The sequence below is a fragment of the Alkalihalobacterium sp. TH-98 genome, from assembly GCF_057473385.1.
Genome location: NZ_JBYCKM010000027.1, coordinates 57,672 through 115,342 on the forward strand (window position 1 = coordinate 57,672; position 57,671 = coordinate 115,342).

58 protein-coding genes, 5 tRNA genes, 1 other RNA gene and 1 pseudogene (1 of these 65 only partly in view) are annotated in these 57,671 nt (G+C 37.3%); 52 read left to right on the forward strand and 13 right to left on the reverse strand.

Annotation, left to right across the window (positions count from 1 at the left end; genetic code table 11):
* The 29 genes and pseudogenes from AC2VNP_RS10670 to AC2VNP_RS10810 form a co-directional block, all read left to right on the forward strand.
* A protein-coding gene (locus AC2VNP_RS10670) for an ABC transporter ATP-binding protein (protein ID WP_486917324.1) crosses the window boundary here: on the forward strand, positions 1 to 623 show its 3' portion. Its footprint begins 163 nt before the window's first position; only the last 623 of its 786 coding nucleotides appear in the window; its start codon lies off the left edge, out of view; the stop codon is at positions 621 to 623.
* Complete coding sequence (locus AC2VNP_RS10675) at positions 595 to 1,302, forward strand: ABC transporter ATP-binding protein (protein ID WP_486917325.1); 708 nt, start codon at positions 595 to 597, stop codon at positions 1,300 to 1,302. The genes AC2VNP_RS10670 and AC2VNP_RS10675 overlap by 29 nt, the downstream gene beginning before the upstream one ends.
* Before the next feature lie 123 nt (positions 1,303 to 1,425).
* Positions 1,426 to 2,634, forward strand: a complete 1,209-nt coding sequence (locus tag AC2VNP_RS10680) for an ABC transporter substrate-binding protein (protein ID WP_486917326.1) — start codon at positions 1,426 to 1,428, stop codon at positions 2,632 to 2,634.
* Between the two features lie 93 nt (positions 2,635 to 2,727).
* Positions 2,728 to 2,901 carry a 30S ribosomal protein S21 gene (rpsU, locus tag AC2VNP_RS10685; RefSeq protein WP_003323311.1) on the forward strand — a complete coding sequence of 58 codons (174 nt, stop codon included), beginning with the start codon at positions 2,728 to 2,730 and terminating at the stop codon, positions 2,899 to 2,901.
* A 22-nt stretch (positions 2,902 to 2,923) separates the two neighbouring features.
* On the forward strand, positions 2,924 to 3,367 hold the full coding sequence (locus AC2VNP_RS10690; protein ID WP_275118505.1) for a GatB/YqeY domain-containing protein: 444 nt from the start codon (positions 2,924 to 2,926) through the stop codon (positions 3,365 to 3,367).
* A 278-nt stretch (positions 3,368 to 3,645) separates the two neighbouring features.
* The gene (locus AC2VNP_RS10695; RefSeq protein WP_486917327.1) at positions 3,646 to 4,998 is read left to right on the forward strand and encodes an NfeD family protein; all 1,353 of its coding nucleotides are present in this window, start codon (positions 3,646 to 3,648) and stop codon (positions 4,996 to 4,998) included.
* Positions 4,999 to 5,000: 2 nt separating this feature from the next.
* Positions 5,001 to 5,999, forward strand: coding sequence for a flotillin-like protein FloA (floA, locus tag AC2VNP_RS10700; RefSeq protein WP_486917328.1), 999 nt, complete (start codon positions 5,001 to 5,003; stop codon positions 5,997 to 5,999).
* A 23-nt stretch (positions 6,000 to 6,022) separates the two neighbouring features.
* The gene (locus AC2VNP_RS10705) at positions 6,023 to 6,553 is read left to right on the forward strand and encodes a hypothetical protein (protein WP_486917329.1); all 531 of its coding nucleotides are present in this window, start codon (positions 6,023 to 6,025) and stop codon (positions 6,551 to 6,553) included.
* A 107-nt stretch (positions 6,554 to 6,660) separates the two neighbouring features.
* On the forward strand, positions 6,661 to 6,945 hold the full coding sequence (yqfC, locus tag AC2VNP_RS10710; RefSeq protein ID WP_216830094.1) for a sporulation protein YqfC: 285 nt from the start codon (positions 6,661 to 6,663) through the stop codon (positions 6,943 to 6,945).
* A 24-nt stretch (positions 6,946 to 6,969) separates the two neighbouring features.
* A complete protein-coding gene (gene yqfD, locus AC2VNP_RS10715) occupies positions 6,970 to 8,157 on the forward strand; it encodes a sporulation protein YqfD (protein WP_486917330.1) in 1,188 nt (395 codons plus the stop codon).
* A gap of 5 nt (positions 8,158 to 8,162) precedes the next feature.
* The gene (locus tag AC2VNP_RS10720; RefSeq protein ID WP_486917331.1) at positions 8,163 to 9,137 is read left to right on the forward strand and encodes a PhoH family protein; all 975 of its coding nucleotides are present in this window, start codon (positions 8,163 to 8,165) and stop codon (positions 9,135 to 9,137) included.
* A 220-nt stretch (positions 9,138 to 9,357) separates the two neighbouring features.
* Positions 9,358 to 11,523: an HD family phosphohydrolase gene (locus AC2VNP_RS10725; RefSeq protein ID WP_486917332.1), complete on the forward strand. Its 2,166-nt coding sequence runs from the start codon at positions 9,358 to 9,360 to the stop codon at positions 11,521 to 11,523.
* On the forward strand, positions 11,523 to 11,993 hold the full coding sequence (gene ybeY / locus AC2VNP_RS10730; RefSeq protein ID WP_486917397.1) for an rRNA maturation RNase YbeY: 471 nt from the start codon (positions 11,523 to 11,525) through the stop codon (positions 11,991 to 11,993). The genes AC2VNP_RS10725 and ybeY overlap by 1 nt, the downstream gene beginning before the upstream one ends.
* Positions 11,977 to 12,381 (forward strand): diacylglycerol kinase, encoded by a 405-nt coding sequence (locus AC2VNP_RS10735; RefSeq protein ID WP_486917333.1) that lies wholly within the window; start codon positions 11,977 to 11,979, stop codon positions 12,379 to 12,381. Before ybeY ends, AC2VNP_RS10735 begins: the two co-directional genes overlap by 17 nt.
* Before the next feature lie 24 nt (positions 12,382 to 12,405).
* On the forward strand, positions 12,406 to 13,140 hold the full coding sequence (locus tag AC2VNP_RS10740; RefSeq protein ID WP_486917334.1) for a DUF502 domain-containing protein: 735 nt from the start codon (positions 12,406 to 12,408) through the stop codon (positions 13,138 to 13,140).
* A gap of 3 nt (positions 13,141 to 13,143) precedes the next feature.
* A complete protein-coding gene (locus tag AC2VNP_RS10745) occupies positions 13,144 to 13,542 on the forward strand; it encodes a cytidine deaminase (RefSeq protein ID WP_486917335.1) in 399 nt (132 codons plus the stop codon).
* Positions 13,535 to 14,446, forward strand: coding sequence for a GTPase Era (era, locus tag AC2VNP_RS10750; protein WP_486917336.1), 912 nt, complete (start codon positions 13,535 to 13,537; stop codon positions 14,444 to 14,446). Before AC2VNP_RS10745 ends, era begins: the two co-directional genes overlap by 8 nt.
* A gap of 226 nt (positions 14,447 to 14,672) precedes the next feature.
* Positions 14,673 to 14,813 (forward strand): YqzL family protein, encoded by a 141-nt coding sequence (locus tag AC2VNP_RS10755; RefSeq protein ID WP_418198310.1) that lies wholly within the window; start codon positions 14,673 to 14,675, stop codon positions 14,811 to 14,813.
* A 40-nt stretch (positions 14,814 to 14,853) separates the two neighbouring features.
* Positions 14,854 to 15,618: a DNA repair protein RecO gene (recO, locus tag AC2VNP_RS10760; protein ID WP_486917337.1), complete on the forward strand. Its 765-nt coding sequence runs from the start codon at positions 14,854 to 14,856 to the stop codon at positions 15,616 to 15,618.
* A 402-nt stretch (positions 15,619 to 16,020) separates the two neighbouring features.
* Complete coding sequence (gene glyQ / locus AC2VNP_RS10765; RefSeq protein ID WP_275118518.1) at positions 16,021 to 16,911, forward strand: glycine--tRNA ligase subunit alpha; 891 nt, start codon at positions 16,021 to 16,023, stop codon at positions 16,909 to 16,911.
* The gene (glyS, locus tag AC2VNP_RS10770; RefSeq protein ID WP_486917338.1) at positions 16,904 to 18,979 is read left to right on the forward strand and encodes a glycine--tRNA ligase subunit beta; all 2,076 of its coding nucleotides are present in this window, start codon (positions 16,904 to 16,906) and stop codon (positions 18,977 to 18,979) included. Before glyQ ends, glyS begins: the two co-directional genes overlap by 8 nt.
* A 193-nt stretch (positions 18,980 to 19,172) precedes the next feature.
* The gene (ccpN, locus tag AC2VNP_RS10775; RefSeq protein ID WP_486917339.1) at positions 19,173 to 19,796 is read left to right on the forward strand and encodes a transcriptional regulator CcpN; all 624 of its coding nucleotides are present in this window, start codon (positions 19,173 to 19,175) and stop codon (positions 19,794 to 19,796) included.
* 34 nt (positions 19,797 to 19,830) lie between these two features.
* The gene (locus tag AC2VNP_RS10780; RefSeq protein ID WP_275118521.1) at positions 19,831 to 20,646 is read left to right on the forward strand and encodes a pyruvate, water dikinase regulatory protein; all 816 of its coding nucleotides are present in this window, start codon (positions 19,831 to 19,833) and stop codon (positions 20,644 to 20,646) included.
* Between the two features lie 609 nt (positions 20,647 to 21,255).
* Positions 21,256 to 21,834 (forward strand): annotated as a pseudogene (locus AC2VNP_RS10785) (group II intron maturase-specific domain-containing protein); the annotation flags it as partial.
* A 351-nt stretch (positions 21,835 to 22,185) separates the two neighbouring features.
* A complete protein-coding gene (locus AC2VNP_RS10790) occupies positions 22,186 to 22,692 on the forward strand; it encodes a YaiI/YqxD family protein (RefSeq protein ID WP_486917340.1) in 507 nt (168 codons plus the stop codon).
* 17 nt (positions 22,693 to 22,709) lie between these two features.
* The gene (dnaG, locus tag AC2VNP_RS10795; protein ID WP_486917341.1) at positions 22,710 to 24,518 is read left to right on the forward strand and encodes a DNA primase; all 1,809 of its coding nucleotides are present in this window, start codon (positions 22,710 to 22,712) and stop codon (positions 24,516 to 24,518) included.
* 71 nt (positions 24,519 to 24,589) lie between these two features.
* Positions 24,590 to 25,708 carry an RNA polymerase sigma factor RpoD gene (rpoD, locus tag AC2VNP_RS10800; RefSeq protein WP_216830039.1) on the forward strand — a complete coding sequence of 373 codons (1,119 nt, stop codon included), beginning with the start codon at positions 24,590 to 24,592 and terminating at the stop codon, positions 25,706 to 25,708.
* A gap of 101 nt (positions 25,709 to 25,809) precedes the next feature.
* Positions 25,810 to 26,355 (forward strand): hypothetical protein, encoded by a 546-nt coding sequence (locus AC2VNP_RS10805; protein WP_486917342.1) that lies wholly within the window; start codon positions 25,810 to 25,812, stop codon positions 26,353 to 26,355.
* 202 nt (positions 26,356 to 26,557) lie between these two features.
* A complete protein-coding gene (locus AC2VNP_RS10810) occupies positions 26,558 to 26,932 on the forward strand; it encodes a c-type cytochrome (RefSeq protein WP_275118525.1) in 375 nt (124 codons plus the stop codon).
* 165 nt (positions 26,933 to 27,097) lie between these two features.
* Here AC2VNP_RS10810 and AC2VNP_RS10815 read toward each other — a convergent pair whose 3' ends face one another.
* Positions 27,098 to 27,229, reverse strand: a complete 132-nt coding sequence (locus AC2VNP_RS10815) for a hypothetical protein (RefSeq protein WP_486917343.1) — start codon at positions 27,227 to 27,229, stop codon at positions 27,098 to 27,100.
* A gap of 120 nt (positions 27,230 to 27,349) precedes the next feature.
* Between AC2VNP_RS10815 and AC2VNP_RS10820 the strand changes: the two genes are divergently transcribed.
* Complete coding sequence (locus tag AC2VNP_RS10820; protein ID WP_486917344.1) at positions 27,350 to 28,060, forward strand: tRNA (adenine(22)-N(1))-methyltransferase; 711 nt, start codon at positions 27,350 to 27,352, stop codon at positions 28,058 to 28,060.
* A complete protein-coding gene (locus AC2VNP_RS10825) occupies positions 28,057 to 29,178 on the forward strand; it encodes a Nif3-like dinuclear metal center hexameric protein (RefSeq protein ID WP_486917345.1) in 1,122 nt (373 codons plus the stop codon). The genes AC2VNP_RS10820 and AC2VNP_RS10825 overlap by 4 nt, the downstream gene beginning before the upstream one ends.
* A gap of 105 nt (positions 29,179 to 29,283) precedes the next feature.
* Here AC2VNP_RS10825 and AC2VNP_RS10830 read toward each other — a convergent pair whose 3' ends face one another.
* Positions 29,284 to 30,231 carry a 4-hydroxy-3-methylbut-2-enyl diphosphate reductase gene (locus AC2VNP_RS10830; protein WP_486917346.1) on the reverse strand — a complete coding sequence of 316 codons (948 nt, stop codon included), beginning with the start codon at positions 30,229 to 30,231 and terminating at the stop codon, positions 29,284 to 29,286.
* Positions 30,232 to 30,311: 80 nt separating this feature from the next.
* The gene (vrrA, locus tag AC2VNP_RS10835) at positions 30,312 to 31,166 is read right to left on the reverse strand and encodes a VrrA/YqfQ family protein (RefSeq protein ID WP_486917347.1); all 855 of its coding nucleotides are present in this window, start codon (positions 31,164 to 31,166) and stop codon (positions 30,312 to 30,314) included.
* 164 nt (positions 31,167 to 31,330) lie between these two features.
* Between vrrA and AC2VNP_RS10840 the strand changes: the two genes are divergently transcribed.
* Together AC2VNP_RS10840 and AC2VNP_RS10845 are read left to right on the forward strand one after the other, a co-directional pair.
* Positions 31,331 to 32,644, forward strand: coding sequence for a DEAD/DEAH box helicase (locus AC2VNP_RS10840; RefSeq protein WP_486917348.1), 1,314 nt, complete (start codon positions 31,331 to 31,333; stop codon positions 32,642 to 32,644).
* 21 nt (positions 32,645 to 32,665) lie between these two features.
* Positions 32,666 to 33,556 carry a deoxyribonuclease IV gene (locus tag AC2VNP_RS10845; RefSeq protein ID WP_486917349.1) on the forward strand — a complete coding sequence of 297 codons (891 nt, stop codon included), beginning with the start codon at positions 32,666 to 32,668 and terminating at the stop codon, positions 33,554 to 33,556.
* Between the two features lie 163 nt (positions 33,557 to 33,719).
* Here the strand turns inward: AC2VNP_RS10845 and AC2VNP_RS10850 are convergent, their stop codons facing one another.
* Complete coding sequence (locus tag AC2VNP_RS10850) at positions 33,720 to 33,995, reverse strand: DUF2624 domain-containing protein (RefSeq protein WP_486917350.1); 276 nt, start codon at positions 33,993 to 33,995, stop codon at positions 33,720 to 33,722.
* Positions 33,996 to 34,325: 330 nt separating this feature from the next.
* Here AC2VNP_RS10850 and AC2VNP_RS10855 point away from each other — a divergent pair, with 330 nt between their 5' ends.
* Together AC2VNP_RS10855 and AC2VNP_RS10860 are read left to right on the forward strand one after the other, a co-directional pair.
* Complete coding sequence (locus tag AC2VNP_RS10855) at positions 34,326 to 35,081, forward strand: metal ABC transporter ATP-binding protein (protein WP_486917351.1); 756 nt, start codon at positions 34,326 to 34,328, stop codon at positions 35,079 to 35,081.
* Positions 35,081 to 35,950 (forward strand): metal ABC transporter permease, encoded by an 870-nt coding sequence (locus AC2VNP_RS10860; protein WP_486917352.1) that lies wholly within the window; start codon positions 35,081 to 35,083, stop codon positions 35,948 to 35,950. Before AC2VNP_RS10855 ends, AC2VNP_RS10860 begins: the two co-directional genes overlap by 1 nt.
* 49 nt (positions 35,951 to 35,999) lie before the next feature.
* Here AC2VNP_RS10860 and AC2VNP_RS10865 read toward each other — a convergent pair whose 3' ends face one another.
* Positions 36,000 to 38,105 carry an RNA degradosome polyphosphate kinase gene (locus AC2VNP_RS10865; RefSeq protein WP_486917353.1) on the reverse strand — a complete coding sequence of 702 codons (2,106 nt, stop codon included), beginning with the start codon at positions 38,103 to 38,105 and terminating at the stop codon, positions 36,000 to 36,002.
* Between the two features lie 85 nt (positions 38,106 to 38,190).
* Positions 38,191 to 39,729, reverse strand: coding sequence for a Ppx/GppA phosphatase family protein (locus tag AC2VNP_RS10870; protein ID WP_486917354.1), 1,539 nt, complete (start codon positions 39,727 to 39,729; stop codon positions 38,191 to 38,193).
* Positions 39,730 to 39,899: 170 nt separating this feature from the next.
* Here AC2VNP_RS10870 and AC2VNP_RS10875 point away from each other — a divergent pair, with 170 nt between their 5' ends.
* The 4 genes from AC2VNP_RS10875 (at position 39,900) to AC2VNP_RS10890 (ending at position 42,900) form a co-directional block, all read left to right on the forward strand.
* A complete protein-coding gene (locus tag AC2VNP_RS10875) occupies positions 39,900 to 40,682 on the forward strand; it encodes a metal ABC transporter ATP-binding protein (protein WP_486917355.1) in 783 nt (260 codons plus the stop codon).
* Positions 40,675 to 41,541 carry a metal ABC transporter permease gene (locus tag AC2VNP_RS10880; RefSeq protein WP_486917356.1) on the forward strand — a complete coding sequence of 289 codons (867 nt, stop codon included), beginning with the start codon at positions 40,675 to 40,677 and terminating at the stop codon, positions 41,539 to 41,541. The genes AC2VNP_RS10875 and AC2VNP_RS10880 overlap by 8 nt, the downstream gene beginning before the upstream one ends.
* 76 nt (positions 41,542 to 41,617) lie before the next feature.
* On the forward strand, positions 41,618 to 42,472 hold the full coding sequence (locus AC2VNP_RS10885) for a metal ABC transporter permease (RefSeq protein ID WP_486917357.1): 855 nt from the start codon (positions 41,618 to 41,620) through the stop codon (positions 42,470 to 42,472).
* Complete coding sequence (locus tag AC2VNP_RS10890) at positions 42,472 to 42,900, forward strand: Fur family transcriptional regulator (RefSeq protein ID WP_486917358.1); 429 nt, start codon at positions 42,472 to 42,474, stop codon at positions 42,898 to 42,900. Before AC2VNP_RS10885 ends, AC2VNP_RS10890 begins: the two co-directional genes overlap by 1 nt.
* Before the next feature lie 27 nt (positions 42,901 to 42,927).
* On the opposite strand, the gene AC2VNP_RS10895 is transcribed toward AC2VNP_RS10890, so the two are convergent.
* Complete coding sequence (locus AC2VNP_RS10895; protein ID WP_486917359.1) at positions 42,928 to 43,515, reverse strand: hypothetical protein; 588 nt, start codon at positions 43,513 to 43,515, stop codon at positions 42,928 to 42,930.
* 121 nt (positions 43,516 to 43,636) lie between these two features.
* Between AC2VNP_RS10895 and AC2VNP_RS10900 the strand changes: the two genes are divergently transcribed.
* Entirely contained in the window at positions 43,637 to 44,041 is a 405-nt protein-coding gene (locus AC2VNP_RS10900; RefSeq protein WP_275118543.1) for a DUF4190 domain-containing protein, read from the forward strand.
* Positions 44,042 to 44,153: 112 nt separating this feature from the next.
* Here AC2VNP_RS10900 and ispG read toward each other — a convergent pair whose 3' ends face one another.
* Positions 44,154 to 45,242, reverse strand: a complete 1,089-nt coding sequence (gene ispG / locus AC2VNP_RS10905; protein WP_486917360.1) for a flavodoxin-dependent (E)-4-hydroxy-3-methylbut-2-enyl-diphosphate synthase — start codon at positions 45,240 to 45,242, stop codon at positions 44,154 to 44,156.
* A gap of 275 nt (positions 45,243 to 45,517) precedes the next feature.
* Positions 45,518 to 45,886: a hypothetical protein gene (locus AC2VNP_RS10910; protein WP_486917361.1), complete on the reverse strand. Its 369-nt coding sequence runs from the start codon at positions 45,884 to 45,886 to the stop codon at positions 45,518 to 45,520.
* Between the two features lie 103 nt (positions 45,887 to 45,989).
* Between AC2VNP_RS10910 and AC2VNP_RS10915 the strand changes: the two genes are divergently transcribed.
* From AC2VNP_RS10915 to AC2VNP_RS10925, 3 genes are all read left to right on the forward strand, one after another.
* Positions 45,990 to 47,213 carry an MFS transporter gene (locus tag AC2VNP_RS10915; RefSeq protein ID WP_486917362.1) on the forward strand — a complete coding sequence of 408 codons (1,224 nt, stop codon included), beginning with the start codon at positions 45,990 to 45,992 and terminating at the stop codon, positions 47,211 to 47,213.
* Positions 47,214 to 47,347: 134 nt separating this feature from the next.
* Complete coding sequence (locus AC2VNP_RS10920) at positions 47,348 to 48,220, forward strand: DUF1002 domain-containing protein (RefSeq protein WP_486917363.1); 873 nt, start codon at positions 47,348 to 47,350, stop codon at positions 48,218 to 48,220.
* A 360-nt stretch (positions 48,221 to 48,580) separates the two neighbouring features.
* Positions 48,581 to 49,222 (forward strand): NfeD family protein, encoded by a 642-nt coding sequence (locus tag AC2VNP_RS10925; protein ID WP_486917364.1) that lies wholly within the window; start codon positions 48,581 to 48,583, stop codon positions 49,220 to 49,222.
* 59 nt (positions 49,223 to 49,281) lie between these two features.
* Here AC2VNP_RS10925 and AC2VNP_RS10930 read toward each other — a convergent pair whose 3' ends face one another.
* Positions 49,282 to 50,088: a DUF1189 domain-containing protein gene (locus tag AC2VNP_RS10930; RefSeq protein WP_486917365.1), complete on the reverse strand. Its 807-nt coding sequence runs from the start codon at positions 50,086 to 50,088 to the stop codon at positions 49,282 to 49,284.
* Positions 50,089 to 50,422: 334 nt separating this feature from the next.
* Between AC2VNP_RS10930 and AC2VNP_RS10935 the strand changes: the two genes are divergently transcribed.
* The 5 genes from AC2VNP_RS10935 (at position 50,423) to AC2VNP_RS10955 (ending at position 50,900) form a co-directional block, all read left to right on the forward strand.
* A tRNA-Asn gene (locus AC2VNP_RS10935) sits at positions 50,423 to 50,498 on the forward strand.
* Positions 50,499 to 50,506: 8 nt separating this feature from the next.
* A tRNA-Met gene (locus AC2VNP_RS10940) sits at positions 50,507 to 50,583 on the forward strand.
* 23 nt (positions 50,584 to 50,606) lie between these two features.
* A tRNA-His gene (locus tag AC2VNP_RS10945) sits at positions 50,607 to 50,682 on the forward strand.
* 5 nt (positions 50,683 to 50,687) lie between these two features.
* A tRNA-Ile gene (locus tag AC2VNP_RS10950) sits at positions 50,688 to 50,764 on the forward strand.
* Between the two features lie 43 nt (positions 50,765 to 50,807).
* A tRNA-Ser gene (locus AC2VNP_RS10955) sits at positions 50,808 to 50,900 on the forward strand.
* Between the two features lie 104 nt (positions 50,901 to 51,004).
* Here the strand turns inward: AC2VNP_RS10955 and AC2VNP_RS10960 are convergent.
* Entirely contained in the window at positions 51,005 to 51,832 is an 828-nt protein-coding gene (locus AC2VNP_RS10960) for an undecaprenyl-diphosphate phosphatase (RefSeq protein ID WP_486917366.1), read from the reverse strand.
* A 274-nt stretch (positions 51,833 to 52,106) separates the two neighbouring features.
* Here AC2VNP_RS10960 and sodA point away from each other — a divergent pair, with 274 nt between their 5' ends.
* The 4 genes from sodA to AC2VNP_RS10980 all read left to right on the forward strand — a co-directional run bounded on the left by sodA (position 52,107) and on the right by AC2VNP_RS10980 (position 56,592).
* Positions 52,107 to 52,718 (forward strand): superoxide dismutase SodA, encoded by a 612-nt coding sequence (sodA, locus tag AC2VNP_RS10965; protein ID WP_486917367.1) that lies wholly within the window; start codon positions 52,107 to 52,109, stop codon positions 52,716 to 52,718.
* Positions 52,719 to 52,854: 136 nt separating this feature from the next.
* Positions 52,855 to 54,141, forward strand: a complete 1,287-nt coding sequence (locus AC2VNP_RS10970; protein WP_418198273.1) for an MFS transporter — start codon at positions 52,855 to 52,857, stop codon at positions 54,139 to 54,141.
* A 75-nt stretch (positions 54,142 to 54,216) separates the two neighbouring features.
* Positions 54,217 to 54,394: non-coding RNA, 6S RNA (gene ssrS, locus AC2VNP_RS10975), on the forward strand.
* 170 nt (positions 54,395 to 54,564) lie between these two features.
* Positions 54,565 to 56,592: a peptidoglycan D,D-transpeptidase FtsI family protein gene (locus AC2VNP_RS10980; protein WP_486917368.1), complete on the forward strand. Its 2,028-nt coding sequence runs from the start codon at positions 54,565 to 54,567 to the stop codon at positions 56,590 to 56,592.
* Between the two features lie 50 nt (positions 56,593 to 56,642).
* On the opposite strand, the gene AC2VNP_RS10985 is transcribed toward AC2VNP_RS10980, so the two are convergent.
* Positions 56,643 to 57,131 carry a hypothetical protein gene (locus AC2VNP_RS10985; protein ID WP_486917369.1) on the reverse strand — a complete coding sequence of 163 codons (489 nt, stop codon included), beginning with the start codon at positions 57,129 to 57,131 and terminating at the stop codon, positions 56,643 to 56,645.
* 20 nt (positions 57,132 to 57,151) lie between these two features.
* Positions 57,152 to 57,508, reverse strand: a complete 357-nt coding sequence (locus tag AC2VNP_RS10990) for a hypothetical protein (RefSeq protein ID WP_486917370.1) — start codon at positions 57,506 to 57,508, stop codon at positions 57,152 to 57,154.
* Positions 57,509 to 57,671 lie beyond the last annotated feature (163 nt).

Consider the following 57,671-nt stretch of genomic DNA (forward strand, 5'->3'; position numbering starts at 1 on the left):
CATCAGGAAAGATTACTTACAAAGGTGAAGATATTACGACGCTGCCGGCCGAAAAAGTAGCGCGGCTAGGAATAGGTAGAACGTTCCAAACGACTCACTTATTTGAACAAGCGACTGTCATTGATAATGTTATCGTTGGTCATCGCTTACGAACGAAATCTGGTTTATTTGATGCCATTTTTCGAACAAAAAGGGAGAAATTAGAAGAACAAAAGTGTCTAGATAAGGCGATGGAGTGCTTAGAGTTTGTAGGACTTACACACCTAGCCCAATATCCGATTTCTTCTATTACTCAAGAAGAGAAAAAACGTGTTGCTTTTGCGTTAGCGTTAGCAACCGATCCTGAATTAATTTTGTTAGATGAACCAGCAGCAGGTGTTAACCCAGATGAAACAGATGGTCTGGCGGCGTTAATGAAAAAAATGGTTGATCGAGGAATTACAGTTTGTTTAATCGAACACAAGATGCCAATGATCATGTCACTAGCAGACAAAGTGGTTGTTCTAAACCATGGTAAGAAGATTGCAGAAGGTACTCCAGAAGAAATTCGAAACAATCAATTGGTTATAGAAGCGTATTTAGGAGGGAGTATTGATGCTAAAGCTCACCAACTTAACAGTTAATTACGGTAAATTTGAAGCGTTAAGAGACATTTCTTTAAATGTAGAGCAAGGTGAATTAGTCGTCTTGCTTGGCGCCAATGGTGCAGGGAAAAGTACACTGTTTAAAGCGATAAGCGGACTTGTAAAGCCAGTTAAAGGTGAATATCTCTTTAACGGCAATAATGTGATTGGGATATCTCCTGACAAAATGGTGGCCAGCGGTGTCGTTCAATGTGCTGAAGGCAGAATGTTGTTCCCACAAATGTCAGTCTATGAAAACTTGAAAATGGGCGGGTTCGTCCATCGAAAAGACAAAGTTGGGATGAAAAAATCACTAGAAGAAGTGTATGACTTATTTCCAATTTTGAGAGATAAGAAAGATGATCCTGCAGGTTCATTAAGTGGAGGTCAACAACAAATGGTTGCCATTGGGAGAGCGTTGATGGCCAAACCGAAATTGTTAATGCTAGATGAACCATCACTTGGACTGGCACCACTTATTGTTGAGCAAATGTTTGGTATTATCAAACAGATTAATGAAAACGGTGTCACAGTATTACTTGCCGAACAAAATGCGAGTGCTGCATTGTCGATTTCAACTCGAGGGTATGTCATTGAAAGTGGCAAGATCGTAATGAGTGGTTCAAAAGAAGAGCTATTTAATAACGATGAAATTAGAAAAGCGTATATTGGTGCTTAATGGATTGCAGTACCTATAAAGCAACTAAGTTTTAGGAGGTGATGTGAAGTAATAGAGGGGAGTTATGTTTGATGATTTTGTTTGGCTTGAAATGAATTCATTTATTTAAGGGGGATTTATGAGATGAAAAAAGGAAAACAGTGGATCTTAGCTTGCTTACTATTTGGATTAATGTTGTTTGTTGCAGCATGCGGTAATTCGAACTCAACATCAGAACCTGCTAGCAATAGTAATGATGGAGAGGCTGCACCTGAAGTTAGTGATGAGGAACAAATCATTTCTATTGGATACACTGGACCACTAAGTGGACCAGCCGCATTCTATGGTGAAAATACAGTTAGTGGATTACGTATGGCAGCTGATGAAATAAATGAAACTGGTTTTGAAGTAAACGGACAAACATATAAAATTAACTTAGTTACTTTAGATGATATGTATGCACCAAACGAATCAGGTACTAATGCACGTCGTATTGTCCAAGAACATAACGCACCTGTTATTTTTGTTCCACACAGCGGTGGGGTTTTCGCAACACAAGTATTTAACGAGCAAGAAGAGTTTTTAATTGCAGCTTACACAAGTGAACCAACGATTCTTGAGCAAAATAACTCTTTAACATTCCGTATTCCTCCTGCGTATACGGTTTACCCTGAAGTATTTACTGAGTATTCTCAAGAGCGTTTTGGTAACAAATTAGCATTACTTCCAACAGCTACTCAATACGGTAAGGACTGGACTGAGGCATTAGTTCCGGTTTGGGAAGAGCATGGCGGTGAAGTTGTATTTAAAGGTGAAGTAGATTTCAGTAAAGATACGGACTTCTTTACAATCGTTACGAATGCACTTGCTCAGAAACCGGATGTTATTTTTGTAGGAGGTCCTTCTCAACCGACTGCTTTAATTATCAAACAAGCACGTGAGTTAGGATTTGAAGGTGGATTTATGGTTATGGACCAAGCGAAATTAGAAGAAATGGCACCAATCCTTGAAGGTTATGAAATGTTAGAAGGTGCAATCGGTGCTTTACCGATCATTGATAGTGACGCTGGAGGAGCTTCTGACTTTGTAAGTAAGTACGAAGCTGAATTTGGTCGTATTCCAACTGCAGAAGGTGCTTTTAACTATCAAGCTCTTTATGTCCTTGTAGAAGCTATGAAAGCTGCAGGAACTGTAGATGATGCAAATGCAATTATGGCTAACCTGGATGCCGGAATTAAAACACTTCCGGACGACAAGATGGTATGGCACTTAACTGGAATGGATGGTCAAGGTTTCGATTGGTTACCGTCGATCGGCTATGTTGAGAACGGCGAAGTAATTATTATCGAATAATAAGGTTGACCGATACAATCTATTGTATTATAATCAAAAAAGACTTGTTTTTTTGAAGTCGCTAGTTGGTTGTTTCGGAGGGAGGGAAATAAAATGGCAGAAACTCGTGTTCGCAAAAATGAATCGATCGATGCTGCTCTTCGTCGCTTCAAGAGATCACTTTCAAAAGAAGGAACATTAGCTGAAGTGAAAAAGCGTAAGCACTATGAAAAGCCTAGTGTAAAGCGTAAGAAAAAATCTGAGGCAGCAAGAAAGCGTAAGTTCTAATTCGTAAGAGAGGGTGTATCGATTGAATCTTCTAGATCGTCTTACTGATGATATGAAGGCAGCGATGAAAAGCAAAGAGAAGGAAAAACTCTCTGTTATCCGTATGGTGAAATCTTCGTTGCAAAACGAACAAATCAAACTTGGACGTGAGCTTTCTGAAGATGAAACACTTACGGTACTAAACCGCGAACTCAAGCAACGCAGGGAATCCCTCCATGAGTTTGAAAAAGCCAACCGTGATGATTTAGCTTCAAAGCTGCATGGAGAAATTGAAGTTCTCCAGCAATACTTACCAGAACAGCTTTCGGAAGAGGAAGTCACTCAAATTGTTCAAGAAACAATTTCTGAAGTGGGTGCTGCTTCAACAGCAGATTTTGGAAAAGTAATGGGAGCAATCATGCCAAAGGTAAAAGGCAAAGCTGATGGCGGTCTTGTTAACCGTCTTGTTAAACAGCATTTATCATAAAAGCTAGAAAAGAGTCTTGTATTTATACAAGGCTCTTTTTGATTTATTCTTTTAATTGATTCTTTTTAAATGGTGCCAGGTACCTTCTTGAAGGTACCTGGTACCATTTATTTTTCATTTTTTTCTTTCTGCATCACAAATACTACTTCTTCAAGGTTTTATTTTGAAATGCTTTATTAAATTCATGACTAATTATTCGTTAAAAAAGTGAAACCTTGATATACTAATAACGTATATGTAATAACAACCGATCAAATATAAGAAAGGGGGGCTTAAGATTGGGGAGAAAGCTACTTATTAGGTTTTATCTATTTTTAATGGTCACTGCTTTCTGTCTTATACCACTACAATTTTTTGTACATAGTCAAACCCCGACATCACAACCAATTGTTTATTACATTCCTGTTGAACAGACAGTGGAGCGAGGACTAGAGGCGTTTATGAAACGATCTATAGAGTCTGCTATAGAAGAAGGTGCAGATCATATCGTTCTAGAAATTGATACTCCGGGTGGGGCAGTCGATGCGGCTGGAAACATTGCTAGGTTGTTAAGAGAGACAGATATCCCCATTACAGCTTATGTAGTAAAAGATGCTATTTCCGCAGGAGCATATATTGCACTTAATGCAGATCAAATTGTAATGGCGCCTGGATCATTGATGGGCTCAGCTAGTGTTATTGACGCAGCAGGTAATGCCGCTGAAGAAAAGATGCAATCGTATTGGATTGCAGAGATGGAGGAATCAGCTAAACTAAATGATCGTGATCCTCTTTATGCAAGAGCGATGGCGGATAATACTGTTGATTTACCAGAGTTCAATGCCGAAAAGGGTAGAATTTTAACGTTATTATCAGGAGATGCATTAGAAGTGGGTTATGCTGATGCGTTAGCCAGCAATCGTACAGAACTACTAGAATTTTTACAGCTAGAAAATGCGATTGAAAAGGATATGGAAGTAAGTTTTGCGGAACAAATTGCTCGTTTTGTTACACATCCGGTTGTTATACCTATTCTATTATCGATTGGAAGTTTAGGACTAGTGCTCGAACTGTATTCCCCGGGATTTGGTGTTCCAGGAATTATGGGAATTTCAGCATTATTACTTTTCTTTTTTGGACATTTATTTGCTGGATTTGCAGGATTGGAATCTGTCATCCTTTTTGGAGCAGGAATTGTTTTAATTCTCATTGAAATATTTGTCCCTGGGTTTGGAATATTTGGCGTGCTAGGGATAGGTTCCATTATAGGAAGTATGATTTTGGCCTCGTACTCCACAGTTAATATTCTAATCTCATTATTAATTGCAGTTATCATTACAGCGATCGCATCCATTCTTATCTTTAAATATTTTGGTTACCGTGGTCCAATGAAGAAAATTGTTTTTACGGGTGCCACAACAACAGAAGAAGGTTATATTTCAAATGTGACTAGAGACGAACTAATAGGGCAAGTAGGGGAGACAATTACCCCATTACGACCTTCCGGAATGGCGCTGTTCGGCAACGACCGTCTTGACGTTGTTTCTGAGGGAGGGTATATTGAACAAGGTAAGGAAGTAGAGGTAGTATATACTTCTGGTTCTCGTATCGTTGTAAGAGAAGCTAAAAAACAATCACAAAGGGAGGAATAAGAGTGCTACAAGGAGATATTTTCATTCTCATTATTTTAGGTTTAATTATTGTTGCATTAGCGGTATTATTTACATTTGTTCCAGTGATGCTATGGATTTCGGCATTAGCTGCTGGAGTAAAAATTGGTATTTTTGAATTAGTTGGAATGAGGCTCCGTCGAGTCATTCCGGCGCGTGTTGTAAATCCGTTAATTAAAGCAGTTAAGGCAGGGCTTGATTTAAACACTAGTAAATTAGAGGGTCATTATTTAGCAGGTGGTAACGTTGACCGCGTTGTTAATGCATTAATTGCTGCACAGCGAGCTAATATTGATCTTAGCTTTGAAAGAGCAGCTGCGATCGATTTAGCTGGTCGTGACGTATTAGAGGCTGTACAAATGAGTGTAAACCCGAAAGTTATTGAAACGCCATTTATTGCAGGTGTTGCGATGGACGGGATTGAAGTAAAAGCGAAAGCACGTATTACAGTTCGCGCGAATATTGATCGTCTAGTCGGGGGTGCTGGTGAAGATACAGTTATTGCCCGTGTCGGTGAAGGGATTGTATCCACTATCGGTTCGGCTACAAATCATAAAAAAGTACTTGAAAATCCAGATATGATTTCTCAAACTGTTTTAACAAAAGGTTTAGATGCAGGAACTGCGTTTGAAATTCTTTCGATCGATATTGCTGATATTGATATCGGTAAAAATATCGGTGCTGAACTACAAACAGACCAAGCAGAAGCAGATAAGAAAATTGCACAAGCTAAAGCAGAAGAACGTCGTGCAATGGCTGTAGCGAAAGAACAAGAGATGAAAGCGAAAGTTGAAGAAATGAGAGCGAAAGTTGTAGAGGCTGAAGCAGAAGTTCCAATGGCTCTTTCTGAAGCACTTCGCAGTGGTAATATGGGTGTTATGGACTATGTTAACTATCAAAACATTATGGCTGATACGGATATGAGAGACTCCATTGGTAAAGCAACCAACGATAGTGACGATGATAAAAAGTACGGTAAATAATCCTCTAAAAGGAGGAGTTAACATTGAATATTCTTGATTTCCTATTTGGGAATATCTTTTTCGTTATACTTATCTTAGGTGCTTTGTGGAATTTCTTCAGCCGGCAAGCAGAAGCAAGAAAAGAAGCTGAGCAAGACAAAAAACCACAAAGAGAACAAGAAATTGACTGGAAAGAAATTTTCCGTCAAGAGCAGACTCCTGACGAAAGGGATAAACCTCAACCGACTGTAGCAAGAGATGTTGAACCATCGTTTGAACCGTCTTTTGAGCCGATTCATCGAGAGGTGGATACCGCCACGAATGATCGACGAACAGAAATGGAGAAATTACGCGATCAATTAGAGGAAAAGCGGAAAAAGTTAAAGCGTGCAGAGATCAGTACGCAAGCTGCCATTTCGGATTCACCGATTATGAAAAATGAAATAGGGAAAAAGCGAACGAAGCTCGATCTTAATTTTGAGAACATTTCTCAAGAAGAGGCTATGAAAGGAATTATCTGGTCTGAAATCTTGGGTAAGCCTCGAGCGATGCGTTCCTATTCTAATAAAAGATAATATGGTTGGGTTAAAAACAAGGCTAAGTAAATTCTTAGCCTTGTTTTTTTATTTTATAGTGATAGTCAATCTCTTCCTGTCATAAAAATGAGAGGAGAGGAGGTTCTCTGATGAAAAAGTGGCGACAACAAGTGAAGAAATTTCTTACAGACCAGATGGAGCTACCACCTGATGTAATGATGGATTTACCCCGTATTACAATGATAGGACAAATTCATATTTATATTGAAAATCATCGCGGTGTCCTTCAATTTTCTAATGAAGAGATCCGTTTATTATTGTCTCAAGGTCAGCTCTTAATCAAAGGAGAACAATTTGTCATCAAGACGATACTACCTGAAGAACTCCTATTAGAAGGAAAGATCGATAAAGTCTTATTTATTAATGAATAGATCATAGTTAGTAGGAGGATGACAATGAAAAATGTTTGGTTAAACTACCTTTATGGTTACGTTAGAATGAGGATAGATGGGCCATATGGGGAACGGTTTTTAAACCGGTGTATAGAATACGACATCCATATTTGGAACATTAAAAGAGTTGGAGACGAGCGAATCGTTTGTTATATTGCCTTAGAAGACGTTAAACGTCTGAGGCCTCTTTTACGTATGACAAGCTGTAAGGTAACGTTTACTGAAAGACGAGGGTTGCCTTTCTTATACAAAAAAATGTGGAAGCGAGGAGGATTTACGGCAGGGATTTTTTCCTTTGCCATCGTTCTTCTCATCCTGTCAAACATGGTCTGGAACATATCGATCGAGGGAGCCTCTCCTAAGGTCGAGCATCAATTACGATTAGCGGTTGAAGAAATTGGGATTGAGCGTGGGAAGTTCATTTTTATGCTTCCTAGTGTTGAAGAAATCCAAAAGAAAGTGACCGATCAGATTGAAGATGCTACATGGATTGGTGTAAAGCTGAATGGTACAACCTTTCAGTTCAGTGTTGTAGAGCAGACTTTACCTGAAAAACAGGAAACACTAAACCCAAGACACCTAGTAGCAAAGAAAAAAGCAATTATTCATGATATGTTTATTGAACAAGGTCAAGTGCTAGTTCGCAGAAATGAATTTGTAAATAAAGGTGATTTACTCGTTTCTGGATTTATTGGAAAAGAGGATAATACACAAATTGTTCCTGCTAAAGGAAGTGTTCTCGGCGAAATTTGGTACAAGTCTGAGGTAACAGTCCCCCTTGTTAATCATTTTGAAACATTAACAGGAGAAGGTAAGACTTACCATTATTTATCTGTTTTTAATTTTGACTTACCAATCTGGGGTTGGAAAAAACATTCTTTTGAAAAAGCAGAGCCTTTTGAAAGAAAACATTCAATACAACTTTTAAATTGGACGCTACCTGTGCAATATAAGAAAAAGCAATGGTTAGAAAAAAATGAAATTGAACGAGAGTACACTGAAGACGAGGCGGTACAAGTTGCCAAAAAGATGGCGAAAGAAGAATTACAGGAGCGATTACCAGAGGATGCGTTAATAAAAGGTGAAAAAGTTTTGCACCAAGACGTTGAGAATGGTAAAGTTAAATTAAAGCTTCATTACCAAGTTATAGAAGATATTACGACGGAGCAACCGATCATTCAAGGAGATTGAGGCTATTGTCACAAATGAAGAATATTCCATTAGAAATTAAAGATCAAAATGAAGTTCAAAGATTGTATGGTCCAAACGATTCTCACTTAAAACGTATTGAAGAAAAACTCGATGTTCAAATAACGACTCGAGGGGAAGATCTATCGGTCAAAGGTGAAGATGAAGCGGTTCAAGTCGTGAAAGATGTTCTAGAAACGATGTTGAAGCTGTTACGTCAAGGAACGGCATTATCAGAACGAGATGTTGTATATGCTATTCAATTAGCAGAAAAAGGCATGCTCGAAGAACTTCTTCATTTATATCAAGAAAAGCTTACAGTTAATGCAAAGGGCAAACCTGTCTTAATTAAGACATTAGGGCAAAAGCATTATGTTTCATCAATACGAAAGCGTGACCTCGTCTTTGGAATAGGTCCTGCTGGAACAGGAAAAACGTATTTGGCTGTTGTTATGGCAGTAACAGCATTAAAAGAAGGACAAGTAAAGAAAATTGTCCTTACACGTCCTGCAGTAGAAGCTGGAGAAAGCTTAGGTTTTTTACCGGGTGACTTAAAGGAAAAAGTTGATCCATATTTGCGCCCGCTCTACGATGCTCTTCATGATATTTTAGGTGTTGAACAAACCCTGCGATTGATGGAGAGAGGGACAATTGAAGTTGCACCATTAGCGTATATGCGAGGCCGCACATTAGACGATTCTTTCGTTATCTTAGATGAGGCCCAAAATACGACACAAGAGCAAATGAAAATGTTTTTAACACGATTAGGTTTTGGTTCGAAGATGGTAGTAAATGGAGATTTAACACAAATTGACTTACCAAAAGGAAAAAGATCCGGGTTAAAAGTTGGTATCGATGTACTTGGTAATGTACAAGGGGTAGACTTTATTTACTTACAACAATCTGACGTCGTTCGTCATACTCTCGTTCAACGGATTTTAGATGCGTATGATCATTCAGAAAAAAGAGAAAAAGAAGAGTAAACATTTTGTTCTGAGGGTGACCCATTTTTAAAGTACTGGCCTCGCTCGATAGTTAGCTGCTCATCGTTGAGACACTATTATCAAATAAGCGATGTAAATTGTACTTATGAGTCGCCCTCTTATCCTTATTACATAATTGTTTCTTCCCTTAGTTTAAAACTTTATAATGTTGGACAAACAGGGAAAGGAGTATTAGGTAAGAAAATAGAGGTGACCGATCTTGAATAAACGTTCCCCGATCGATCAAATGACATGGTGGAAAAAAATAAAAGACCATCGCTACCTACGTGGTGTTCTTTTTGTTATATTAGCCGTATTTTTATTCCTGTCAATGCTGGATAATATCATTCCAGAAAAGATTGAAGTTCGAATGTCTTCAGTCGCTGAACAAGACATTCGTGCTCCGATTACAGTCGAGAATAAGATTGCAACTGAACAAAAGCGGCGGGAAGTACTAGAGGCAGTTCAACCTGTTTATGTACTTAAAAAAGAATATGCGCAAATGCAAGTAGAGAAAATCAATGATATTTTCGATTTAATTCATCTAGTTAATGAAGAAATGACTAAGACAGAGTTAGAGGCAGAAGCAGGTCAGGAGACAGAAAAGTTAAGTTTAGAAGAACGCTTAACATATGTTCAAGAAGTGATTTCATCAGGGACAACGAATGACCTTTCAGATGAAACGGTTCGTACATTATTATTATCTTCTAGCAGTCAACTGCAAGTTGCAAGGGAAACAACAACGAACGCAGTTCATTCGGTAATGAGTGAAAGAATTGCTATTAATGATTTAGCTCAAGCAAAAAGGTCTGTAAAAGATAAGATTGCGATTTTAACGGTTTCTAATCGTTTGCATGATGCAATGATTGAAACGGCACAATTTGCTATTATACCTAATTATATTTATGACGATAAGGCAACAGAACGACTTCAACAAGAAGCGGTTGAATCAGTTGAGCCGGTTATTATCCGAGAAGGACAGCTGCTTGTAAAGCAAGGCGAGTTAATTAATCATGAGATTTATGAACAACTGCGAATGGTTGGTCTATTAGATGATGCGTTTAATATATTTCCATATTTAGGATTAGCACTTTTAGTATTATTAATGGTCGGGATGCTTTCATATTATTTGAATGAAGCACAAACAAGTGTAAAAACCAATAATAGCCATTTGCTCATGTTTATTCTAATCTTCTTTATTGGTGTTTCTGTTATGAAAATAACGAGCCTAATTGAAAGATTAGATATTGTAGCAGTAGGCTTAATTGTGCCAGTTGCAGTTGGTGCGATGTTGTTAACGACGTTAATTCATCAACGTATTGCATTATTTTCAAGTATTTTCTTTGCCATTATTGCGAGTATTATCTTTAATAATGATGCGGTAGGCACGTTTAATTTTACGTTTGGTGTATATATTTTATTCAGTTGTTTTGCAGGAGTCTATTTTTTAGGACGCTCAACAAGTATGACTCGAATATTAAAAGCGGGACTATTCGTTTCATTTATTAACATGGTAACGATTATATCGATCTTATTCCTAAAGGGCTTTCAACAGAGTTGGATCGAGGTTGGCATGTATTTAGGTTTTGCCTTTTTATCAGGGTTTATAGCTGCTGTGTTAACGCTAGGTCTAGTTCCTTTTTTTGAAGCTGGCTTTGGAATTTTATCGACAACTAAGCTTATTGAATTATCAAATCCAAACCATCCTTTACTAAGAAAAATCTTATTAGAAGCTCCTGGAACATATCATCATAGTGTAGTAGTCGGGAACTTAGCAGAAGCGGCATGTGAATCGATTGGAGCAAATGGTTTACTAGCAAGAGTTGGTTCTTATTATCATGACATAGGCAAAACGAAACGACCGCATTTCTTTATTGAAAATCAAATGAAGATCGATAATCCACATGATAAAATATCACCCCAACTTAGTAAAACCATTATCATCTCGCATCCTTATGACGGTGCAGATATGTTAAAGGAATACAAGATGCCAAAAGAGATTATTGATATTGCTGAACAGCATCACGGAACAACATTGTTGAAGTATTTTTATCATAAAGCGAATCAAGAAACGGATCAAACGATACCTGAAGAACAATTCAGATATCCTGGACCTAAAGCTCAAACGAAAGAAGCTGCAATTGTCGGTATAGCCGACTGTATTGAAGCCGCTGTAAGATCTTTAACTAAGCCAACACCAGACAAAATATTGGCGATGATAAGAAAGATCGTAAATGATCGTCTTGAGGATGGTCAATTTAACGAGTGTGACCTTACTTTGAAAGAGCTAGACAAAGTGGCGGTTTCAATGTATGAGACCTTACAAGGAACATTCCATTCACGTATTGAGTATCCAGAAGATCCTAAAGAAAAAGGAGCGAAATGATGAACTTTGAGATTGACATTCTTGATGAGACTAATGAAGTTACGAAAGAACAAATTCAGTTGACAGAAGAAATTATCAGCGAAGCAGCTAAAATGGAAGGTTTAACCGGACCAACTGAAATTTCAATAACTTTTGTAGACGATGAGCGGATCCGAGAAATAAACCGCGATTATCGTGGGAAAGATACACCTACTGATGTAATTTCTTTCGCCTTAAATGAGGCCGGGGAGGAAGAGGTACAAATTATTGATCCAGAAGGTCCAAATGTTTTAGGTGATATTATCATTTCCATACCACGTACGATCGAACAAGCTCAACATTATGAACATTCTTTTGAAAGAGAACTAGGGTTTCTCCTTGTCCATGGATTTCTCCATTTGTTAGGATACGATCACTTAACAGATGAAGAGGAGAAAGTTATGTTTTCTAGACAAGAAGAAATCTTGAACGCCTATGGACTTAAAAGATAAAAACCTTTGGGGATTTAAGCGACTGCTTCGTTCTTTCGTATATGCATGGACTGGTTTAAAGTATGTTATTCGTTATGAGCAAAATATGAGAGTACATTTAACTATGAGCATAGTAGTTATGGCGTTAGCGTTTATATTAAATGTTCCTTTAAATCAAAAAATTATTTTATTGTTAGTTGTAGGTATGGTGGTCTCTTTAGAGGTGATGAATACAGCGATAGAACGGACTGTAGATATGATCACAGAAGAATACCATCCGCAAGCAAAAGTGGCTAAAGATATTGCTGCTGGAGCGGTGTTTATTTTTAGTATTATTTCAGTGTTAATTGGTTTGGCAATTTTTTTACCACCGATTATTGAGCGTGTATCCATGATTTTAGGCTCATAGTGGGAGAGGAGTTTACTAGGAGACATGTGGAAGAGGCTGCAAAAAAATATTATAGCTGGACTTATTTTTCTGTTGCCAGCAATTGCCACAATCTATGTTATTCAATTTTTGTTTACATTAATTGATGCATTTCTAGGCTCATTTATTACTGGCATATTAAAAGGGTTAAATATTATAACTACTCATGACGGTAGTATTTATTTTCTTGGTGTCTATACTCCATTTTCTGAACGGATTTTTGGGGTTGGCTTCATCTTAACCATTTTTCTCATTACATGGATTGGTTCCATGCGGCTGACAGGTAAAGGAAGTGGGATTTTAAATGCGATTGATAGAGGATTTAGGAAAGTTCCTATTGCTAACTCTATCTATACGTCTGTCGAACAAGTGATCCATGCTTTCGCACAAGAACGTTCCTCATTTAAGAATGTCGTTCTTTTAGAGTACCCTAGAAAAGGTCTTTATACGATAGGATTTCAAACGGGTTCTTCAAAAGGAGAAGTTCAGCGGCTAACTTCCAAGGAGTGCATCAATGTTTTTTTGCCAACAACACCTAATCCGACATCTGGCTGGTTAGTTCTCGTTCCTAGAGAAGATGTCATTGTTCTCAACATGACAGTAGAACAAGGTTTGAAATTTATTATATCTGGCGGGGTCGTTGTTCCGCCTGATCCGATGGATGATGTAATCGAAAAAGAAGCAACTTTCGATAAAACAAACATGAAAGTATTTATACGTGAAAAAAGAAAGGAAGAATAAATTTTGGATAAAACAAAGCTTATGGACGAAGCAAAAACTGCTAGGGAAAAAGCATATGTTCCATATTCCAAGTTTTCAGTTGGAGCGGCCTTACTTACAAAGGATGGACAAGTTTATAAAGGTTGTAACATTGAAAATGCATCGTATGGTTTAACCAACTGTGCTGAAAGGACAGCTATCTTTAAGGCAGTTTCAGAAGGTATTAATAACTTTACTGCAATTGCTGTTGTGGCAGATACAGAACGTCCGGTACCACCATGTGGTGCATGTCGTCAAGTGCTCTCTGAATTTTGCCATGCAGAAATGCCTGTTTACTTAACCAATTTAAAAGGTGATGTACAAGAAATAACTGTAGGTGAATTATTGCCTGGAGCTTTTACTGCGGGGGATTTAAATGAATAATAGAGAAGGATACAAGTCTGGTTTTGTTGCAATTATTGGGAGACCGAATGTAGGGAAATCAACCTTATTAAATTATATTGTAGGTCAAAAAATAGCGATTATGAGTGATAAGCCACAAACAACGAGAAATAAAATACAAGGTGTGTATACGAATAATGACGCACAGATCGTTTTTTTAGACACACCAGGTATTCATAGACCTAAGCATAAGCTCGGTGATTTTATGATGAAAATTGCAAATAATACGTTAAGAGAAGTCGACTTAATTATGTTTGTCATCGATGCAGGAGAAGGTTTTGGTTCTGGTGAACAATTTATTTTAGATCGATTAAAAGAGTCAAAAACGCCGGTTTTTCTAGTCGTTAATAAAATTGATAAAGTTTATCCAGAAAAGTTATTAGACATTATTAATGGATATAAAGATCGTCATACATTCGAAGAAATTGTTCCAGTTTCGGCATTAGAAGGAAATAATGTACCGACATTATTAGAGCAAATTACAAAACATTTACCTGAAGGGCCGCAATATTACCCTGCCGATCAAGTAACGGATCACCCTGAACGATTCATTGTCGCTGAGTTAATTCGTGAAAAAGCTCTGCACTTAACTCGAGAAGAAATTCCCCATTCATTAGCTGTTGTCATTGAACAGATGAAGCAGCGTGAAGGTAGTGAAACCGTCTATGTTGGAGCTACGATTATTGTAGAGCGTTCATCACAAAAAGGTATTATTATCGGAAAGCAAGGCAGCATGCTAAAAGAAATAGGTAAACGAGCCCGGACGGATATTGAAGCATTGCTAGGTTCAAAAGTCTTTTTGGAATTATGGGTAAAAGTCCAAAAAGACTGGAGAAACAAAGGGCATCAGTTACGTGATTTTGGCTTTAACGAAGATGAATATTAAATGTAATGTTCGTAATCAGTTATTAACAAATATTTAACAATGGCTCGGTATTCAGCCATTGTTTTTTTATCAAAAAATCTCTAAGATAGATGTATGAAGTAATTGAATGTTGCATATGACTATTTGTCATAATTGACAATTATTCCATAACATGAATTTGCAAATCAAGGTCAAGCTATAGAGTATAGAGCGGTCTAACAATCCTTAAACGAAAGGTGGAATTCCAATGCTTGATTTTTCCTGGAAAGTATTCTCGATGACGGGAAGTGTTGATACTTATTTGTTGATCAAGGAACTGGAAAAGGAGCATGGTGATGTTTCAGCTCAAGATATTGAAGAGGAGTTTACAAATTTAGACGCTCACTAATCTTGCTTGCACCTCACGACTTCTATGTGTGGTGACGAGAATGTTTCAGAAAGTTGAAGGAATTGTTATACGTACTTCGGATTACGGGGAATCTAATAAAATTGTTACATTACTTACAAGAGAATTAGGGAAGGTTGGTGTGATGGCGAGAGGAGCTAAAAAGCCTAAGAGCCGCCTAGCTGCAGTTTCCCAATTATTTATTTACGGCACTTTTCTCATACAAAAGGGCTCAGGTCTTGGTACTCTTCAACAGGGAGAGATCATTCAATCTTATCGAGAGGTTCGAAACGACTTACTTCGAGCCTCTTATGCATCTTACATAGTTGAATTAACCGATAAGCTTACCAATGACCGTGAACGTAATCCGTATTTATTTGAACTACTAATGCAAACGCTACATTACATTGACGAAGAAGTAGATCCAGAAATATTAGTCCGCCTCTATGAAGTGAAAATGCTTTTTGTAGCTGGAATTGGCCCGCAATTAAATAATTGTGCTAGTTGTGGAAGTGTTGATGGTGAATTTTCTTTTTCAATAGGCGAGGGTGGCTTTTTATGTCATCGCTGTTCAGCAAAAGATCCTTACCGTTTAAAAGTTTCACCGGGAACGATAAAATTGCTACGGCTTTTTTATCACTTTGACTTGAACCGTTTAGGAAATATTTCAGTAAAAAAAGAAACAAAGCAAGAATTAAAACAAGTTTTAAATTCATATTATGATGAGTATTCTGGTTTGAAGCTTAAATCCAGATCATTCTTAGACCAATTAGAAAAAATGGATTGGTTAGACTCAAATCAAAGTTGACATTAGGTATCTTTTTGAGTATTATGCTTTTAAAGAACAACCTTAATTTTAAACAAACAGTGCAAAGAAGGAAAAGGAGTACTTATCCTCTCTATAAAAAGCGAACCTAGGGTGGTGTGAGCTAGGGATATAGATGATAAAGAAAGGCAATCTGGAGCACTTCTCTTTAAAGTGGCTATTCTCCATATAGGAGATTAGCAAATAGGGTGGAACCGCGGGTTACTCTCGTCCCTATGCTATAAGTTATAGCATAGGAACGAGAGTTTTTTTGATTTTAAAAGGCGCTACATGAAGAACTTATGGCACCTTTTAACGAAGACATATTCAGTTCTATGTTGTAGGTAGAAACTCTTATAGTGGCATCAGCCACTGCAGGAGTTAATTGATAAGGAGGAAAGAAAGATGAACGTACAAAATATGATACTTACGTTACAAAACTTTTGGGCGAAACAAAATTGTATTATTATGCAGGCGTACGACGTTGAAAAAGGTGCTGGAACGATGAACCCAATGACTTATTTAAGAAGTATTGGGCCAGAGCCTTGGAATGTTGCTTATGTTGAACCTTCTAGACGTCCAGTGGATGGACGCTATGGTGAAAACCCTAACCGTCTATACCAACATCATCAATTTCAAGTAATTATGAAACCTTCACCTGATAACATCCAGGAGCTATATTTAGACAGCTTGAAAGAATTAGGAATTAATCCTTTAGAACATGATATTCGCTTTGTTGAGGATAACTGGGAAGCTCCTACCTTAGGTGCTTGGGGTCTAGGTTGGGAAGTTTGGCTGGATGGTATGGAAATTACGCAGTTTACGTACTTCCAGCAAGTAGGGGGCATCGATGCTCATCCTGTAGCTGTTGAAATTACATATGGTATTGAACGTTTAGCTTCATACATTCAGGATAAAGAAAATGTATTCGACCTTGATTGGGTTAATGGTGTAACTTATGGAGACATATTTTTACAACCAGAATACGAGCATTCCAAATATACTTTTGAGGTTTCAGACAGTACGATGATGTTTCAATTATTTAGTACATACGAACAAGAAGCGAAACGTGCATTAGCAGAAAATCTAGTTTTCCCAGCTTATGATTATGTATTGAAATGCTCTCATGTATTCAACCAACTTGATGCTAGAGGAGCAATTTCTGTTACAGAACGAACAGGTTATATTGGACGTGTCCGTAATTTAGCAAGAGATTGTGCAAAAGTGTACTTAGCTGAACGTGAAAGACTTGGCTTCCCAATGCTTAAGGATAAGGAGGAGATGTCAAATGAGTAAAAAGGATTTTTTACTTGAAATTGGTTTAGAAGAAATGCCTGCCCGCTTTGTGACAGATGCAATGAATCAGCTGAAAGATAAAATTGAGAATTGGCTAAAAGACGGAAATGTGGCGTATGAAGCGATCGAAGCTTATTCAACGCCAAGACGACTTGCTATTTTAATTACTGAAGTTGCTGAAAAGCAAGAAGACATGATAGAAGAGGCAAGAGGGCCGGCGAAGAGAATTGCAAAAGATGAAGAAGGAAATTGGACGAAGGCCGCTTTAGGATTTGCCAGAGGACAAGGTCTTTCAACTGATGAACTATTTTTCAACGAAGTGAATGGACAAGAGTATGTTTTTGCTAAAAAGCATATTGTTGGTCAAGAAACGAAAACAATATTACCGCAAGTTGAAGACATTATCAAAGGCCTTCACTTTCCAAAAAACATGCGTTGGAATCAATATGACTTGCGATACGTCCGTCCGATTCAATGGTTAGTTGCCCTTTATGGTGATGAAGTTATTCCTTTTGAAATCACCAATGTTCAAACAGACCGTAAGTCATTAGGACACCGCTTTTTAGGCAATGAGACAACAATTAATGAACCACGCGATTACGTCCGTACACTTTTAGCTGAGCATGTTATCGTTAATCCTTCAGAAAGAAAAGAAGCCATTAGAAATCAAATCAAACAAATTGAGGAACAAAATGGTTGGGTCATACCGATTGAAGAGGAATTACTAGAAGAAGTCAATAATCTGGTAGAGTACCCTACTGCTCTTCATGGAAGTTTTGATGAAAGCTTTCTTGAAGTACCGGAAGAAGTGCTAATTACCTCTATGAGAGAACATCAGCGTTACTTTCCTGTACATACAAAAGAAGGTGCCCTCTTACCGCACTTTATAACGGTAAGAAATGGTAATCATGAGTTTTTAGAAAATGTTGTTAAAGGAAACGAAAAAGTACTGAGAGCTCGACTTTCTGATGCACAATTTTTCTATCGTGAAGATCAAAAGCTTAAGATTGAAGATGCACTGGTACGATTAGAATCAATTGTCTATCATGAGGAATTAGGTACTCTGGCTGAAAAAGTCGGTCGAGTACAGGCGATTTCAAGCAAACTTGCTACAAAGCTTGGAGTAACCGATAATTCAACGATTAACCGTGCAGCCGAGTTATGTAAGTTTGATTTAGTTACACAAATGGTTTATGAGTTTCCTGAGTTACAAGGACGAATGGGTGAAGAGTATGCTTTAAAGGCTGGAGAGGCTCCTGAAGTTGCTTTAGCAATTAAAGAGCATTATATGCCGAGGTTTGCCAATGATCAGAGCCCTTCTACTGTGACAGGAACAGTTGTAAGTATGGCTGATAAACTGGACACGATCATTACTTGTTTTGGTATTGGTCTCATCCCATCTGGTTCTCAAGATCCTTATGCACTTCGTCGTCAAGCTGCGGGTGTAATTCAAATGATCCTTGATAAAAACTTGAGTGTATCTGTTGAAGAAGTCATTAAAATAGCCATAAATGAAGCGGAAGAAAAACAGTTACTAAAGAGAAGCAGAGAAGAAGTATCAAAAGACTTAATCGAATTCTTTAGACTGCGGGTAAAAAATACGCTTCAAGAGCGCGGTACACGCTATGATATCGTTGATGCTGTTCTTTCAGAAACAATTGGACAGGTAGATACGATCGTCAAAAAGGCTCAGCTTTTAATGGAACAAATTGAAGCTGCACCATTTAAAGAGACGGTTGAAACGTTAAGTCGTGTGACTAATATTGCGACTAAAGCTGGTCATTCTACAGATTTATCGGAAAGTTTATTTGAACAGGAAGAGGAAAAAACGCTTTATAAAGTTTACCTCGAGACTGATGAAAAAGTTAAACGAGCTTTAGAAACTGGGAATGTTGCTGAAGCTTATCAAGCGCTTGTTGAGACAAAAGAGACGATAAACTTATATTTTGATAATATTATGGTTATGTCTGATGATGAGAAGGTAAAAGAAAACCGCTTAGTGCAAATGAAGTTACTTGCTGATACGATTCAAGGTTTTGCTAACTTTAATGCTATCGTGTTTGCTTAAAAAGTTTAGAAATACTAAGGCTGACTCAAAAGAAATGATAAATTGTAGTCAGCCTGTTACTTAAAGTAAATACTAATGAACTAAAATAATGCGCCGCATATTCCATAATTCATTGTATTAGTATATAATAATAGAATAAAAAGCATAACACATTTTTGTGTTATGAAGGCGGTGAAGTACAATCGAACTAACTGTGAGACAAGAGCAGATTATAGATATTGTTAAAAGCAATGGGCCGATTACCGGAGAACAAATTGCAGAAAGATTAAATTTAACAAGAGCTACATTGAGACCAGATCTAGCGATTTTAACGATGGCAGGCTTTTTAGATGCACGACCGAGAGTAGGATATTTTTATACTGGAAAAACAGGTTCACAATTGCTGACAGAAAAAGTTAAAAAAATTACAGTACAACAGTATCAATCAATACCTGTTGTAGTAAACGAATCTTCTTCTGTTTATGATGCTATCGTTACGATGTTTCTAGAAGATGTTGGCACTTTATTTGTTGTTGACCAAAACTCTTCATTAATGGGAGTTGTCTCGCGTAAAGATTTATTGCGAGCAAGTATCGGCAGTCAAAAAATTGAAACAATGCCTGTTAATATTATCATGACAAGAATGCCTAATATTACAATGTGTCAAAAAGATGATTTGATTATTGATGTGGCGAATAAGTTAATAGACAAACAAATTGATGCCTTGCCAGTAGTCCGTGAGTTTGATAAAGGTTCGGGACTAGAAGTAATTGGTAGATTAACAAAAACGAACATTACGAAAGTGTTAGTGGACCTAGCAAACGACGACCTAATTTGATGAAGTTGTATGTTTGGTCAATGAGGAGGTAGTAATGGAGGTATTTAATCATCGCCCGATTGTTTATGTTGTTTCGGATTCTGTAGGTGAAACAGCTGAATTAGTTGTACGTGCTGCAGCGAGTCAATATAGTGGATCTGGTGTCGAAGTGAGAAGAATTCCATATGTTGATGATAAAAGTACAATTGATGAAGTGATAGGTTTAGCGCAACAAGCACAAGCGATTATTGCTTTTACCCTAGTCATTCCAGAGGTAAAGAGCTATTTGATTGAACAAGCTCGAGCAGCACAGGTAGAGGTTGTTGATATTATTGGCCCGATGATGGAAAAGATCGGAACCTTAACACAAAAAGAACCTCGCTATGAGCCTGGATTGGTGTATAGACTTGATGAAGACTATTTTCGTAAAGTGGAAGCAATTGAATTTGCAGTGAAATATGATGATGGCCGGGACCCTAGAGGAATTGTTCGAGCGGACATCGTTCTAGTCGGGGTTTCTAGAACGTCAAAAACACCACTATCGCAGTACTTAGCTCACAAACGGTTTAAAGTGGCTAACGTGCCATTAGTTCCTGAAGTGGAACCACCTGAAGAACTTTTTAAAGTGTCGCCTAAAAAGTGTATAGGCCTTATTATTAATGCAGATAAGTTGAATGATATACGAACTGAGCGATTAAAGGCACTTGGGTTAAAAGCTGAAGCAAATTATGCAAATATCGAACGAATTAAACAAGAGCTTGAGTACGCCGAAAAAATTATGGAGCGCATCGGTTGTACAGTAATTGATGTTTCAAGTAAAGCAGTAGAGGAAACAGCAAACCTTATATCGAACATGTTCCAAGGCAAATAGAGGCTGAGTAGTCAGCCTCTATTTTGTTGTGGTGCGCCCAGCATGGGTGCAATCTATAGGGTGCAAGTCCCGAGCTGTGAAGGCAGAAGTAACAGTTAGCTTAACGCAAGGGTGTCCGTGGTGACGCGGAATCTGAAGGAAGCGGGCGGCAAACCTCCGGTCTGAGGAACACGAACTTCATATAAGGCTAGGTATCATTGGGTGAGTCTGCCACACAAAACAAAGCCCTTTCTGCCGAAGGTGATACAGAGTAAATGAAGCAGATAGATGGAAGGAAAGATTGCATTCTTACCTGGGGAGGTCTGACTGGTACGCCAAACTCCTTTGGTAACCTATTTAGTGATAAATAACTGAACAGTCAGAAGTCAGCAGATGTCATAGTACTTCATTAACTCGAGATAATGAGGGAAGGACTGAACAATTAAGAAGAGTGAGAACTCGGCGTGCAATTCCTACGTTGATGCAGACAATCCTTAAAAGGACTTACTTGAAGGAGGAAGTGGTGAATACATGGTGGACTTCAAGAGGGTGGAGTAGGAATTGAAACAAACAGATTAACTCATTCACGTGGAAAGGAAATATCGAGATGTTAATGGAACGAATTTTATCACGGAAACGAAGAAAGCGGGATTACGTGTAATGAACTCTGTGACAGACTTCATCGAGAAGAAACTAAAGCTAAAAGTAAACAAGGAGAAATCAGCAGTAGATCGCCCCTGGAAACGTAAGTTTCTAGGATTTAGTTTTACGATCCAAAAAGATCCGAAAATCCGGATTGCCAAAGAAAGTATTAAACGGTTGAAGATGAAAATAAGAGAACTAACCTCTCGATCCAAGTCAATATCCATGGATCAAAGGATTGAGAAGCTTAACCAATACTTAATTGGTTAGTGCGGATACTATGCATTAGCAGATACACCGAGTAAATTTAAAGAATTTGATGAATGGATTAGAAGAAGGCTACGCGTATGTGAATGGAAACAATGGAAGCTTCCTAAAACAAGGGTAAGAAAACTCATTGGATTAGGAGTGCCGAAACAAAAGGCATACGAATGGGGAAATTCTCGAAAGAAATACCACAGAATTTCTAAAAGCCAAGTCCTACATAAAACCCTCAATAACTCCTATTGGAGCAATCGAGGGTTGAAAAGTTTATATCAACGATATGAATATCTACGTCATACTTAATTGAACCGCCGTTTACGGAACCGTACGTACGGTGGTGTGAGAGGCCGGGGGTTAGCCTCCCCCCTCCTACTCGATTCACGTTAACATACGATCAGTTGTCTTTTTTACTTTTAGGAAAAATTTTTTAAGCATGATTGTAGTCAAAATCAGAAATAATTATTATAATGAAAATTTGTGAGAAAAAAACTGCAAGATTTAGCATAAAACAAAAAAAGAACAAATAAATTGAAAAAGTCAAGACTTTTTCTGTGTTTTTTGGTAATGATAGTTATTGATAGGTATTTGTCGACAAATTTCATTTCTAAATAACATTTTAGAAGGATTTTGTTAGGAGATGTAGAAATAGAGACCATGTTAACGAAATCATCTATATTTGTAGATGCTGATTCATGTCCAGTCAAAGAAGAAATTTTGGAAATTGCAAAAAGTTTTAATTTTGAGGTTGTGTTTGTTTCCTCATATTCACATAACATTCAAAGTGAGCAAGCCAAAATTATTCGTGTTGACTCAGACAAAGAAGCAGCCGATTTATTTATTATGAATCATGCGAAGGGAAATGATGTAGTTATTACACAAGATCATGCCCTCGCTTCCATTTTAGTAGGGCGGGGTTTATCCGTTTTATCACCCCGCGGAAAAGTATTCTCAGAAGATGAAATGATAACGATCCTTCAACTAAGACATTGGTCTCAAAAACAAAGGAGGTCTGGAAACAAGACAAAAGGGCCAAAAGCATTTAAACCATCGGATCGCGAACATTTTTGTGCGAATTTGAGAAAAATATTAAAACAGAAGAAGGAATTTGCCGAAAAAGGTCGAAAACATAGTAACCGGACAGGTAATCCAAATGAAATGTAGAAGATTGGTGATGAGTAATGGGCTACCGCATCCCGGAAGAAAAGATTGAAGAGGTTCGTAAGTCAGCAGATATTGTTGAAGTGATTAACGAATATGTTCAGTTAAAAAAACAAGGAAGAAATTACATTGGTCTTTGTCCTTTCCATGGTGAAAAGACGCCTTCATTCTCAGTCTCACCAGACAAACAACTTTATCACTGCTTCGGATGTGGCGCTGGAGGAAATGTTTTCTCTTTTCTTATGGAATTAGAAGGACTTTCATTTGTTGAATCTGTAGCCAAACTAGGAAAGAAAGCTAATGTTGAACTTCCAAGTATAAGTACTGACCAAAAAAAGTCAAATGAACAGTCTGTAATAGAGGCAGCCCATGAACTCGCGATGAAATTTTACCATCACATCTTACTAAAATCAGAAATGGGCGCTCCTGGACTAAATTATTTGGAACAACGAGGCTTTACAAAGGAAATGATTGATACATTTCAACTAGGCTTTGCTCCTAATCATTGGGACAGCTTAACTACCCTGTTAGAAAAACGAGGATTTAATCTTAAGGCTCTAGAGAATGCAGGGTTACTTTCTCTTCGCGAATTTGATGGTAAAGTATTCGATAGGTTTCGCAATCGAGTTATGTTTCCCATTTGGGACGGACAAGGAAATGTTATCGCTTTTGGTGGTCGCATTATTGATGATGGGAAACCAAAATATTTAAACAGTCCAGAAACTGTCCTTTTTAATAAAAGCCGTACACTCTATGGGATCCATTTAGCTCGTCCTTCCATTAGAAAACTAAATCAGGCAGTTCTCTTTGAGGGATATGTCGATGTCATATCAGCTTGGGGAGCAGGCATCTTAAATGGAATTGCAACATTAGGAACTGCTCTTACGGAGGAACAAGCGAAAGTTATTCGAAGAAATGCAGAAACCGTAATTCTTTGTTATGACTCAGATGAAGCAGGAATTCAGGCTACTTCAAGAGCGGCTTCGATACTTGTTCAGGCAGGTTGTTATGTGAAGGTAGCTCTGTTACCTGAAGGTCAAGACCCTGATGATTATATAAGGCTTAATGGCGGGGAGCAATTTAAGCGGGATATTATTGAGAACAGTCTAACACTTATGTCGTTTAAAATGCAGTACCTTAGGCGAGGGAAAAACCTTCTGGATGAAGGAGAAAGGATGAGGTATATCGAAGAAGTACTTAATGAAATTTCTGACCTTCCTCGCGCAGTAGAAAGAGACCACTATTTAAGACAAATTGCTAGTGAATTTTCGTTATCATTGGATGCATTAAAGCAAGAACAGTTTAGAATGTATCGTGAACGGCGAAATAAGGGAGGACAGCAACAATCAAACGTTCGTTCTTTCGTGGAAGTAAAAAAAAGAGGATTTGAAAAGAAAAAGTTACTTCCGGCCTTTCACAATGCTGAAAGAATTCTTTTAGCGTATATGATGAAAAATGCTGAAATAGCTGCTACCATTCAAGAAAAAGTAGGTGGGGCTTTTAACATAGATGAATATCATGCAATTGTTGCGCACCTTTTTGCTTATTATGGTGAAGGGTACGAGCCGAACCCAAGCTTATTTATTGAGAGACTCAATGATGAAAAGCTAAGAAGGGTTGCTACAGAAGTTGCAATGCTTGATATAAGAGAGGATTTATCCGATCAAGAATTAGACGATTACATTAATAAGATTGAAACCTATCCAAAATGGGTAGAAATAGAACAAAAAGAGAAAGAAAAAAAAGAAGCTGAAAAACGCAATGATGTTTTAATGGCTGCTCAGATAGCCATGGAAATCATTCAAATGAAAAAAGATTTAAAACGATAGCACCTGCTAGAGAGATGATAATTTCATCTAATGAGAGTTGACGTGTTGTATCAATGGAAGGAGGGGATCGAATGGCTGAGAAACCATTACGCCCACTCGCGGATGGAGATTTGACCATCGATCAAGTGAAAGAACAACTAGTTGAGCTAGGTAAAAAAAGAGGAGTATTAACATACGCAGAAATTACAGAAAAGCTTGCGGTATTTGACCAAGATTCAGATCAAATTGATGAGTTTTTCGAATACTTAGGCGAGCAAGGTATTGAGATATTAAATGATAATGATGATGTACCTAATATGCAACAAATGGAAAAAGAAGAAGAGGAATTTGATTTAAATGATTTAAGCGTACCTCCTGGAATTAAAATTAATGATCCAGTACGTATGTATTTAAAAGAAATTGGTCGTGTACCACTTCTATCTGCCGAAGAAGAGATTAACTTAGCGAAAAAAATTGAAGAAGGTGACGAAGAATCTAAACGTCGTTTAGCTGAAGCGAACCTTCGACTCGTTGTTAGTATCGCTAAGCGATATGTCGGACGCGGAATGTTATTCCTCGACCTAATCCAAGAAGGAAATATGGGTTTAATTAAAGCGGTAGAAAAATTTGATTATCGTAAAGGATATAAGTTTAGTACGTATGCAACATGGTGGATCCGTCAAGCGATTACTCGTGCGATTGCCGACCAAGCTCGTACGATCCGTATTCCAGTCCATATGGTCGAAACGATTAATAAATTAATCCGTGTCCAACGTCAATTACTTCAAGATTTAGGACGTGAACCAACTCCTGAAGAAGTATCGGAAGAAATGGATTTAACTCCTGAAAAAGTAAGAGAAATTCTTAAAATTGCTCAAGAGCCCGTTTCTTTAGAAACACCGATTGGTGAAGAAGATGACTCTCACCTTGGCGACTTTATCGAAGACCAGGATGCGTTAGCTCCTTCAGATGCTGCAGCTTACGAGTTATTAAAAGAGCAGCTAGAGGACGTACTAGATACGCTTACGGACCGAGAAGAGAATGTCTTACGCCTTCGCTTTGGTCTAGATGACGGCAGAACTCGAACACTTGAGGAAGTAGGAAAAGTATTCGGTGTAACACGTGAGAGAATTCGTCAAATTGAAGCGAAAGCATTAAGAAAGTTAAGGCACCCAAGTCGTAGTAAGCGACTAAAAGATTTCTTAGATTAATAAGTATTTTCATGCTGACTCTTATTGAGTCAGCTTTTTTTACTTCAACTTTTTGCTCTTTCGTACGATAATAAATATAACGAGCTTCAGGAGGGGAAGGGATGAACCAAGAGCGGAAAGAAATCATCATTAAAGAAATCAAATATTGGAAACAAACGAGACTTCTTCCCGAACAATATTGTAATTTTCTCCTTACCCTTTATTCAGAAGGGGAAGAAGAACATATAAAGGTAGAAGAAGAGTCACGCTTTATTGTGAACGTGAAGTCTATGCTTACCTTTTTTTTCGTACAATTTTTATTATTGTTTATTGTCGTTGTCATTTATTTTACTGATTTTCCATTTTTATTGCAAATGGCTTCTGGATTACTTAGTGGGTTTCTCATTTTAAAAATTGCTAAAAAAACACGAAATAGACTGCCTCAATTAGCCTATCTTTATTTTTTAATGGTGGCAATCGTTCTTTTATTACTTCTAACTCAAGTGGTGGAACTAATGCTACCTGGCCATCGCATCGCTATGTTTTTCGTTGTTTTGCTGAACTGCTTTGCCTGGTTGTTTATTGGATTTAAAATGAGGTTAAAGTCCTTTATGATTGGTGGCGGCGTCGGAATAGCACTTACCATGATCTTTTTTGGATTCTATTAAGGACATAGGGAATTTAAAAGTTTATTTTTTTCTGTATTTGTTAAAATGAATAAAGGCAATAGAAAAGAATGACAAAATAAGCAATTCTTCAGTTAACCCTTTTCTCTTTACCTGTTTTCAAGTAAAATGGTAGAGGGAATTCAAATGGATTCACTTTTTGTTATGTATATGTCATTATTATAGTGTAAAGGGGGACAAGATCGTGAAAGGTAGACCGTTATTTCCTTTTGCAGTAATTGCAATAGCAGGGATTCTTCTAATGGTGGCACTATCATTCCAAGGCTTATTAGCTAGTCAAGCGGATGAAGGAGAAGCCGAAGAGGAAATCGTATTCGATGATCCAATTGCAGCTGGTGAAGAGCTAACACAGCGAAGCTGTTTAAGTTGTCATGGACAAGATCTACAAGGATTGGCTAGTAATCCTGCAATTAATGCTCTAGAAGGTAAGTTCACTGAAGAAGAAATTGTTCAAATTATTTTTGGACAATATGAAGGTGTAAACATGCCTGCTATGAGCAATCTAAAACCTGCTGAAGCAGAAGCAATTGCTACATACTTACTACACATTTCTGAGTAATATGTATATGTGAGGAAGAGGGGACATCGGCCCCTCTTTTTTATTTGCTCTGCTGGATTCAAGTGCATAGCAAAGAGTATGGATATATGCCTTAGGATGCATCAATGAGCATATTGAGTTATTCGATAAGTCAATATCGGTTCGTTAGCACTCACCGTGTTTCCTTTATCTCGTGCGAAGAGACTCCAGTCCATACGCCGCTAAACGGTCGCTTCCGCTATTCATAAGTCTAGCTGCAGGTGCTATCGGCTCGAGGTCGCTTCGCGGTCCATCAACCGTGTCTAAAAGGCAAGACACGATCTGCTGGCCCTCCAGCGCTTATCGCCGATAATCAAGCACCTTCCGCTTTTCATAGTTGCACAATGTCATTGAAAATGGGTATGATTAAACCAAAGTTTACATAAATGTGGTGAGAAAATGAATGAAACAAAATTGTCAAAACGGCTGGAAACGGTAGCTGACTTTGTAATTGAAGGATCCAGGATTGCTGATATTGGCTCAGATCATGCGTACCTCCCTTCTTTTTTATATGTGAATGACCGAATCAACTTTGCGGTTGCAGGAGAGGTAAATGAAGGCCCTTATCAATCCGCGTTATCGCAAGTGGAGAAATTAGGAATAGCTGATAAAGTTCAGGTTCGGAAAGGAAATGGACTTGAAGTGGTATCATCAGGTGAAGTCGATCACATTATCATTGCCGGTATGGGAGGAGCTCTTATTACTGATATCCTAGAGGCTGGGCGTGATAAGCTTGAAGGAGTAAAGCGACTTATTCTTCAGCCTAATGTGATGGCTGACCGCATTCGAAAATGGTTACTAACGAATGGGTGGGAATTAATTAAAGAAGTCGTTTTAGAAGAAGACGAAAAAATATATGAAGTATTAGTGGCGGAAAGAGGAAATGCCGATCAACCATACAGCGAGAATCGGGAGCTTGAATTACTCCTGGGTCCTTATTTAATGCAAGAAAAAAATCCAGCTTTTATTAAGAAGTGGAAAAGTGAATTACAGAGTTGGAAGCGCATTTTGCTCCAATTTGAACAAGCAAAAGAGACAGATGAAGTGAATACCAAAAAAGAAGAATTAATACAACTTATTTCAAAAGTGGAGGAGGTTGTTGCAACATGAGTAAACTTGCAAATGGACAAACGATTATTCAGTTATTTGAAAGTTGGTCTCCTAAATCACTAGCCGTAGAAGGTGATAAGAACGGATTAATGATTGGGACACTAAATAAACCCATTCAAAAAGTGATGATCGCCTTAGATGTCCTTGAAGAAGTTATGGATGAAGCAATAGATTCGGGTGTAGATTTAATAATTGCTCATCATCCACTTATCTTTAGACCATTAAAGAATATTGATACGAGCCGTCCAGCTGGACGAATTATAGAAAAAGCTATTAAGCATAACATTACGATTTATGCCGCGCATACCAATTTAGATGTTACTAAGGGCGGGGTAAATGACATGATGGCGGATGCTTTAGGATTGAAAAATACGGAGGTACTTTCCCCAACAACTGAAGTCTCCTTAAAAAAAGTTGTTGTGTTCGTCCCAGATAGTCACGTAGATCAAGTTCGAACAGCTTTAGGTAATGCTGGGGCTGGTCATATCGGGAATTACAGTCACTGTACGTTTAATAGCGAAGGAACAGGTACCTTTACCCCATTAGAAGGGACGAATCCGTTTATTGGTGAACAAGGAAAGTTAGAAAAAGTGGCAGAAGTAAGAGTTGAAACGATTATCCCTGCTCATCTTCAAAATAAAGTTACTGCAGCTTTAATTAAAGCTCATCCGTATGAAGAGCCTGCTTATGATATATACCCGCTTGATAATAAAGGGGAAATCTTTGGCTTAGGACGTATCGGGATTCTTGAAGAAGAAATGACACTCGAACAGTTTGCTCATCATGTTAAGCAAGCTTTTGAAGTGAAGGGTGCGAGAGTTGTAGGAAAACTTGAAGCAAAAGTAAAAAAGGTTGCTGTTCTAGGCGGTGATGGCAACAAGTACATGTCCCAAGCATTATTTAAAGGCGCTGATGTTTTTGTCACAGGGGATGTGTATTATCATGTAGCTCACGATGCGATGATGGATGGTCTTAACATCGTTGATCCGGGGCATAATGTAGAAAAAATTATGAAACAAGGCGTGCAAAAGTTTCTAGCAGGGCAATTATCAACTCAAAATTATCAAACCAAGGTCATTATCAGTAATGTAAATACAGACCCATTTACGTTTATCTAAATAGCGTTGAAAAAGATGCAGTGTGATCTTGTATTAAGATCCACTGCATCTCTTTTTCATTGGCTCTTTTCGCAACGTGTATGAAAAAAGCCTTTGAGTTATTTATTAATCTTTTTTAGCTTTCACTTTAGGTAAGATCTTTTGCAACGTAACTTTGCGGTCTTTTGCCCACGTGGTTTCATCTTTAGGTTCATATTTTTCTAGGAAGTCAATCACTTCTTTAGTAATAGGAGTTGGAGTCGAAGCACCAGAAGTAACACCTACTATATTAACGCCCTCTAACCACTCTAGCTCTAATTCAGTTAAATCAGAAATGCGATATGCTTTTGTCCCCGCAATTTGTTCAGAGACTTGCGCTAGTCGGTTAGAATTATTACTTTTTGGATCACCGACAACAATTACTAAGTCAGCTTGCTTCGCTTGTTCTGCAACTGCTTCCTGCCTAACTTGGGTCGCTAAACAAATTTCATTATGAACTTCAGCATGAGGATATTTTTTTAGCGCATGGTTCATAATATCTGCAACATCCCATTGGCTCATTGTCGTTTGATTTGTAATAATGATCTTTTCATTGTTTAACTGAAGGTTTTTTACATCTTCTGTTGATTCAACTAAATGAACGATATCAGGTGCTACACCAATAGCTCCTTCTGGTTCTGGGTGACCTTTTTTCCCTACGTAAATCACATCGTATCCTTCTGCTTTCTTCTCTAAGATAAGGTCATGGGTTTTAGATACGTCAGGACAAGTTGCATCAACAACTGTTAGACCTTTTTCTTTTGCGAGCTTTCGAACTTCAGGGGAAACGCCATGAGCCGTAAAAATTACAGTGCCTTTATCGACTTGTTTTATAATTTCTAAGCGGTTTGGTCCGTCTAAAGAGATTATTCCTTCCTCTTCAAAGGCATCTGTAACGTGTTTATTATGAACAATCATTCCTAATATATAAATAGGGCGAGGTAAATCAAGATTTTGGGCGGCTTGTCTGGCAAGGACCATTGCATCAACTACACCATAACAATAGCCTCGCGGTGATATTTTTAATACTTTCATGCTAGGCCTCCTATTAGTAACATACTATATTCCATTATAAAGGAGGACTGTATCTTATACAATGAAGTTAACTTCTAGTGTTAGATATACATTTTAGGTGCAGGAAGACTGCCAAGACTTTTTTTGTTAGTTGGAATAGCTGATTTTGTTGCATTGATGGATTTATTGTTGGTACGAGTAGCAGTTTTTTTATTTGCATTTGTTGCCTTTGTATCTGAAGCTACTGTTACTTCTAGATTATCTGGGGCAGCTTCTATATTTTCTGAGTTATTTGTCACTTCATCAACATCTAAAGTTGAGGTAGTTTCATCATTATCTAATGTTGATGTGTTTTCCTCACTGTCTGATGTTGAGGCACTCTCATCACTATCTGGATTATTTTTAAAGATTTGGTAAAGTTGTGGCATGCTTCTTAGGAGTGGACCATATTGCTGGATCATAGGTGTCACTTGTTGTACGACACCCATTACACGTTGAGCGTTGTTGAGTATGCCCATTAAGTTCATACCGCCGCCCATCGCTCCAGTACCAGCAGCACCCATACCACTTGCTAAGGCACCTGGTCCAGCAGCACCAGCTCCTAAACCAGGACCCATACTACTGCCCATACCACCGAACAAACCACCAGCCCCTGGTGCCATACTTGAGCCTAAACCACCAGCCCCTGGTGCCATACTTGAGCCTAAACCACCAGCTCCTGGTGTCATTCCTGAACCTAAACCACCAGCACCTCTGCCAAATAGTCTTGCTAACAGACCTCCTCCACCGCCTGGAGGTCGCATGGCACCAGCAGGCATGCCGCCAAACATACCTGGACCGGGCGTTGTTGGTTGATTTAAAAATGGAAAGTTGAAAGCTCCTGGGCCTGGAGATGGTGGCGGCATCATCATTTGTTGTTGGTAAGGAAATACCATCATTTTCATCCTTTCGTGCATGATTTATTCTCTATGATTAGGTATATGCACGATAGAACGTTTGGTGCAATGGGCACGATGTTCACAGTAAATAATGACAAATTCGCTTTTACCTTCTGTTTTTGGTAGAATAAACAATTGCATAGAATATAAACCTTTATAAATTAAAAGAGGTAGGAGACAGTATGACAAATTCAAATTTTGCTCGTTTTGATTTACAAGCTTTTTTAATAAACGCAGTTACAGCACAAGGCTTTACGTTACCAACAGAAATACAAGAACGGTTAATTCCGGCAATACGAAGTGGTAAGGACGTTATCGGTCAATCACAAACAGGTTCTGGTAAGACATTGGCGTTTTTATTACCTATTGTAGATGTAATTGACTCTGAAAGGGAAGAAGTACAAGCTGTCATTACTGCACCGACACGTGAGTTGGCGACACAGATTTTTAATGAGTTGAAAAAGTTATTAGACCATCAAGAGGAACAAACCATTCAGGCAAAACTGCTGGTTGGCGGAACAGACCGCTCACGAATGATTGACAAACTTGAAAAAACACAGCCCCATATTGTTATTGGTACACCGGGTCGTATTAATGATTTAATTGAAGATCAAGCTCTATCAGTTCAAGAAACACAGATCCTAGTTGTAGATGAAGCGGATCAAATGTTAGATATGGGCTTTTTAGAAGATGTAGATAAAGTAGCTTCGCGAATGGCTGTCGATTTACAGATGCTCGTTTTCTCTGCAACTATTCCTGAAAAATTACAGCCGTTCTTACGTAAATATATGAACAATCCAAGACATGTTCACGTGAAACCAGAACATGCTGCAGCTCCTAAAATTGAGCATCGTTTAATCTCACTAAGACATCGCAATAAAATTGCAGTCACCATTGAAGTGGCTAAAATCGTCAACCCGTACCTAGCAATTATATTTACAAACACCAAAGAACAAGCAGATGAAGTTGCAGATGCGATGCTTTCTGAAGGGTTAAATGTAGGACGGTTGCATGGAGGGTTGCAGCCTCGTGAAAGAAAGCAAGTGATGAAGCAAGTTAATGATGTGAAAATTCAGTATTTAGTTGCGACTGACTTAGCAGCTAGAGGAATTGACATTAAAGGAATTACTCATATCATTAATTACAACATACCTAAAGACCTTGATTTCTATATTCATCGTGTAGGGAGAACAGCGCGTGCAGGAAATGAGGGACTAGCTGTGACGATTTATGAACCACATGAGCAAGAGGCAATCGAGAAGCTGATAAAAAGAGGAATTTCCTTCATCTTCACTGATATTAAAAATGATGAGTTAATTACATTGGATAAGCAGAAGTTCGGTGGAAATAAGCCTAAAGCTAAGAGCCCCGCTAGTAGTGGAAAAGCGATTGCTAGGCCTAAAAAAGTGAAACCAGGTTATAAAAAGAAAGCACGCTATTTACAAGAGAAGCAAGATAAGCGAGAGAGAAGAATAAATCGCAGAAAGAATAAATAGAAAAATATAGGAGTGGAGAAGATGTTATTAGGATCACACGTATCAATGAGTGGGAAGAAAATGCTATTAGCATCAAGTGAGGAAGCTGTTTCATACGGTGCAAATACATTTATGATTTATACAGGAGCCCCGCAAAATACACGTCGTAAGCCTATTGAGGAGCTGAACATTGAAGCTGGATTAGCTCATATGAAAGAGAATGGAATTGATGAAATCGTCGTCCATGCACCTTATATTATAAATATTGCTAATACAGAAAAGCCTGCAACCTTCCGTTTAGGTGTTGACTTTTTACGCAGTGAGATTGAACGAACAGAAGCGTTGGGAGCAAAACAAATCGTCCTTCATCCTGGTGCACATGTCGGCGCAGGAGCTGAAGCAGGGATAAAAAAGATAATAGAAGGTTTAAATGAAGTTTTAGAAAAAGAGCAATATGTTCAAATTGCTCTTGAGACAATGGCTGGAAAAGGCACTGAATGTGGACGTTCATTTGAGGAGTTAGCGAGCATTATAGATGGAGTTACACATAACGAAAAATTATCAGTCTGTTTTGATACTTGCCATACCCATGATGCAGGTTATGATATCGTTAATGATTTTGATGGTGTACTTGATCAATTTGATAAATTAATTGGTATTGACCGCATAAAAGTACTTCACATCAATGACAGTAAAAATGAACGCGGGGCAAGAAAAGACCGACATGAAAACATTGGTTTTGGTCATATCGGTTACGATGCACTTCACCACATTGTCCATCATCCACAATTAAAGGATGTTCCTAAAATTCTAGAGACTCCTTATGTTGGTGAAGATAAAAATAATAAAAAAGCTCCATACAGACATGAGATTGAGATGCTAAAAAGCTCTAATTTTAATGATCAATTAAAAGAAGTCATTATGGGTTCATAAGCATGCCTGTTATAGCGTAAAGAAATAGCCAAGGGAGCAACGCATATCAAAAAGTAAATAGTGAATAAAAAAGAGACTGTTTCATACCTTCAGCACTTTTTTGTGCAGGGTCAATGAAACAGTCTTTTTTACGATAAGTTGCATAATAGACCTTATTTTCAAATTACAGTTGATTGAGTAAATGGCCGTATTGGTTAAGTAATTGAGAAATTACCTTTGAAACATTAGGATCTACTTCTGTTTGTAAACGTTTGATCATCCGTTCAACTTGTGTACGATTTCCAACATCAATCGGCTCAGACTGTAGAACTTGAATGACCTTACTTGCTTGTTCCTCTGTAATAGGCATTTGATGTTGGTGTGATAAAGCAACTAATTCTTTTGGTGTTAAAGAATTAATTTTATGATTAATCATTTGTTGAAAAAAAGGATTTAACATCAATTCTTCCTCCTTACACACTAATACCTACAGTTTATGAACGGCCTAGTAAAGTGTGAAAAAACCCAAACAGAATTTTTTAGCTTGTCGGAAAAAGAATTTCAAAAAAAAACATTTACAACGTTTCCCCTTAGCTAATATAATTGGTTATATTATAAAAAGTTTACCTAAGGAAACTTTTAGTCACAAAACCTAAATTTATTTCATAAAATAGGTTTAGAGAAATTGCGGATACGTTGTTTAACGGTAGATAACATTAGAACCTGGTGCTACAAGGTCTAACTTATATAAAAAGACCGATGATCGATTATAACAGAGAGGGGTTTTAAGATGGGAAGAATGTTAGAGGTAAATAATCTCTCCGTTTATTACGATAATCTTCAAGCGATTAAGAATGTAAGCTTTTCTGCGGATGAAGGGAAATTAATTGGAATTGTCGGCCCGAACGGAGCTGGAAAGTCAACTTTAATAAAAGCAATATTAGGTTTAGAAAAATCAACGAATAGCGGAATAAGTGCCTTTGAGAAGTCAATTAAAAAGGTACGAAGACAAATAGCGTATGTACCGCAGCGCAGTCAGATTGATTGGGATTTTCCTGTGCTCGTAGAAGATGTCGTTATGATGGGACGCTATATTCACTTGCCTTGGTATAAACGCCCTTCAAAAGATGATAAAAATATTGTGACAGAGGCTTTAGAGAAGGTAGGAATGACCGAGTTTAGAAAACGACAAATTGGTGAGCTTTCTGGCGGGCAGCAACAACGTGTTTTTATTGCTAGAGCATTAGCCCAACAAGCTACATTGTTTTTCCTTGATGAACCTTTTGCAGGAATCGATGTAACCTCAGAAGAGATCATCATTAATATATTAAAATCACTAAGAGAAGAAAATAAGACGATCCTCGTCGTTCATCATGATTTAAGCAAGGTTGAAGAATACTTTGATCAAGTCATGTTAGTAAATAAAGAACTTATAGGGTATGGAGAAGTGAGCGAAACGTTTAAACCAGAACTGCTATCACAAACATACAAAGGGAAGATTAAACTATTTAAAGACAATGACCAAATGATGGTGGTGGGTAACTAATGCAAGAAATATTATCTTTTATTGACCAAGTTTCCCGTTATAATTATCTTCAACAAGCGTTAATTGCAGCAGTATTAGTTGGGATTATTTGCGGCGTAATTGGTTGTTTTATTATATTACGTGGTATGGCACTGATGGGAGATGCGATCTCGCATGCTGTTTTACCAGGGGTTGTCATTGCGTATATGGTCGGTGCTAGTTTCTTTGTGGGTGCCGTAATTGCAGGGGTATTAACCGCACTCGGGATTGGTTATGTTTCACAGAATAGTCGGATTAAAGACGATTCAGCGATAGGAATATTATTTACGGCTGCATTTGCTCTTGGTGTCGTATTATTAACCAACTTACGTGGGACATCATTAGATTTATGGCATATATTGTTTGGAAATGTTTTAGCTGTATCTCGAAGTGATTTATGGGTAACGTTTGGAATTGGCGTCTTTGTTCTGTTGATGATTTTCTTATTCTACCGTCCTTTACTCATGAGTACATTTGATCCAACTATGGCGAAAGCAGCTGGAATACCTGTACAAATGATTCATTACTTATTGATGCTTCTCTTATCCTTAGTTACAGTCGCTTCGTTAAAAACAGTAGGGATTATTTTAGTTGTGGCAATGTTAATTACCCCTGGAGCAACGGCTTATTTATTAACAGATCGATTCCCAGTGATGTTATTTTTATCAGCATTCTTTGGTTCGATATCTGCTGTACTAGGTATTTTCTTTTCGGTTGTATATGATGTAGCGTCAGGGGCTTCGATTGTGCTTGTCGCTTCAATTTTATTTGGAATTGTGTTTTTCTTTTCACCAAAGCAAGGTGTCGTCACCAGATATTTTCGATCTAAAGTTCATAAAGCCGCATCATAGCAAGCAAAAAAGAGGTACTCATTTATGGAATGGGTACCTCTTTTCTACACTAACTATCTTCATTAAAGCGAGCGGCCATTTCATAAAAAGTCAGCTGACTTTGTAATGACTTTTCACCTTCTTGCCGAGGTACGTAATGGTAATGACCAAACTGGTCTTGTTCTCTAGCTTTTACATTATCTTTTAGGGTAATGTCTAAAACTTCAATAATTCTCCTTTTAATATGAGGACTATAGATCGGGAACAAGATCTCAATTCGTTTTTCCATATTTCTCGTCATCCAATCTGCAGACGAAAGAAAAATTTTTTCATCACCATCATGATGAAAATAAAAAATTCGGCTATGTTCGAGAAAACGATCAACAATACTTCTTACACGAATGTTTTCACTTACACCGTCAATACCTGGTCTTAAACAGCAAATTCCTCGAACAATTAAATCAATTTCAACACCTGCTTGTGACGCTTCATATAGCTTTAGAATAATTGGCTTGTCCGTTAGCGAATTCATCTTAGCAATAATACGGCCATTACCTGATTGTAAATGGGTTTCAATTTCTTTATCAATTGCTTCGATAAAGGTTTCTCTAATTTGAAAAGGTGCAGTAGAAAGGTGGTTCCAAACGGGTTTGTTACTATATCCGCTTAAATAGTTAAAGAAATTAGTTGCATCGATGCCGAAACCTTCATCTGAAGTGAAAATGCCCATGTCTGTATACAGTTTTGCTGTGGAGTCATTGTAATTTCCTGTTCCCAAATGGACATAACGTTGAATGTTATCTTTTTCATGGCGAACGACTAGTGTAATTTTACTATGTGTTTTTAAAGCTGTAATACCATATATAACATGAACACCTGCTTTTTCTAATTTCTTAGCCCATTGAATATTATTTTCTTCATCAAAACGTGCTTTTAATTCGACAAGCACAGTTACTTGCTTACCGTTTTCTGCTGCTCTTGCTAAGGCGTGGATGATTGGTGAGTCACCACTGACACGATACAAAGTTTGCTTGATAGCAAGTACATTCGGATCATCTGCTGCCATACTTAAGAAATCGAGTATCGGTTGAAATGACTCGTACGGATGATGAAGAAAAATATCTTTTTTATCAATCGCTTTAAAAATATTTTCTTCGTCTATTAAATCTTCAGGCGGTTGTGGTATAAAATTTTCATTCGTTAAATGTTCGAAATCTACAGCGAGTTTTCCATAAAGTTTGAATAAAAACGATAAATCTAAAGGGCCTTTGAAGGAATATACATCTCTACTATGAACTTCTAAGACATCAAGTAAAAGATTTAAAACTTTAGGCTCCATCAATCCCTTTTGGATTTCAAGGCGAACAGTAGAACCCCACTTACGTTTCTTTAATTCTTTTTCAATCTCTCTTAAGAGGTCGCGTGCTCCTTCTTCATGTATCGTTAAATCAGCATTACGTGTAATACGAAATGGTGATACAGATTGAACTTCATACCCTTGAAATAACATTCCAATAAAGTGGCTAATAACGTTTTCAAGCAAAATATACTGTTGCTTCTCACATGTACTAGGTAATTGAATAAATCGATTTAAAACACTAGGAACTTGTACAATTGCTAACCGTTCTTTCCCTTGCTCATCCTTTAGCAAGACAGCTAAGTTCAAACTTTTATTTAGTAACATCGGAAAAGGACGATAGGCATCGATTGCCATAGGCGTTAGTACAGGAAAAATATAGTGCAAAAAGCGTTCTTCTAAAAACTTCATTTGCTCACTTGATACTTCATCAATGGATAGGAATTGTACGCCTTCATGGTAGAGCATCGGTAATAATGTTTCGCAAAACATATTATCTTGAAGACGAACAAGTTGTTGCGTTTTTTCAGAGATTCTTTTTAATTGTTGCTTCGGTGTTAAACCTGCTTTATTTTCAGATCTGTTAAATCCAGCTTTTACTTGATCTTTTAAGCCAGCAACACGGACCATAAAAAATTCGTCTAAGTTTGAGCTAAATATCGCTAAAAATTTTAATCTTTCCAATAGAGGATTTCTTTCGTCAATAGCTTCCTCTAAGACACGCTCGTTAAAGGCTAACCAACTGAGCTCACGGTTATTGTAGAAGGTTGGATTATTTAGATCAATGGGCATATTTTGTTCGATGTAGTTTGTCGACATAATTATCAACCTCTCCAAAATAAAAATATCTAATCTCATTCCATAATATCAATTAATTGTAAATCTTATGTAAAGGTTGTGTAAATTAGTTATTATTTTGGAAATGTAACTCAACGTTGAAACTGAGTAATTTCTCAATATGCTTTTTATACTTTTGGGCTTGTTCCTCTTCAAAGTAAAAATCATCGTTACAAAGAAGGTGAAGTTCAATTTCTCTTTTTGATGTTTTGTTAGCAACACATTTATTGACGACATTTCTTCGAGTTCGATTTAGGGAATAGGCCAGTTTTAAAATGGCACCGAGCAATTCGTAACGTTTCAATTGTTGTTTCGTTAAAAGTGCACTGTACGGAGCAGCGAACTGAAACAGGTACGACTTTGATTTAAAAGAAGAAATAAGAGCAATTCCTAATCTTTCATCGTGGGTTAATCCATCGATGGTCATATTGGATAATAAATAAAAGGTGTGTTGACTACTAGCTTCATTACTAATATATTCACCCATGTAGAGGAACCTTGCACTATAACGAAGTAATTTTAAATTGTCCTCATCATTAAACTTTTCAAGGAGATACGGTGATAACTCTTTATAAATAGCAGAAGCGAGCTTCGATACTTGCTTAACATGATCCACATTGATTTGATAACTATAAGAAAGTTGATAGAAGCTTTCTTCAGCAACGTTTGGAAATTGTTCAATTCCGATTTGATGCAGTAATTCCTCGTAAAATATCCCATCTCTTAATCCTTTGTTACTCATGATAAAAACTGGTGCCCCTGTCACCTTAACTAGTGTAGAAATAGCTTGAATCGCTGGAATAATAATATCTGCTCGATCTTTTGATAGGCCTTCTACATTCTGTCTTTCAGTAAAAGGGTGTTCTAGTAAAGACTCTTGGACTTCATGAATGTTATTTGGTTGTAACTCATATTGATGAAGGCCTGGCAAAGGGTAGTTAATTTTACGCTGATGCATTAAACATAAGTTTCTGGCAGTTCCTCCAATTCCAACGAGAGGAAATTCTGTATTGACAATCCATTCAAGTGAAGAAAATTGGTTGAATAAAAATCGTTGTAGATTGTTGATTTCTCCTAAGGTGGGAGGATCGCTTTCAATAAAGCGTTTTTTTAAAGTGATAGCACCGAATGGAAAACTAACATACTTTACTAATTTTCTATTTTTGAATAAGGTAACTTCCGTACTTCCACCACCAATATCAATTGAAATACCGTCTTCAATATTTGTAGAATTGGTAATAGCTAAATAACCATAGTACGCTTCTTCATAATCACTTAAAACAGTAAAAGATAGAGCTGTTTTATTTTTTATGATGTCCAGTACTTCCTTTTGGTTTGGAGCAAGGCGTAAGGCAGCTGTAGCTACCCCTTTAACATGATCAATTTGATGGGCATTTATGATTTTATTAAAGCGATTAAGCGTTTTGATAATAATTTCTATTCCCTTTTCTGTTATGCTTCCTTCTTGAGTCGTATGGCTGCTCAATCTAGCAACAACTTTAAAGTTATGGAGTTCATGATAACACCCGTTACTTTGAATGGTATAAATGACGAGCCGAATAGAGTTAGATCCCATATCAATGATTGCTAACTTTTTTTGTGCCATGAAAATTCACATCCTTGTAGTTAAAAATTGGATTCCAGATGTATTTGTTTTATTATATAATTTTCTACATCTCTTTGCATTCAATGTGTGAGGAGGCATTTTTTATATTGAATAAGAACAATTCTTATTTATGTTATAATGTAGGTATAGTATTAATTTGGAGGAACAGTATGACTGATCATCAAGCTTTTGCGATTGAAGTCAATAAATTATTTTTTCGCTACGATAACAAAGAAGTATTAGAAAATGTTAACTTAAAAATAGAAGAAGGTGCCTTCTTAGGACTGGTGGGTCCAAACGGTTCAGGAAAATCGACTTTATTAAAATGCATTCTTGGTTTATTAACCCCGCAAAATGGTGAAGTTTTATTATTTGGTCAACCCTTAAACAAATTTAAAGCGTGGGATAAAGTGGGATTTGTTTCTCAAAAAGCAAATAGTTTTAATTCCGGTTTTCCAGCTACTGTTTTTGAAGTGGTTTCAATGGGGTTATATGCTAAGATTGGTTTATTTCGTTTTATGACGAAAAAAGACAAACAAAAAGTTCATGAGGCAATTAAAAGTGTAGGTATGACCGAATTTACGAATCAGAATATTGGTGAACTCTCCGGTGGACAGCAACAACGAGTGTTTATTGCGAGAGCTTTAGTCAGCGACCCGAAGCTCCTAATCTTAGATGAGCCTACTGTTGGTGTTGATGCCAGCTCTGTCCATTCTTTTTATGAAATGTTAATTGACCTCAATAAGAATAAAAACATTACCTTATTATTAGTCACACATGATATTAGTAAAATGGTAGAACATGTAACCGATATTGCCTGTATTAATACGACTATACATTTCCATGGTGACCGTGAAGAGTTCGAGAAGAACCATAACTTATCATCATTCTTTGGCCATAATGTTCAACTATTAAGCCACAATCATTGTGACGAGGGCTGTGAACATGATTGAGGCTTTTTTGAAATATGAGTTTTTACAAAATGCTTTTTATACAGGACTCCTCATTGGCTTAATTGCACCAATGTTAGGAGTATTCCTTGTCGTTCGAAGGTTGTCACTTATTGCTGATGCTCTATCTCATATTACGTTAACAGGAATTGCAGCTAGTTTGCTATTGGGAAAATATTTTATTTTCTTTCAAGGACTTAATCCTCTATACATGGGAATGGGGGCAGCAGTAGGAGGGTCTTTACTTATTGAGAAAATTAGAAATGTATATAAGTTTTATCAGGAATTAGCGATACCGATCATTTTATCCAGCGGTATTGGGATTGGGGTTGTTTTTATCTCCTTAGCCGATGGATTTAACAATGATTTGTTTAATTATTTATTTGGCAGTGTTATTACAGTTAGTCGTTCTGATTTATATACGGTTTTAATTATCTCTATTATTGTAATTATCATTACGACATTTTTGTTTAAAGAGATGTTTTATTTATCTTTTGATGAAGAACATGCTAAAGTTTCTGGGTTAAATAAATCTTTCGTCCATCTCGTCTTTATTATTATTGTAGCACTTGTTATTGCTGCTTCGATGAGGATCGTTGGAATTCTACTAGTATCAGCGTTAATGACACTTCCAGTTGCAGCTAGTATGCGCATTGCAAAAGGGTTTAAGCAAATGTTTTTTTACTCGATTTTGTTCGGAGAAATTGCAGTAATTGGAGGATTAATCACGGCGTTTCAATTAGATTTGGCACCAGGAGGAACAATTGTTATCATTTCCGTTCTTATCTTAATGATTTGTTTATCCATTAAAAAGGTGAAGGATAAATTTACTTATAAACCAAAGACGAGTGTAAGTACATAAACCTAAAGTGTTCTTTATTGTCTTAAGGTCTGTTCTAAAGTAAAATCAAATAACAGATTAAAGTAGGAGTACATGGATGTTAGATCTATTATCAAATTTAACTTTTATTGAACGAGGAATGGTCGCAGCGTTCTTAATTGGTTTCATCTGCCCATTGCTCGGTTCATTTTTGCTCGTTCGCAGAATATCGATTATTTCAGAATCTTTATCGCATATTACATTGACAGGAATAGCTGCAGGTGTATTGCTTACGCAAACATTAGCCGTTTTTTCAACTGTTAATCCGCTATATTTCGGTTTGCTGTTTGCGTTTATTGGATCATTATTAATTGAAAGATTAAGACAGGTGTACAAGGATTTTCAGGAAATTGCTATTCCAATCATTTTATCAGCAGGAGTGGGGTTAAGCGCTATCATTATTAGTGTGTCCAAAACAGGCTATAACCAATGGTTTATGTATTTGTTTGGAAGCATTGTTAGTGTCACGTTACAGGACTTGTATTTTATGATTGCGACTTCAATATTGGTGCTAATTATCTTGTTTTTATTTTATAAAGAATTCGTGGCAATATCGTTTGATCAGGAATTTGCAAAAGTTTCAGGGATATCCATTAAACACTTAAATTTTATCTTTTCCTTTCTAATCGCCTTAGTTATTGCAATATCCATGAAAGTCGTCGGTATTTTATTAGTCGGGGCAATGATTGTATTGCCTGCAGCTGCTGCGATTGTGTTTGCTAAAAGCTTTAAGCAGCTTCTAATGTTATCCGTCTTTTTCGGTCAATTGTCAATGGCAACTGGATCGTATTTTTCTTATCACTTAAATATAGCAACTGGTGGTGGAATTGTATTATTTGCAACCATTTGGCTTGTGGTGGCGCACATTCTATACCATTTGATTAAAGGAAAGCGAAGGGAGAGAAATTCTTAATGAACGTTACGCAAGCAATGGAACTCTTAAAGGAGAAAGGATACAAATATACAAAAAAACGTGAAGAAATGCTTCGTCTTTTTGCCGATGAAAAGCGGTACCTTTCTGCTAAAGATGTTTTAGAGAAGATGTATAATGATTACCCAGGTTTAAGCTTCGATACGATTTATCGAAACTTAGCAACGTTTGCACAATTAGAAATTTTAGAAGTAACAGAATTAGAAGGTGAAAAGAAGTTTCGGTTTTCTTGTTCAACAACGCAACATCACCACCATTTAATTTGCTTAGATTGCGGAAAAACAAAAGCTGTACACAGTTGCCCAATGGAAAACATCAATATTACATTCCCAGACTTTGAAGTCACGGGACACAAGTTTGAAATATATGGGTATTGCAAAAGTTGTGCACCTGTCAGCACTACCTCATAAAAAAGAAGGAAAGGTAGAGATCGACTCTTACCTTTCCTTTTCTTCATTTTTTAACCATTGTTCCACCCAATGGGTTGCTTCGTTCCAGTTCTCTACTCGTATTACATTTTGCGGTGCAGAAAGACGATTATAAGGCGTATCGAACAAAACAACTGGTATTTTACACTCTTCAGCAATATCACATGCATTATCATGTTTATCTTCAAAGAAGATATCAAGCTTATGATCTTTTACGGCATTAATTTTATCATGACTGCCAATAAGGTTAATCTTATCGTAAGGAAGCTTTTTTGCTTGAAACCATTGCTCGGTTAAATCATATAAATGATCTCCTCTAGCGCTAATATACACCATTTTATGGTTTTCTTTCCAATTATGTAATGCATTTTTTGCATAAAGGGCTAAATCTGCTTTTGAATAAATATGACCCTCATGCTCTTTTAACCATTGCCAAAATTGTTCCGAAGTAACACCCAATACTTGAGTTAAATCATATTCAGTTATATCATCTAATGTAATATTTTTGTTAAAGTGCTTATTTAAATATGGAACGAAAGTAGCTGGATCTGTTACTGTACCGTCGATATCAAAACCAAAAACTCTAGATTTCTTCATAATTCACCTCGTATATTAAAATAAATCGTTTCCTATGCATGCAATCATTGTCACCTATAATCAGAGCATCGTGAGTCATACTATTAATGCTCCCCCAAATATAGAAAGCGAGGGATTAGTTTTGGCTGACAATAACAATTTCAACAACAACTTTAACGATCGTGATACTCGTACGATCGACTTAAGACCAGAAGAAAGAGACCGCGAAAGAGTAGACACATTTGAAGAGGAAACGGCTGCTGAAGTTACACCAATGACAGGTGCTTTTGGTGGTCGAACAGAAGAACGGGAAGAAACAGCTGAAGCAAACTATGATGATGCAACTGCATCAGGCCGTGGTGTTGGTACGTTTGCTATCGTGCTTTCTATCCTGTCATTATTCTTTTTACCGATCCTTTTAGGTGCATCTGGGATCATTGTCGGGTTCGTTGCGAGAAGAGCTGGTGCGAATGCACTTGGTAACTGGGCGATCGGTATCGGTGCGTTGTCCATTATCTTAACTGTCTTCTTTTCACCATTCTTCTAAATAGGGTCAAAGCAGGAATCCACATCACCTAAATTTTGAAGGGGAGTTATTGAATAAGCACACGCGACTAGCGTGTGCTTATTATTGCATGATTAAGATATAATTTCCAGTTTTATTCTTGTTTCGCTAATTTTTCTTGAGCGATTTTGTCAATTTCTTTCTTTAATTCTTCAACCATTATTTCCTCGGGAACTTTTCTTACTATTTCACCATGTCTAAATAATAAGCCTTCTCCACGAGCCCCTGCAATACCAATATCAGCCTCGCGTGCCTCACCTGGACCATTCACAGCACAACCAAGAACAGCTACCTTAATTGGTGCTTTAATTGTTGAAATATAATCTTCAACTTCATTCGCGATTTTAATTAAATCAATCTCAATACGCCCACACGTTGGGCATGAGATCAAAGTCGCAGCATTTGCAGCTAAACCGAATGATTTTAACAGTTCACGAGCAACCTTTACCTCTTCCACAGGGTCAGCGCTTAGTGAAATACGAACCGTATTTCCAATACCCATGTTTAAAATCGCACCTAATCCTGCCGCGCTCTTTATTGTACCAGCAAATAGTGTACCTGACTCAGTAATACCTAGGTGCAGTGGGTAACTAAAAGCTTTAGCTGCTTTCTCGTAGGCTTCAATCGCTAAGTTAACGTCAGATGCCTTCATCGAAACGATAATATCATGAAAATCAAGATCTTCAAGGATACCGATGTGATGCAGGGCACTTTCGACCATTCCATCAGCTGTTGGATACCCATACTTATCTAGAATTTTCTTTTCGAGTGAACCAGCGTTAACTCCAATACGAATGGGAATACCTTTTGCTTTGGCTGCTTTTACAACGGCCTCTACTTTTTCTCTTTTTCCAATATTCCCAGGGTTAATTCTTATTTTATCCGCTCCACCTTCAATGGCTTTCAAGGCAAGCTTGTAATCAAAATGTATATCTACAACGAGAGGGATGTTAATTCTTGCTTTAATAGCAGAAATAGCCTCTGCTGCGCGCATATCTGGACAAGCTACTCTAACCACTTGACAACCTGCTTCTTCTAACCTGTGGATTTCTGCCACTGTTGCTTCAACATCATGAGTTTTGGTTGTTGTCATACTTTGGATAACGACTTCATTGTTTCCGCCAATCGTAATCCCGCCAACTTTCACAGGTCGAGTTTGGGTTCGATGTGTGATTTGGGTCATGAATCATTCGCCCCTTTTTAAAAAGATAGGAAATTATATAATTCGAGAATGTCTAGCTTCAGCGCCCAGCGACTAGCAAGACTTCACTCACCTGCTTAAGATAAGCAACATCATCTCACTTGAGACCGCGTGTATCTTTTATCTCATGCGAATGGCTCCAGTACTAACGCCGCTAAACGGGTGCTTGCGCTTTTCTTATTTTCAACTATATATATTGTAATAAACGACATACGTGTTTATTTTATCAGTCTGTCATTTTGTTTGGCAAGGTATTGTTACTCTGATTTTGAATAAAGCGGAAATAGATAAGTTTTTCCAACCTGTATATTATCCGCTGCCACACCTGGATTTAATTCTTGAAAATCATAAACGATTTGTTGGATTGATGCAGGTACGGGCCCTTCATGCAAATGTTCTACAATGGATAGAACGGTATAGCCATTTTGAACAACGACTTCTTGAGCAGGAAACGGTTCTTCTTCAACAACAATATTAGGGTAACTTTGTGAACTTGTCTCGTTAGTTGTTGGTTTATCTGCTTTGGGTAAAGTACCAGTAGATAGATCATAATAAATGCTATAACAAATAATAAAAAGAACGGTGATAAAGATCACACTGTGTTTAAAGCTGAATTGGGTACTCAATGGCTTGTCCTCCCTAATGTGAGTAAACATCTTAACAATATATATTCAGCAAGTGTAAAAAATATGACTAATTTTTTTCTTTTTTTTAGGAGGGGGAACACAGATGAAAAAGGAGACTTCTACAACAGTAGTTATTTACATCATTGGTTTACTGCCTTTTGTCATGGTAGTCGGGAATTCAATGTTTATTCCAATTATCCCGGATATACAGCATGCATTACAATTAACTGCGGTAGAAGGCGGCTTAGTTCTTACTGTATTTTCAATTCCAGCAGCACTTATGATACCGATCATAGGTTTAATTTCAGATCGGGTAGGAAGAAAAAAGGTGATATTAGCTTCACTTCTTTTTATTATACTAGGCAGTTTATTTTCTGCCGCAGCCCCAATATTTTTTGAGGGTCAAGGCGCCTTTTCAATGTTACTTTTAGGTCGGTTTCTCCAAGGGATAGGAGCAGGGGGAACCGCACCGATGGCAATGGCTTTAGCTGGTGACCTGTTTGTAGGTATAGACAGAAGTAAAGCGCTAGGTACAGTGGAAGTGTTTAACAGCCTTGGAAAAGTAATAAGTCCTATAATTGGTGCTTTTATTGCAGTGTATTTATGGTTTGCCACGTTTTTTATTTATTTCTTTCTAGCACTTTTCGCATTTATTGGAATAAAGATATGGATTAACGAGAGCAGGAAGAAAACTGAGCCTGTAGGTTTAAAAGAATACCGTCAGTCAATGAAAGAAATTATTCTTCGCGAGTTTAAATGGCTTGTTCCTATATTTTTCGCTAGTGGAGTGGGTTTGCTCCTTTTATTTGGTCTTATGTTTTTTATGTCCTTTTATCTAGAAGAGAGCTATGGAATTTATGGGACAGTGAAAGGAATATATTTAGCGTTGCCACTTGTGTTTTTAACTGTATTCTCATATTGGACAGGTAAAAATATGGGGGATAACAAAGATCATGTCAAACGTTTTCTACTGCTAGGGTTGAGTTTACTCGTACTCAGCTTTGCATTCCTTATTTTTTTTCATGGTCTAGTAAGTTTGTTATTCTTAATTTCGTTGGCTTCAATTGGTCTAGGTTTTTTTCTCCCAGCAGCTAATACTGCAGTGACGTCCTCTATTGGAGTGAATGAAAGGGGCTTAGTCGTTTCCTTATACTCAATGATTCGGTTTTTAGGAGTTGCTCTCGGTCCTATTACGTTTAGTGTTTTAATGTACGAGCCTGTGGAGTTGTTTTTCTCTTCATTTTTTCTAGTAGGAATTTCATTTGTCCTTCTCATTTCCTCATGGACATGTATACCTATCTTAAAGGATTGTGTTTCTAGAATATGAGAAAAGATGGTGAAGTTTTAAAGTTTTACACACACAAATAGGACAAAAGTCACTTTAAATTTTGCTCAAAAAATAGTTTTCTTAAATTTAGGATGTCAACTATTTGATTGAGATCTTCAAAGGAGATGGATGATATGAGTTTTATGAAAAAGAAATTAATACCTCTACTTTTAGTGTTTACAATTTTAATACCGAGTTTAGTTGCAGCGGATGCAGCACCTGGAGATATGATTGTCACACTAGGAGCCAATTTAACAGATGAACAGAAGCGAAGCATACTAAATGAAATGGGTGCACCAGACGATGTAGAAATTATCTATGTTACAAATGAAGAAGAACATCACTATTTAGGGAATTATGTGAGCAGGGCTCAAATTGGGACGAGAGCGATTTCTTCTTCCATGATTACTTTAACACAATCTGGATCTGGACTTAATGTAGAGACAAATAATATTAACTGGGTTTCTGAAGGTATGTATGCAAATGCTCTTGTAACAGCAGGAGTAAAAGATGCAGATATTTATGTAACTGCACCATTTGAAGTTTCAGGGACTGCTGGTTTAACAGGAATTATTAAAGCGTATGAAATAACCGCTGATATTCAAATTCCAGAAGAGCAAAAGCAAATTGCCAACGAAGAAATGGTCCGAACAGGTAAGCTTGCTGAGCGAATTGGGATGGAAGAAGCTACAGAATTAATGAACCGGATTAAAGAGGAAATTGCTCAAAATCCAGTTGAGTCAGAGGAAGACTTACGTGCTCTCATTCAAAGGATAGCTCAAGAATTAGGAGTCACTTTAACAGAGGAAGAGTTAAACGGGCTCGTTTCATTATTTATGCGTTTAAAGGATTTAAATATTGATTGGAACCAAGTACAAAATCAAATTGGAAAAATTCGCGACAATTTAGGAGATTTCCTAAATCGTGAAGATACACAATCATTTATTGCATCTTTATTAGATGTGCTTCAACGATTTATTGAAGCGATTAAAGGCTTATTTAGATAAAAGGATAGCTGACTCATAAGCTCATTGAGTCAGCTTTTTTAAGCGGTTAATCAGAAGTACTTTAACCCCGACATCATTCTTTAAATTACTATCTCTTAAATACACCACCTTAAGTATGTATTTTCGGCTAAGATTTGATAAAATTTTAAACAAGAAGTGATTTTGTTTTCACGGGAACAAATGCGTTTGTAGAAGCAGGTTGGTGTCTCGGTGAATCCTCGGCTATTGATTTGGTGAGACGCTTATCTTTACTCATATTTTTTTTCATATTTTTCACCTCATTTATAGTTTAACCAAAAAATGAAATGAAACTTATCTCATTTTATTTCGTATATTAAATAGGACTGGAGGTTGAATGGAATGGATGTACTTAATATTGCGAGTGTCGGGTTTCTCGTTGTTTTTTTAGGAACACTTTTCTTATTTGGAGAATTACTGGTTAAGGTTAAAGGAGTTTTTGGTGTTCTAGGTATTGCAATCATGGCTGTTTACTTTTCTCATCATATTGCCGGTGATACAGGAATTTGGGTCGTATTACTGTATATTACTGGACTAATTCTAATTATTGTTGATGGAAAGGCAATTAGTGATGGTACGATCGCATTTCTAGGGGCTATCCTAATGATTGTAGCTTTGGCTATTCCGGCACCGAGTTTCTTATATGGGGCATTAGTAGCAATGGGATTAGTTCTTGGTGCAGCATCTTCACTATTATTTCTAAAGGTGTTTCCTTCTAGAAACTTATGGTCAAAAATGACTTTAAGAGACCGATTAACTGGGGAATTAGGGTATAACTCAATTAATGATAAGTATAAAGAGTTGATTGGAAAAAGAGGAAAAACGATAACGCCTTTCCGTCCAATTGGTACGATGGAGGTTGATGGAAAGCAATATAGTGCTACTAGTGAAAATAATTGGTTAACACAAGATACAGAAATAGAAGTTGTTTCTGTAGATGGTACGCGTATTGTTGTAAAAAAAGTAGAAAGTTCTAACAAATAAAACAAGGTAGAAAAAAGGCTGTTGAGAAATGTTCTCAACAGCCTTTTGTTTTTTTTTGATTAGTTATTATAAGGGTTACTGGCTTCAGCGTTTTGCGGGCTAGTCTTAGGCTTTGGAACATACTGCAAAACTTTATATAACATGAAGATAGCAATAGCCCAATAGAAGAAGAACGAAAATGGAATAATAAATCCGAACGCCTCTGTCAAATTAAAAATAGCTGTCGGCAGTGTAACAGTATAAGCTGATAAAATCCAAAGATGTCTGTATTTCAAGTTTAATTGCGCTTTGTTTTTTAGCATGAGTCCAATTAAAGCTAATACGGTTACTCCAATAAATTTCATTGCTGTAAAGAAAAGGTATAATACTAACATGAAAACCGTTAAAATCACAGGAAGTACATCGGCTATACTATTGACTAGACCTGAGATTTCTTCTTTTGTTAAGTTTAAATTACCAAGATCACGGTACCTAAAAGTCTCTGCTATTCCATCAGTGATAATAACTGCTTCGCGTTCGAGCATCGCAAGACCGTTATCATATTCGTCCATATCATCAACCGTTAGTTGTCCAGTAGGGTCGAGGATAAAAACGCCAGCTTCTGTCCCATCAATGTAAGGTTCTGTTATATCTGATGTCAAAATACCATTTTGAAAAGCAAAATCAGGCATATCCTCTTCTAGTGATGTAGCTAAATAGTTAATACCCTGGTAGGCGGTTGTTGATAACTGAATTGCACTTGGAATCGAAACAACCGCCATTAATAAGAATACATAAAAAATGGTTTTTCCAATCCCTTGAAACCGAAATAAGGCAATATCCTTAGGGGAATACAAACTTTTAATTAGCTGTTTAAAAATATTCATGTATAATGTCTACTCCTTCTTATTAAGCTTGTGTTTATGTGTATAGATTTCCGTCAAGCCGATTGTAGAGTGTAACAATCACGGGTGAACCTAGATCAAAAACAATTTACGCAGCTGGACCTATTAAGTAACTACCAACATACATTTTACAAGAGAAAAAATAATGGTACAAGAGATGTCCTGTTTCAATTAGGTGACGACTTTTTTTCAGAAATAGCTTGTCATTTATAACAGATTGTGATATATTACTTTTCGTCACCACCTTTTCAAGGTTAGGTCTCGTGTGTTGACTAAAGTTAGTTTTTTGAGTTATAATATTAGTTGTCTTTATTATTCCACAGTAGCTCAGTTGGTAGAGCAATCGGCTGTTAACCGATCGGTCGCAGGTTCGAGTCCTGCCTGTGGAGCCATTTATTTTGGCGGTGTAGCTCAGCTGGCTAGAGCGTACGGTTCATACCCGTGAGGTCGTGGGTTCGACTCCCTCCGCCGCTACCAATTTTCTTAAACTCAATAAAATGGCGGTTGTGGCGAAGTGGTTAACGCACCGGATTGTGGTTCCGGCATTCGTGGGTTCGATTCCCATCAGCCGCCCCATTTAAGGACCCTTAGCTCAGTTGGTCAGAGCGGTCGGCTCATAACCGATTGGTCGTAGGTTCGAGTCCTACAGGGTCCACCATATTAGACGTTGGAAGTTCAACACATCTATAAAACATATATTCGGAGGAATACCCAAGTCCGGCTGAAGGGATCGGTCTTGAAAACCGACAGGCGGGTTAAACCGCGCGGGGGTTCGAATCCCTCTTCCTCCGCCATAACATTACATAATATAAGCTTATGACTGAAAATATTCAGTCATAAGCTTTTTTATTTTTCACGTTAGAAAGGCTTCGTCATGCATAGGTTTTTATTCAGTTCATTATACTACTTGAATGTCATTTAGAAAGATCCACGTGATTGTACCGAGGGCAATACAATAGATAGCGAAGTATGTGAGCTTAGCCTGATTTAGCATTTGGATCAGCCACTTAATACCGATAATTGCAAAGATAAATGAGGCAATACAGGCGATGGCAAGTTCAAACCCAATACCTGCAAAAGTCTCTGCGGTTAGTTCGGGTATTTTTAAAATGGTAATACCTAAAATGACAGGGATCGATAGTAAGAAAGAATAACGAACAGCTGTCTTTTTATCCAAACCACACCAAAGTGAAACGATTAAGGTACTGCCTGCTCGCGAGATTCCTGGTATGACAGCGAGAGCTTGGCCGATTCCAATAATTATACAATCTTTCCAAGTCATTTCCTTTACCGTTCGACTTCCAACATTAATACCGTGTTCAATAAGTATTAAAAACAACCCTGTCACAATTAATGCTGCTCCAATTGTTGAAGCTTGGGTGATATTATCCCCTATCAAACCTTCAATTCCTTTACCTACACCCATTGTAATTAGAGTAGCACCTATGATAAGCCAGGCAAATCGATAGTTTGTTTTCGCTTTTTTATTCTTATAAAATAAGTAAGCAAAGAAATCTCTAATAATTTCAAGTAAATCACGCCAAAAAAAACAAATGACGGCTAGTAAAGATGCTGCATGTAGAAGGACTTCGAAAGTCAAGTTGCTCGTAGACATTTGAATACCTAATAGCTTTTCAGCAATGACCAAATGTGCTGAACTAGAAATCGGAAGAAACTCTGAAATACCTTGAATAATGCCTAATAGAAGAGCTTCAAACCAGTTCAAATCCACACCTCCCATATTTGTATGTATTTCACAATATGGGGTTTGTCCGTTAAATATGTATGTTTTGATTATAATTTTAAAAATGAGGGAAATGTATGGAGTGGTAAAGTAGAAACAGCAGTTAAATACATATACATATCAATTGCATGTTATACGTTTTTTTGATAATGTAAATATTGAGCAACTTAGTAAACATTTCTGTTGCTTAAATTTATTAACTGTATTGGATTACTTTATCAATTATTTGAAAACAATTGCTTAGGGAGGAATTAAAATGGCAAAACATGAATTACCTGCATTACCTTATGCTGCAAATGCACTAGAGCCTCATATTGATGAGCAAACAATGAATATCCACCACGGGAAGCACCATAACACATATGTGACTAACTTAAACGCTGCTTTAGAAGGTCATGATGAGCTTGCAAGCAAGTCAATTGAAGAACTAATCAGCAACTTAGACGCTGTACCTGAGAATATTCGTACAGCAGTAAGAAACAATGGTGGAGGCCACGCTAACCACTCTTTATTCTGGACGCTTTTAAGCCCGAATGGTGGCGGCGAACCAACTGGTGACTTAGCTGCAGCTATTAACAGCAAATTTGGAAGCCTTGACAGTTTTAAAGAAGAGTTTGCAAAAGCTGGAGCTACACGTTTTGGTTCTGGTTGGGCTTGGTTAGTGGTTAACAATGGTGAGCTTGAAGTAATGAGCACTCCAAACCAAGACTCTCCAATCATGGAAGGTAAAACTCCGATCTTAGGTTTAGACGTGTGGGAGCATGCATATTACTTAAATTACCAAAACCGTCGTCCAGACTACATTAACGCATTCTGGAATGTAGTAAACTGGGACGAAGTAGCTAAGCTATATAGCCAAGCTAAATAATATATCATAATATGAACACCGCTAACCTTATATAGTTAGCGGTGTTTTGGTTATATAAGAGTACGAGCACACGATAATTGTTGCATAACGTTTATCGAAAATCGCCAAACTACACCTAAGGTGGTGTAGTGACGGCATGAAACTGTTGCAAAAATTAGTTGGTGATGTAGAAGTAAACCGAGATTTAGTCCTGCTGTTAACAATTGGAGGACTGTATGCTCTGAGCATTGCTTTATCTAACACATTTGTAAATGTATATTTATGGAAGCAGTCTGGGGAGTTTCTTGACATTGCTCTTTATAACTTATCATCTGTTGTTATGCAGCCGATAACCTTTATTCTTGCAGGAAGGTTTGCAAAAAAAATTGACCGGGTTATCGTGTTGCGGCTAGGAGTCAGTTTCCTATCCGTTTTCTTTTTTACAGTCCTATTTTTAGGTGAAAATGCGGCACAATACTTAATTTTGTTAGGCTCGTTATTAGGGATTGGCTTTGGTTTTTACTGGTTAGCATTTAATGTATTAACTTTTGAAATTACAGAGCCAGAAACACGAGATTTTTTTAATGGATTTTTAGGGTTACTTACTTCATTTGCTGGGATGATTGGTCCGATATTAGCCGGCTTTATCATTACGAGGATGGAGAAGCTTTTCGGTTATAAAATTATATTTGGGATTTCTCTAACGTTGTTTGTCATTGCTGTTATTACAAGTTTATTTTTGAAACGACGACCTGCAACAGGTAGTTTTTCTTTTCTCTCTGTCCTAAAAGAGCGAAAGCGGAATGACAATTGGAGGCATATTCTTCATGCGCATTTCTTCCAAGGATTAAGAGAAGGAACATTTGTTTTTGTAATCGTCGTGTGGGTTTATATCGCAACAGGCAGTGAACTTGCAATTGGTACGTATGGATTAGTAGCTTCAGCGGTTTCGTTTATTTGTTACTTTCTAGCGACTCGACTTATGAAACCGTCTTTTCGAAAAAAATCCATATTGATTGGTGGGACGATCCTTTACTTAGCTATTTTCATTATCATAACAGATTTAAACTTTACTCGTCTTATTATTTATGCAGTTGTCATCTCTATTGCTTACCCAATGTTGCTTGTTCCATATGTTTCTCTAACTTACGACGTAATCGGAAAAGGATGGAAGGCAGCAGAAATGCGAGTTGAATACATCGTTGTTCGAGAATTATTTTTAAATTCCGGGAGAATTACTTCCGTTCTTGCTTTCATCTTTACGATTACCGTGTTTAACGAAGAGCATGGAATACCTGGACTTTTTCTCATATTAGGTGCCGGTCATCTTGTAATTTATTTCTTTGTTAGAAAAGTAAAGATACCACTCAACAAAGGCGGTGAAACCTATAGTTTCTCTCGTCAACAAAAAGGAGAGGGCGATAGTGGGGGGACATCTGTCTAAAATTGTTGAAAAAATGTGGGAAAGCAAATCATACCTTTAATATTTCTTATTTTTTATGTTATAATATCTGTAGACAACAACCTGCCGTGTTAGTTAGCTTCTACTTGTTTCGAACCGTGGATTTAAAAAGGGAGTTCTACATTAAAGATTTGACAACATGCCTATTTTTTGGACGTTGGAGAATTTTTTGCGAACACCCACCTACGAGTGTAGGTTCTTGAAACAATAGGGCAACGGCATACGCGGGTTTCTGAATTAAAAACCATACGAGGCTGACTCAAAAGTGTCTGTGCTTCTCAATTAGGAGAGGTGCTTGACACTTTACTATTGGGTCAGCTTTTATTTTGAATTCATATAATGAATGTTTATCCTTTTTGAACTGCGATATTTAAAGGGAAGTAATTCTATAGAGAGGGAATGGAAATGACAAATCAAAAAAAGAAAAAAAATCATGTCCCAGCTCGTTTGAATCTATTATTTTTTGCTGTATTTATATTGTTTTCTGCACTTATTCTTAGATTAGGTATGGTTCAAATTGTCCAAGGGGAAGATTTCACCCGGGAACTGGAGCGAACGAGTAATGTTACGACGAGAATCGATGCTCCTAGAGGTATTATGTATGATCGCAACGGTAATATCGTTGTTGATAACGAAAAACAACTCTCACTCACCTATACCCAGCCGCCACGACCTTCTGAACAAGAAAAGTTAGAGGTTGCCGAGAGATTAACAAATTTTATTGAGTTAGATACTTCTAGTATTACTGAGCGTGATATGAAAGATTATTGGATCTTAACTCGACGCGAACAGGCACTAGATAAGGTAACAGCCGAGGAGAGAAAAGGTTTAAGTAACAATGAAGAATATCAATTGACGTTAGACCGCATTACGGAAAATGATTTAGCAGAAATTACCGAAGAAGAGAAAAAGGTATTAGCCATAAAGCGTGAAATGGATCGAGGGTATGCACTCTCGCCTCAAAGGATAAAACAAGGTCTTACAAAAGAAGAAGCACACGGGATTATTGAGCATCTGCCAGATCTACCAGGAGTTGAAATTTTGCTCGATTCAACACGTAAATATGTCTTTGATGATACATTTAAGAGTTTCTTTGGTCGTACAGGTTCAATTCCCAGAGAAAGTTTAGATTTTTATTTATCAAGAGGATATGAAAGATCCGACATTGTGGGAACGAGTTTTCTTGAACTTCAATATGAACAAGCTTTACGAGGGGAAAAAGCAGTAGTAGAAAATATTACGAGTCGTGGTTCAGTCATTGGCACATCGTTAGATAAATTAGGGCAACGAGGAAATGACCTTGTTCTAACGATGGATATGGAGCTGCAAAAACAAGTAGAAGAAGTTCTTAAACGTGAAGTAGATAAGAATAGAGGAGCTTACCTTCGTACTCCTTCTGCATATGTCGTGATGATGGATCCAAAGACTGGAGAAATATATGCAATGGCGGGGTATGAAGGAAATGATTTTGATCACTTTGGTGTCGTCAACAAGGCGTTTGAGATGGGGTCAACTGTTAAAGGGGCTACTGTTTTAGCTGGGCTTCATGCAGGTGTTATAGGTCCCAATACCATTTTCTATGATGCTCCAATTACTGTATCAGGACAAGGTTTCCGGTCTGTAACAACGATGGGTAACATTAACAGTTTGACAGCCTTAGAAAGGTCATCGAACATTTATATGGCTCATATTGTTATGAACATGGCAGGTTATAATTACTCTACCAAATGTTGTTTTAGAGATATGCCTGGCGCATTTCAAAATTTTCGAAACTATTTAAATCAGTTTGGTTTAGGTGTGGAAACAGGAATTGACTTACCATCTGAAGGGCTTGGACTTAAAGGTGATAATAGTTTACCTGGTAGTTTAATTAACTTGTCTTACGGACAATATGATACGTACACTCCGTTACAACTAGCTCAATATGTTTCAACCATTGCAAATGATGGTTATCGTATGCAGCCTCGGCTGGTTAGAGAAATAAGAGAACCTAGTTCGTCGAAAAATGAATTAGGGAGGGTTATTACTCAATTTCACCCAACTATTATGAACCGAGTTGAAATGAGTGATGAGCATATTAGACATGTACAGCGAGGATTTAGGCAAGTTGTAACTGGTTCAAGGGGAACGGGAAGGCATTTTGCTAATAAACCTTATCAACTTGCTGGGAAAACTGGTACTGCTCAGGTACTTAATAATCAAGGTAATAACCAAACGTATGTTGCATATGCACCGTACGAAGACCCAAAAGTAGCAGTTTCTATTGTTGTACCCAATGTTAATAGAAACACGAATGCTACAATTTCTAGAAATATTCTGGAAGGGGTCATGGACGCATTTTTTGAATTAGAAGAAAAACGACAAAACCCTTCATTCAATCTTCCAGCTGAGAACGATGTGGAAGACGAGAATAGCGAAGAAGAAACGAACTAAAAAAAGAGGCTGACGGAATAAGTCAGCCTCTTTTTATTTGGTTTTTTCTATCATTGTGTAATCGTCAAAGCTATCTCTTCAACTGTCATTGTACTATTTAACTCAAATTCACCTGCTTTGATTTGTTGTGTTAGTTCATTGTCACGAAGAAATTGTAAAAATTTCTCTGTCTCGTCTAATACATTTACTTTTTCCAAATAGTTTGCCACGTCCATACTACTCATACCGCTTTGAATTTCTATAATAGTATAATGAATCGTTTGAGGTTGTGGAACGACTTCCTCCTCAAGTGGCTCTTCTGTTCGTTCGGCTTCTTCTTTTCCTTTTAATAGGAGGTCGTATTCTTCCTCATCAAGAACAATGAAGCCTTGATCTTTCAGGATATCCATCATTTCTTCACTACTTAATTCAATTTCCGGTATTTCAATATCATCTTGTTCAATTTCAATATGGGTTGTCTGAAAAAAGTACATATATGCAAATACACTAGTAGCAAGTAAAATTCCTGCTGCAACTCCCTGTACTGTTTTTTTCGCCATTATATCCCTCGTTTCTATCTTCATTCCTTCCGTTGATATGTAGCAATCAATCCAAGGACTTCACTCTCTGATAGAGTTGTTAGATCCGCAATTTTTTCTATAGAATATCCAGCTTTATAATAGGCTGTAACTTCATTTAAAAGATCATTGGTTGTGTTTTTCTTTGGTGTCTGAGTAAAGTATGCCTCTTCACTTCCTGATAAGATCTCTTCTTCTAAAATCGTAACCTTTTTCTTTAGTTGATATATTTCTTGCATGAAAGTCATTGAGAAACTTTCTAATTGGTTTTCGAGGTCTTTTGTACGGTCCTTTATAAAAAAAGAAGATATTAATAAAAAAATTGCTAAGACGAAAAGTGCTATGATGACGACTTCCATAAAAATCTCCTCTCTCGTCTTCCTTTGCTCATTTTTTTGTGCCTCTTTTCATTATACATGCCAAGTCAATACTTCATTTCAAGTTTTCCCATCATACTCCAAAATTCTTCAAGAAAATACGCTTTTTTCGCGAAAATCGCCGAAAAACTTTTTTTGTGGTGTG

Excerpts from the sequence above, each read along its gene's own strand:
- AC2VNP_RS10925 (WP_486917364.1), top strand. The coding sequence starts at position 48,581 with ATGGATGTACTTAATATTGCGAGTGTCGGGTTTCTCGTTGTTTTTTTA.
- AC2VNP_RS10895 (WP_486917359.1), bottom strand. The coding sequence starts at position 43,515 with ATGAAGAAATCTAGAGTTTTTGGTTTTGATATCGACGGTACAGTAACA.
- AC2VNP_RS10985 (WP_486917369.1), bottom strand. The coding sequence starts at position 57,131 with ATGGCGAAAAAAACAGTACAGGGAGTTGCAGCAGGAATTTTACTTGCT.
- era (WP_486917336.1), top strand. The coding sequence starts at position 13,535 with ATGAATAATAGAGAAGGATACAAGTCTGGTTTTGTTGCAATTATTGGG.
- recO (WP_486917337.1), top strand. The coding sequence starts at position 14,854 with ATGTTTCAGAAAGTTGAAGGAATTGTTATACGTACTTCGGATTACGGG.
- AC2VNP_RS10875 (WP_486917355.1), top strand. The coding sequence starts at position 39,900 with ATGACTGATCATCAAGCTTTTGCGATTGAAGTCAATAAATTATTTTTT.
- yqfD (WP_486917330.1), top strand. The coding sequence starts at position 6,970 with ATGAAAAATGTTTGGTTAAACTACCTTTATGGTTACGTTAGAATGAGG.
- AC2VNP_RS10990 (WP_486917370.1), bottom strand. The coding sequence starts at position 57,508 with ATGGAAGTCGTCATCATAGCACTTTTCGTCTTAGCAATTTTTTTATTA.
- rpsU (WP_003323311.1), top strand. The coding sequence starts at position 2,728 with ATGGCAGAAACTCGTGTTCGCAAAAATGAATCGATCGATGCTGCTCTT.
- AC2VNP_RS10805 (WP_486917342.1), top strand. The coding sequence starts at position 25,810 with ATGAACCAAGAGCGGAAAGAAATCATCATTAAAGAAATCAAATATTGG.
- AC2VNP_RS10890 (WP_486917358.1), top strand. The coding sequence starts at position 42,472 with ATGAACGTTACGCAAGCAATGGAACTCTTAAAGGAGAAAGGATACAAA.
- AC2VNP_RS10980 (WP_486917368.1), top strand. The coding sequence starts at position 54,565 with ATGACAAATCAAAAAAAGAAAAAAAATCATGTCCCAGCTCGTTTGAAT.
- AC2VNP_RS10920 (WP_486917363.1), top strand. The coding sequence starts at position 47,348 with ATGAGTTTTATGAAAAAGAAATTAATACCTCTACTTTTAGTGTTTACA.
- AC2VNP_RS10735 (WP_486917333.1), top strand. The coding sequence starts at position 11,977 with ATGGACTTAAAAGATAAAAACCTTTGGGGATTTAAGCGACTGCTTCGT.
- AC2VNP_RS10870 (WP_486917354.1), bottom strand. The coding sequence starts at position 39,729 with ATGGCACAAAAAAAGTTAGCAATCATTGATATGGGATCTAACTCTATT.
- AC2VNP_RS10845 (WP_486917349.1), top strand. The coding sequence starts at position 32,666 with ATGTTATTAGGATCACACGTATCAATGAGTGGGAAGAAAATGCTATTA.
- AC2VNP_RS10780 (WP_275118521.1), top strand. The coding sequence starts at position 19,831 with ATGGAGGTATTTAATCATCGCCCGATTGTTTATGTTGTTTCGGATTCT.
- AC2VNP_RS10825 (WP_486917345.1), top strand. The coding sequence starts at position 28,057 with ATGAGTAAACTTGCAAATGGACAAACGATTATTCAGTTATTTGAAAGT.
- AC2VNP_RS10915 (WP_486917362.1), top strand. The coding sequence starts at position 45,990 with ATGAAAAAGGAGACTTCTACAACAGTAGTTATTTACATCATTGGTTTA.
- AC2VNP_RS10855 (WP_486917351.1), top strand. The coding sequence starts at position 34,326 with ATGGGAAGAATGTTAGAGGTAAATAATCTCTCCGTTTATTACGATAAT.
- AC2VNP_RS10850 (WP_486917350.1), bottom strand. The coding sequence starts at position 33,995 with ATGTTAAATCCTTTTTTTCAACAAATGATTAATCATAAAATTAATTCT.
- AC2VNP_RS10680 (WP_486917326.1), top strand. The coding sequence starts at position 1,426 with ATGAAAAAAGGAAAACAGTGGATCTTAGCTTGCTTACTATTTGGATTA.
- sodA (WP_486917367.1), top strand. The coding sequence starts at position 52,107 with ATGGCAAAACATGAATTACCTGCATTACCTTATGCTGCAAATGCACTA.
- AC2VNP_RS10860 (WP_486917352.1), top strand. The coding sequence starts at position 35,081 with ATGCAAGAAATATTATCTTTTATTGACCAAGTTTCCCGTTATAATTAT.
- glyQ (WP_275118518.1), top strand. The coding sequence starts at position 16,021 with ATGAACGTACAAAATATGATACTTACGTTACAAAACTTTTGGGCGAAA.
- vrrA (WP_486917347.1), bottom strand. The coding sequence starts at position 31,166 with ATGCACGAAAGGATGAAAATGATGGTATTTCCTTACCAACAACAAATG.
- AC2VNP_RS10840 (WP_486917348.1), top strand. The coding sequence starts at position 31,331 with ATGACAAATTCAAATTTTGCTCGTTTTGATTTACAAGCTTTTTTAATA.
- ybeY (WP_486917397.1), top strand. The coding sequence starts at position 11,523 with ATGAACTTTGAGATTGACATTCTTGATGAGACTAATGAAGTTACGAAA.
- AC2VNP_RS10970 (WP_418198273.1), top strand. The coding sequence starts at position 52,855 with ATGAAACTGTTGCAAAAATTAGTTGGTGATGTAGAAGTAAACCGAGAT.
- AC2VNP_RS10830 (WP_486917346.1), bottom strand. The coding sequence starts at position 30,231 with ATGAAAGTATTAAAAATATCACCGCGAGGCTATTGTTATGGTGTAGTT.
- AC2VNP_RS10865 (WP_486917353.1), bottom strand. The coding sequence starts at position 38,105 with ATGTCGACAAACTACATCGAACAAAATATGCCCATTGATCTAAATAAT.
- AC2VNP_RS10880 (WP_486917356.1), top strand. The coding sequence starts at position 40,675 with ATGATTGAGGCTTTTTTGAAATATGAGTTTTTACAAAATGCTTTTTAT.
- AC2VNP_RS10755 (WP_418198310.1), top strand. The coding sequence starts at position 14,673 with ATGCTTGATTTTTCCTGGAAAGTATTCTCGATGACGGGAAGTGTTGAT.
- ispG (WP_486917360.1), bottom strand. The coding sequence starts at position 45,242 with ATGACCCAAATCACACATCGAACCCAAACTCGACCTGTGAAAGTTGGC.
- AC2VNP_RS10790 (WP_486917340.1), top strand. The coding sequence starts at position 22,186 with ATGTTAACGAAATCATCTATATTTGTAGATGCTGATTCATGTCCAGTC.
- rpoD (WP_216830039.1), top strand. The coding sequence starts at position 24,590 with ATGGCTGAGAAACCATTACGCCCACTCGCGGATGGAGATTTGACCATC.
- glyS (WP_486917338.1), top strand. The coding sequence starts at position 16,904 with ATGAGTAAAAAGGATTTTTTACTTGAAATTGGTTTAGAAGAAATGCCT.
- AC2VNP_RS10675 (WP_486917325.1), top strand. The coding sequence starts at position 595 with ATGCTAAAGCTCACCAACTTAACAGTTAATTACGGTAAATTTGAAGCG.
- AC2VNP_RS10885 (WP_486917357.1), top strand. The coding sequence starts at position 41,618 with ATGTTAGATCTATTATCAAATTTAACTTTTATTGAACGAGGAATGGTC.
- AC2VNP_RS10820 (WP_486917344.1), top strand. The coding sequence starts at position 27,350 with ATGAATGAAACAAAATTGTCAAAACGGCTGGAAACGGTAGCTGACTTT.
- AC2VNP_RS10740 (WP_486917334.1), top strand. The coding sequence starts at position 12,406 with ATGTGGAAGAGGCTGCAAAAAAATATTATAGCTGGACTTATTTTTCTG.
- AC2VNP_RS10930 (WP_486917365.1), bottom strand. The coding sequence starts at position 50,088 with ATGAATATTTTTAAACAGCTAATTAAAAGTTTGTATTCCCCTAAGGAT.
- dnaG (WP_486917341.1), top strand. The coding sequence starts at position 22,710 with ATGGGCTACCGCATCCCGGAAGAAAAGATTGAAGAGGTTCGTAAGTCA.